The following is a 57,671-nucleotide window of genomic DNA, read 5'->3' as shown; positions in this document are numbered from 1 at the left end:
AGATCGTGGAATCGAAGGTCATACCCTTCATTGCAGGAGTCATTTCACGCAGGACGGCTTCGACCTGCCTCGTCACGTCGAGCGTGTTCGCGCCGGGCTGCTTCTCCACGATGAGCAGAAGCCCGGGGCCATCGTTGACGATGGCATTGCCGATGGGGAGAGGATATCCTTCCATGACGTCGGCCAGATCGCCGAGGCGCACGGACGCTCCGTTCGCGGTGGGGAGGGCGATAGCCGACAGATCACGGGCATCGTAGACGTGCGGTACGTTGGAGACGGCGATCCGTTGATTGGGCATGTCCACGAAACCTCCACCGAACTGACGTGTGGCGTCCTGAACGGCGGTAGTGACCTGGGCGAGCGTGAGGTTGTTCGCATAGAGTCGCTCGGGATCGACACATACCTGAAGTTGCCTGTCGCGCTGTCCCCAGATCGCCACATTGGCCACGCCGGCAATCGACATGAGCCGTGGCCGCAGTGTCCAGCGGACCTGCGTCGTCATTTCCATCTGCGTCAGTGTATGCGAACTCACGCCGATCTTCAGCACCCTGCTTGTCGATGACAATGGACTGAGCATGACGGGAGGCCGTGCTACCGCAGGCAGTTGTGGAGTCACCCTGCTGAGGCGTTCCTGAACCAGTTGTCGTGCCTGGATGATGTCCGTACCGTGTTCGAAGTGCTGGACGATGGATGTCAGGCCCGGTACGGACTTCGATCGAAGATGCGTGGCATGAGGGACGCCGTTCAGAACATTCTCGATGGGAACAGCGAGCAGGGCCTCGACCTCGGCGGTGGACAGACCGGGCGCCTCGACCTGGATCTCCACGTAAGGTGGCGCGAACTCCGGAAAGACGTCGAACGAGGCGTTCTTCAGTACCTGGATACCGACGATCATCAGCAGGGCCATGAGGGCGACGACGATGATCCGCAGTCGCATGGAGAGCGAGATGAAATGGCGCACTTACTTGCCTCCTCCGAACTCCGTGCCGAACAACTCCGCCGCACCGGTCGTGACGACCCGTGTACCTTCGGTCAGACCTCTCCGCAGGACGACCATTCCGTCTTCGACGTGATCCACTTCCACTCTTCGCCTCACGAACGTGCGATCACCCGTGCGTTCGTATATCCATGTGCCGCCGGACGGATCGTAGAGCACGGCGGAGAACGCTATCACGAGGGACGATTGCCGTCCCTGCCGGGGAATCGATGCGCCGATACGTTGTCCCGGACGGAAGCGTCCGTTCCTGTTGTCGATCTCGTAATACAGATCGACGGATGTGGCTACGAGGTCGGCCGTCATCGGTCCGTTCACCGGGCGTGCGGCGATGGAAGGATGTTCGGGAGAATCGCCGGACAGGGACTGGATGTATGCATTCGCCATACGATCGATCCGGTCCGCATCACCGGCGTAGACGGGAACGCGTACCCAGAGCGTCGATGTCGACGTCAGCTCGAGGATGGGAGCTGCAGTCGCCACTACCTGCGAAGAGCCGATGAAGACTCGCTGTATCATCCCTTCGATCGGCGCTTCGACGTCGAGGGTGGACAGACGATCCGCGAGGTCGCCGTTCGGATGACCGCGTAGCAACTCGAGTCGTGCCTGTGCGACGCGCAGCGACGCCGTGATGTCCGCAAGCTCGGCATCGGCCTCCTGTTTGGCCCTTACACTTCCTGCACGTTCCTTGAGGAGCTGTTCGGCCCGATGCACTTTCTCGACGACGACATCGTACTGCACCTGTTTCTGTGCGACATCCTCGCGGGCGCTGAGCAGATCGCGTTCGGATGGCAGGATGAGCAGCCGGAACAGGCGCTGGCCTCTGCGTACACTGCGTCCTGACGTGAGTGGGTCACCCGGCTTCGCATCGAGCACCGTACCGGCCATTGGTGCGGTGAGCGTCACGGTACGGCCCGGCATGGCGATGACCTCTCCAGCGACGAGCCGACTGTCGCCGACGGATCTGCGCTCCACTGCTGCGGTCGTGATGCCGAGTCGTTCGATGGCCTTGTCCGTGAGGGTGACCGTATTCAGGTCGGCCTCCTTCATGATCCTGTCCACCGAGGCTGGCGGTTCGTGCGGTTGATCGTGATCCGGTCCGCATGCGAAGAGCAGGGAAGTGGATGCCGTGCAGAGAGCGATATGACGGAGTCGACGCATGTCATTGACCTGGGATATTCTTGCCGATACTGTAATTCAGTTGACTTACCGTTCGTTGCAGCTCCGCCTCGATCTCCGCCTTCCTGAGCTTGCCGTTCGCGAGCTGGCGCATGGCTTCCAGTACGGGGAGGTAGGAGATATCGCCGCGTCTGTACGATTCCCGTACGAGCCGTACGGCCTGTTCGAGCGAAGGAAGCATGTCGGTATTCCAGATGGCACAGGAGTTCCACACCTGTGCGTATCTGTTGTACGAATCCGTTACGTCGAGTGCGATGCGCTGTCGTAAGGCGACGTATTGCAGCATGGCCTGATCCAGCTCCGCTTCCGCCCGCATGATCTTGCCCTGGTTCCGGTTCAGGATCGGCAGTTCGATCTGTATGCCGGGATTCACGGCATTGGGAAGCCATGCATTACCTGATGTGCCGTTGACGTGTTGATAGTTGAGCACTGCGGTGAGCGAGGCGACTTTCGACTTCTCCCATCCGATCCGTTCTCCCGCGGCTTCTATGGCGGCCTTCGCTGCAACCATTTCCGGCTGATAGGACCAGGCGAGTTCGAGATAGCGCTCCTTCGGAAGCAGGACGAGGGAATCATGTACCTTCTTCACCGTGAGCCGGAGCGTCGTATCGGTCGTCTGCATTCCGAGGAGTGTCGTGAGTCTGTTGCCGAGCAGAAGTGTATCGAGAACGGCACGTTGCAGGTCGTCGGCCGCAGTCGCGGAGTCCGTCCGTGAGACGGTGGCTTCCAGATCGCTGATGTCTCCGTGCCGCAGCCGTGAACCGGCGATCTCGGAAAGCTGGGTTCGCAAGGCAAGGTTTTCCGTGAGCAGATGCGCACGTTCGCGCGCCAGTTGGAGATCGATATAGGCGACCTGTACATCGCGGATCAGTGTGTAGCTGCGACGTATGAGCAGGGACGCCATGCGTTCCGCATCCCGTTGTGCGGCTTCGATACGGGCAGGTCGCTGCCACAGGACGTCGATGGCCACGTTGAGATACCCCTGGGCCACGATTCCCGCGTTCGGCGAGAGGTAGCGCAGGACGGGATTCGGAATCGTTCCGGCATCGACGACATCCGCCTCGGCGATGGGCATGGAAGCCAGATCGGCCTGGAACTGTGCGTTGTTGCGAAGGGCGATGGCGACCGCATCGTCGATCGTGATTCCGCTATCCAGCGTGATACCTGGCGGGAGGTCGAAGCGCCCGGCTTCCTTGCGCTCACCGATACCGGCACCGGAATACGCCTTCACTGCGTCGTCGATCGTCCTGCGATTCACCCTGCTTTCGGTAGCGCAGCCGACCAGGGTCGTGATGACCGACAGCGCCCATATCGACATCCTTGGCTTCATGGATTCCGTTCGTCCTGATGTGGGATGTGCAAAGCAACGGGACGATTCTAAAGAAATTCGAAAGGGAGCTCCGATCCCGATTCCGCAGGGCCTCGACGATGGTAATGGCGGTGATGATATCGGAAGGATATTTGGAAATGTCCTCGAAACGATTCTAGCTTTGCCGTCACAATGATCAGCCGCAACCATCATCGCACCCATCATCACGCCGTGCACATCCATGTGCATCACGGTGTATGCTGTCGTGCGGTGAGAATGGTGACGCGAATCGGCTGATTCCGACCATAGCAATCGACCCATCAAGGGCCGTTCTCTCACCGGGAACGGCCCTTTTTCTTTTTCATCGAGTCCATGCCCATGATCATGACGTCCCTGCCGAATCGAACCGCCGTGGCCCGACGCCTAAGGCCCTTCCGTCTTGCCGTTCAGAAGAGTGGCCGTCTGACGGATGATTCACTGCGCCTTCTGCGCGAATGCGGTCTTTCCCTCGGACATCAGGAGGCACGCCTCGTACTGCCTGCCGCCAACCTTCCTCTCGACGTGCTCTTTCTCCGCGACGACGACATCTGCGATGCGGTGGCGTCGGGAGTGGCGGATGCGGGTATCCTCGGCGACAACGTCGTGACCGAGCATGGATGCCGTGCGATGATCGTCCGGCGTCTCGGCTTCGCCCGATGCCGTCTCTCCATCGCCATGCCTCGAGGGATGGACTATTCGGGAACGAACGATCTGCGGGGCCTGCGGATCGCGACATCGTATCCGCGTTTACTGAATGACTTTCTGCGTCGTCAGGGTGTCGTGGCCGACGTTCACGAGATAAGCGGCTCGGTGGAGATCGCACCAAGCATCGGTCTCGCCGATGCGATCTGCGATCTGGTGAGCTCGGGGTCGACCCTGCTCATGAACGGTCTTCGTGAAGTGGAGACGGTGATGCAGTCCGAAGCGGTGGTGATCGTGAACGATGCGGTGAACGAGGCGACGGTGACGGAACGCGACCGGCTGCTGTTCAGGATCGATGCCGTCCTTCGCGCCCGGTCGATGCGGGCCATCTTCCTCAATGCGCCGAACGCCGCTCTCGCCGATATCATCCATCTGTTGCCAGGACTGCAGAGCCCTACCGTGATGCCGCTCGCACGTCCGGCATGGAGCAGCGTCCATGCAGTCATTCCCGAAGACCGGTTCTGGGACATCATCGACGAGCTGCGCGCCAATGGCGCCGAAGGCATCCTTGTGACACCTATCGAGAAGCTGATAGAATGAAGACGATCATCAACCCGCCACGTGAACGATGGATGTCACTGACGCGCAGACCCGTAGCCGATCCTGAAGCGCTGTGGTCGGACGTCGCGGTCATCATGGATGACGTCCGCCAGCGTGGCGACGCCGCCGTTCGTCGCTGGACACGCCAGTTCGACGATGTCGACATCGTGACGAGTCGTGTTCCCGACGACGTACTGCAGCGTTCGTCGTCCATGCTCGATGCCGACACGATCACGGCGATGCGAACGGCTGCCGGGAATATCCGCACGTTCCACAACGCCCAGCGCCGGCCTGCCGTCGAGGTGGAAACGATGCCAGGCCTGATATGCAGGATGGAGACGAGGCCGATCGATGCGGTCGGGCTCTACATTCCCGGTGGATCCGCTCCGTTGTGTTCGACGGTACTCATGCTCGCCATCCCTGCCGTCGAGGCGGGGTGCGGACGTATCGTCATCTGTTCTCCACCCGATCCATCGACGGGTCGACCCGACGTCTCCATCATGGCTGCCGCCGTACTGTGCGGCATTCGTGAAGTGCATGCCATCGGCGGCGTGCAGGCCATCGCAGCGCTCACCTACGGCACGGAATCCGTGAAGCCGGTGAAGAAGATTCTCGGTCCGGGTAATGCATGGGTCACGGCTGCGAAGCAGCGTGCATCGCTGTATGGCGTGGCCATCGATCTTCCCGCCGGTCCATCGGAAGTGCTGGTGCTCTGCGACGAAACGGCCGATGCCGAATCCGTTGCGGCGGACCTTCTCGCTCAGGCCGAGCATGGTGCGGACAGTCAGGTGGTGCTGGTCACGACGAGTGCCGCATCGGTCGAGCGTACGTACAAGGCCCTGGATGAACAACTTGCCATACTGCCCAGGAAGGATATCGCAGGACGTGCTCTCGAACATGGTCTGGCCATCGTCTTCGACGATCGGGCCGAGGCCATCGCCTTCACGAACGACTATGCACCCGAACACCTCATCGTGATCATGGACGATGGTGATCCCGACTGTCTCGAACAGGTCTGCGGCAGGATCACGGCGGCAGGATCGGTATTCCTCGGACCGTACACACCGGAATCGCTTGGAGACTATGCGAGCGGTACGAACCATACGTTGCCGACGGGAGGATGGGCGGGACGTGTCAGTGGCGTGACGCTGGACAGTTTCTGCGTGACGATGACGGTGCAGCGTGCGACGGAGTCGGCGTTGCAGGCCATCGCTCCGACCGTTACGACGTTGGCGCGCACTGAACGACTCGAAGCGCATGCCAGGGCCGTTACCCGGCGTCTGACGCCGATATCGCTGAATGCGAACGAGAACGCCTTCGGCTCACCGTACGGTGACGATCTGCACCGCTATCCCGATCCCGCCTGTACGGACCTGCGTCAGGCTCTCGGTCGATACTATGGCCTTCCGACCGATCGTATCGTCTGCGGGAACGGTAGCGACGAACTGATCGATCTCGCCATACGTGCGCTCTGCGAACCGAGGAGGGATGTCGTCGTGAACACTCCTCCGACCTTCGTGATGTACGACCGCTGTGCCGCCGCATCGAAGGTGGACGTACGGAACGTACGACGCATGGACGGATTCGCACTCGACGTCGATGGCATCATCGCAGCCGTCGACGAAAGTGTCCGCATGATCATCGTCTGTTCGCCGAACAACCCTACGGGGAATGTATCGCCACTCGACGATGTTCTGAGGCTCCTTCGGGAAACATCCGCATACGTCGTCGTCGATCATGCTTATGTGGAGTTCGCGGAGGATGCCGACTGCACGTCGATGATCATGAACGAGGACAGGCTGATCGTACTGCGTACGCTGTCGAAGGCCTGGGGTCTGGCCGGGCTCCGTTGCGGTGTGCTGCTCGCCCATCCCGACGTCGTTCACGCGATCGATGCGATCCGTGCTCCGTTCAACGTATCGTCGATGACGCAGCGCATGGCTGCGGATGCGATACGTCATCATGGCGGAACGATGGAGAAGACCGTACAGGCGATCGGTGACGAACGTAACTGGCTGGCCTCGCAGTTGATGCTGCTCGATGACGTCGTCGACGTTCATCCGTCCTCGGCCAACTTCCTGTTCGTGCGTATGCGGGATGCGGATAGGGCGACGTCGCTGCTCGAACGTCGCGGCATCCTCGTGCGGAGCCGTACCGACGATATCGATTGTGTCGGTCACCTTCGTATCACGGTGGGTACGCGCGAGCAGAACGTCCAGGTCATCGATGCGTTGAGGGGTGAACGATGAATGGATCCATACTCTTCCTGGATGGCGAAGAGACCTTGTTTCGTCGTACCGATGATGACGGAGCGATACCGTCGCTACGGCAAGGTGCCATCGGAGCGTTGCGCGTAGCCGTCGGACTGGGCTACGATGTGGTGATGATGATTGCGGACGAAGGACGATCCGTATGGCAGGGCGATACTCGTCGAATGGCGTGGAATATCCTGACGGACGTTCTCGCTTCGGAAGGGATCGGGCTCGATGAAATCCGGGCCGATCGGTCGAACGGGCGATACGACGGAATCATGGATGCGGGTCGTTCCTTCGTTCTCGGCCATGGTGACTGGACCCCGTCATTCGATATAGCTCCGGAGGTCGGCCGGTTGCGGCTGGTCGACGAATGGACTGCGTCGACTATCGGTGCGGTACCGGAGGCACATGACCTGTCGTCATGGGACGAGGTCGCTTCACTCCTCAAGCGACGACGAAGAAGAGCTGGTATCGACCGCACGACGAAGGAGACGCGGATCGGCGGATGGATCGCCCTCGACGGGGACGGTTCGTGTACGATATCGACGGGAATCGGATTCTTCGACCACATGCTCACGCAGATCGTCGTCCATGCCGGCATGGATGCCGTGATCACCACGGTTGGTGATCTTCATGTCGACGACCATCACACGATCGAGGACACGGGCCTGGCTCTTGGTGAGGCGTTGCGACACGCTCTCGGAGACAAGCGCGGGATCGGTCGGTACGGATTCGTGCTGCCGATGGACGAGGCGCGTACTCTCGTGGCCATGGACCTGAGCGATCGACCATTCCTCCGATGGAAGGCGGCATTGCGTCAGGAGCGTCTTGGTACCATGCCGACACAGATGGTGGAGCACTTCTTCCGGTCGTTCGCCGACGGTCTGCGGTGTACGCTGCACATGGAGTCGGACGGTGTCAACGACCATCACATCGTAGAGAGCATGTTCAAGGGACTCGGCAGATCATTGCGCGACGCAATTCGCGACGTGCCATCGGATGCCATCCCTTCGTCGAAGGGGAGGCTCTGATGGTAGCTGTCATCGATACGGGCGCAGCCAACGTGCGATCCGTGATCCACGCGATACGTCGTGCGGGCAGGGAAGCCGTTCTCACGAGAGACGCCGGCGTCGTCGAATCGACACATCACGTCATCCTGCCTGGAGTAGGGCATGCGGCGAGAGTGATGTCGTCGCTGCATGAAGCAGGGCTCGTCGATGTCCTGCGGCGCCGTACGATGCCGCTCCTCGGAATCTGCCTCGGTATGCAGGTGCTGTTCGAGTGGTCGGAGGAAGGCGACGTTCCGTGCATCGGGCGTCTGCCGGGTATCGTACGCCGTTTGCCGGATGCAGAAGGGTGCAAGATCCCGCATGTGGGATGGAGCAGGATCACGGATATCTCGACGACCGTATTCGACGGCATCGCTGAAGGAAGCTGGATGTATTTCGTCCATTCCTATGCCGCGGATGTGAGCAGCCGAAGGGCTGCGACATGCCGGCACGGACGGTCATTCGCGGCGGCGGTCGTGGATGGGCTCACCATAGGAGTGCAGTTCCATCCCGAAAAGAGCGGTGACGATGGCCAACGTCTGTTCAACAATTTCCTCCGACTATGATACCTGTTCCTGCCATCGACATTCTCGATGGACGTGTCGTTCGCCTCCTGAATGGCCGTTTCGATGACGTCACGTACTACGATGGATCACCGCTCGACTATGCCCATCGACTGGAACGTGCGGGCATGAAGCGTCTTCACCTCGTCGACCTCGATGGAGCACGCAGTGGACGACACGGCATCCTCGATGTCGTGTCGGAGATCGCGCGTACGACCTCGCTCGTCGTCGACGTCGGTGGTGGAATCTCCACCGGAGACGATGTACGGCGCCTGCTCGATGCCGGTGCGGCCATGGTCTGCATTGGAACACTGGCCGTCGTACAACCCCGTACGGTCGGTGATATCGCTGCGCAGTACGGGTCGCATGCGATCATCGTGGCCATCGACGTCGCTGCGGAAACCGTACGTATCCGTGGATGGAAAGAGACCTCATCGTTCCGTATCGACGACGTCATGGACGACATGACGGACAGAGGTCTGTGCCGCTTCATGATCACCGACATCTCCCGCGACGGTATGATGAACGGGCCGGCCTTCGCGTCGTACGAACGTCTACGTGAACGGTATGCTTCTGCGCATCTCATCGCCAGTGGTGGCGTACGAGGACGGGAAGACATGAACGGGCTGGCAGCCATCGGAATGGATGGGGCGGTGATCGGACGGGCGTGGCTCGACGACGAGCGTATTCTCGACGAAATCGGAGGGATGTCCTGATGCCTGCCCGACGTATCATACCGTGCCTCGACGTCATGGGCAAGCGCACCGTGAAGGGTATACGGTTCGAGAACCTGAGCGATGTGGGCGATCCCGTTGCACTGGCCATGCGTTACGCACAGGATGGCGCCGACGAGCTCGTGCTGCTCGATATCTCGGCGACGATCGAGGAGCGGTCGACCTTCGCCGCCGTCGTCGAGGATGTAGCCGCAGCCATAGCCATCCCGTTCACCGTCGGTGGTGGCATACGTTCGGAACGCGACATGGAGCACATGTTGCGATGCGGTGCCGACAAGGTCGCCGTCAATACCGCTGCCGTGGCCGATCCATCGCTGATCGACCGCTGTGCCGCAGCCTTCGGCAGTCAGTGCGTCGTTCTGGCCGTCGATGTCCGTCGTGAGGGCCACGTATGGCAGGTCATGACGCACTCCGGGAAGCGTACGACCGGTCTCGATGCTCTGGAATGGGCCAGTGTGGCCGAGGGACGTGGTGCAGGGGAGATACTGTGTACGTCCATCGACCGGGACGGTACGAAGGACGGATTCGATACGGATGTGATCGCGGCGGTAGCGCATACGGTCCGGCTTCCGCTCATCGCCAGTGGTGGCGCCGGACGAGTGGAACATTTTGTCGACCCGCTGGTCTCCGGAGCAGACGCTGTGCTCGCAGCAGGCATGTTCCATCGGGGGGAGTGTACGGTCGATACGCTCAAGAACTATTTGCGGACATGTTCAATCGAGGTGCGGTGATGATACTCAAGTATGACGATATCACGGGTCTTCTCCCCGTGGTGGTCCAGGATGCGGACAGTGGTTCCGTGTTGATGGTCGGATACATGAACAGCGATGCCTACGATACGACGATGACGACGCGTCGGGTCACCTTCTTCAGTCGTTCGAGGCAGGAGTTGTGGACGAAGGGCGAGACGTCGGGCAATGTGCTGAACGTCGTCTCCATTCACGCCGACTGCGATGCCGATTCCCTTCTCATCAAGGCCAGGCCGGCGGGACCGACATGCCATACGGGAAGCCCATCATGTTTCGATGACCAGGAAGCCATATTCAGACTTGCCGATCTCGAGGACATCATCGCTCTGCGTGGCGCTTCCGGTGATCAGCATTCGTACACCGTACGTCTGCTGCGCGAGGGCATCCATCGCTGTGCGCAGAAGGTCGGTGAGGAAGGCCTCGAAGTAGCTCTCGCAGCCGTTGCCGCGCCCGAGCAGCTGGTCGACGAAGTTGCTGACCTTCTCTACCACGTCCTTGTCCTGCTCCACGTACGCGGCCACCGGTTTTCGGAAGTGGAGGAGCGGCTGGCATCGCGGAATGGTCGGCGTATGATGGTCACATCGTCGTAGGATCTTCGGGCCACGTGTGCTTCGGGTATCTGCCTCGCATTTCCTTTCGCACCTCCGCATAGCTTCCGCTCCAGAACCCGCCTATATCCTGTGTCACTTGTATTGGACGTCCTGCAGGCGAGAGAAGGTGGACGGTGAGTACGATGCGGCCATCGGCGACGCGAGGTTGCGTTTTCACACCGAACATGTCCTGCAACCGTACGGCCAGGACGGGGCGTTCCGGATCCGAATAGTCGATCGCGATGCGGCGTCCGTTGGGCACCGTGTAGTGCGTCGGCGCAAGCCGGTCGAGGCGTTGGCGTTCTTCCCATGACATCGCGGTATCCAGGATGGAACGGACGTCGATCCGCTCCACATCCTTGCGCTTCCGGCATCCGACGAGGGCTTCCGTCCATACGGATATCGGAACGTCGATGCCGGCGAACGTCATGCGTCGATACAGGATGCGTGCAGCATCCGTCCAGGGAAGGTCCTTCCAGTCGTTCCGCGCATAATGCTCCGCCAGGGCCGCTGCGATGGCATATGGATCCGCATCCGGATCGTCGTGTTCCTGCAGGACAATGGAGCCGAGAGAACGACGTATGCGTGCGACGACGGTGCCTGCATCGTCGTCCCAACCGAATACCGGAACCGTCACGACATCCTGTCCGGCATTGCCCAGCACGTCCTCTTCCGTCATCGGTGCTGCGAGCCCGATACGTACGTCGCTCGCCGTACCGTCGAGTGCTGCGATGGCGAGCCACTCGTGCTCAATCAGGGAATCATGGTCGTACAGTCGCGCCGTACGTCCGTTCCGCATGAGATACAATGGAGATGAGGCGTCCTTGCGTCGTGCGATCCTGTCCGGATAGGCGAGGCTCATGATGCGGCCACAGGAGTCCATATCGAGGGGCGATGCGGGATCGGCGGCATTACGTTCCAGCACCGACAGACGTTGTCGCGCAGAACGTACCGCCTGCATGTCGGCCTGATCGTCGTGCATGCCATCGATGATGGCGACACGACGACGCAGATCGGCGTCGCGGACGGCGCGCAGGATGTCGCGTTCACCGAGCAGGACTGCGAGGATGAGGGCCATGCGCCGTGCTTCGGGTGCCCTGCGGATCATATGTGCCATTCGCGGATGCATGGCCATGCGGGCCATTTCGCGGCCATCGGAGGTGATGTTTCCGTCGTCGTCGAGAGCATGGAGTTCGCGGAGCAGTTCGATCGCCTGGCGGTAGTGCCCGTCGGGTGGAGCGTCGATCCACGGTACGTCCTGTACGGATGCACCGAAGGCTGCGAGGTCGAGAGCGAGGGGAGCGAGGTCCGCAGTGAGGATCTCCGGCAATCTCCGCTCGGGAAGCTGTTCCTGTTCGGTTCGCGTCCATAGCCGGATGCACGTCCCCTCGGCCGTACGTCCGGCCCGACCCCGACGCTGTTCCGCAGCATCGCGGGAGACGGGTACGGTGACGAGATGGGACATGCCGATACGCGGATCGAATCGTGGCTCGCGGCTGCGGCCACCGTCGATCACGACGCGGACGCCGTCGATCGTGATGGAGGTTTCGGCGATGGACGTGGCCAGGACGACCTTGCGTCGTGTGGCCGGTGACGGACGCAGGGCCCGATCCTGTTCGCGTACATCGAGATCACCGTAGAGTGGAATGAGATCGACGTTCGTGATGCCTGCCTTGTCCAACGATGTTGACGCCGCGGTGAGCGTACGGCGTATCTCCGCCGTGCCGGGCAGGAAACAGAGGATGTCGCCGTCATGATCATGCAGGGCATCCACGATGGCGGCCGACATCAGGTGATCGAGATGGCGCGTCGGCGTCGACGTCATGTACGTCGTCTCGACGGGATACATCCGTCCTTCCGAGCGTATCACCGGGGTGCCCTCGGGCAGCAGCGTGCGTAACCGGTCGAGGGACGACAGCGTTGCCGACATCACCATGATGCGCAGGTCGGTATCGCCGAGGTCGCGTCCGAGCAGACAGAGACCGAGTCCGGTATCGGCCTGCAGCGATCGCTCGTGGAATTCATCGAAGATCACGATGGCCGTATCTGCGAGGGTCGGGTCGGACGAGAGCATCCGTGTGAGGATCCCTTCGGTCACGACTTCGATGCGTGTGCTGTTCGATACCTTCGTATCCATCCTCATGCGGTAGCCCACGGTGCGTCCTGCGTCCTCGCCGAGCAGATCGGCCATACGTCGTGCAGCGGCACGTGCGGCGAGGCGTCTCGGCTCGAGCAGGATGATGCGCCTGTCCTTCAGCCAGGGAGCGTCGAGCAGGGCGAGCGGAACGATCGTTGTCTTGCCCGCACCCGGCGGCGCTTCGAGGATGCAGGACGAATGTCCCGACAATGCATCGAGGATCGATGGCAGGACGTCGACGATGGGAAGGGCAGGGAAGACGGGCATCGAGGATGGGAATGCATGATGATGTCGATGGCAAGTTACGTTCGCTGGCGGAGGGAGCAGGTATCGTTCGAATCATCCCTGCCGATGACGTGATGATGGTCGTGCATACGCCGACGTCATGCCGAAAACGCAACGACCCGCCATGTGGCGGGTCGTCGGATGATCGATTCGACGTGTCGTTCGTGTACTGCAGGATCAGGCATACTCCTCGATCGAAGGACACGTGCAGATCAGGACGCGGTCACCATAGGCATTGTCGACACGTCCGATGCTCGGCCAGAACTTGCGGTCGCGGACCCACGGAAGCGGGAAGACGGCCTGCTGACGCGTGTAGGGGTGAGCCCATTCGTCAGCCATGGCCACGAACTGCGTGTGCGGAGCGTTCTTGAGCGGATTGTCCTTCGCATCGACGGCGCCGGTGCAGACATCTTCCATCTCGCGACGGATCGTCAGCAGGGCGTCGATGAACCGGTCCAGTTCAGCCTTGCTTTCGCTTTCCGTGGGTTCGATCATGATCGTACCGGGGACGGGGAAGCTGAGCGTCGGTGCGTGGAAGCCGTAGTCCATCAGACGCTTCGCGACGTCTTCGGCTTCGAGACCGCCGCGTTGCTTGAAGGTGCGGAGGTCGACGATCATTTCGTGAGCGACGCGTCCCTTGCTGCCGACGTAGAGGATGTCGTAGCCGCTCTCGAGGCGGCTCTTGATGTAGTTGGCGTTGAGGATGGCCAGCTTCGTCGCCTGCGTGAGTCCCGGGCCGCCCATCATGCGGATGTAGGCATAGGAGATGAGCAGGATCGAAGCCGATCCCCAGGGTGCGGCCGAGACGGCCGTCGACGTGTTGCCGTTCGGAGAAACGACGCTGTGTCCGGGCAGATAGGGAGCGAGGTCGGACACGACGCAGATAGGCCCCATGCCGGGGCCACCACCGCCGTGAGGAATGCAGAACGTCTTGTGCAGGTTGAGGTGGCAGACGTCCGCACCGATGGTGCGCGGGCTGGTGAGACCGACCTGGGCATTCATGTTGGCGCCGTCCATATAGACGCGGCCACCGTGTTCGTGGACGATGGAGCAGACGTCCATGATGGCTTCCTCGAAGACGCCGTGCGTGGACGGATACGTCACCATGAGTCCTGCGAGGTTCGCCGAGTTGGCGATGGCCTTGGCGCGCAGGTCCTCGACGTCGATGAGTCCGTCTTCCGTCGCCTTGACGACGACGACCTTCATGCCGGCCATGACGGCCGACGCGGGATTGGTGCCGTGGGCGCTGGACGGAATGAGGACGACGTCGCGGTGGCCTTCGCCACGTGCCTGATGATACTTGCGGATGACGAGGAGTCCGGCATACTCACCTTGTGCGCCCGCATTCGGTTGCAGCGAGCAGGCGTCGAAGCCGGTGATCTCGTTGAGCCATGCTTCGAGATCACGGAAGACACGGGCGTAGCCCCGGGTCTGCTCGACCGGTACGAAGGGATGGATGGAGTTGAATTCCGGCTGCGTGATGGGAATCATTTCCGCGGTGGCGTTCAGCTTCATCGTACACGAGCCGAGCGGAATCATCGAATGAGCCAGCGAGAGGTCCTTGTTTTCCAGGCGCTTCATGTATCGCAGCATCTCGTGTTCGCTGTGATACTGGTTGAAGACGGGATGCGTGAGGTAGTCGCTCGTACGACGCAGTACTTCGGGAATGCCGCTTTTGGTCTTCGTGATGAGGTCCATCACGTCCGGTACGGCCGTACCCCTGATGCCTGCGAAGACGCCGAGGATGGCCGAGAGGTCGGAAGGCTTCGTCGTTTCATCGATGGAGATGCCGACGGAGTTGTCGCCGCTGTATCGGAAGTTGATGCCGGCTTCTTCCGCACGGGTTCTGATGGCATCCGCCGATGCTTCGATCGTGATCGTATCGAACCAGGAGCCGTTGACGACGTCGTAGCCGAGGCCACGGAGACCATCGGACAGTGCGGACGTCAGCACGTGCACGCGTTCGGCGATGCCGCGCAGGCCCTTCGGACCGTGGTACACGGCATACATGGCTGCCACGTTGGCGAGCAGCGCCTGGGCCGTGCAGATGTTCGACGTCGCCTTGTCGCGACGGATATGCTGTTCGCGCGTCTGCAGTGCCATGCGGAAGGCCATGTTGCCTTGCGCGTCCACGCTGACGCCGATGATGCGTCCGGGCATGAGGCGCTTGTACTGTTCCTTCGTGCTCATGAAGCCTGCATGGGGACCACCGTAGCCGAGAGGAACGCCGAAGCGCTGGGCCGAACCGATGCAGACGTCGGCACCCCATTCGCCCGGAGGCGTGAGCAGGGTCAGGGCCAGCAGATCCGTTCCCGCACAGACCAGGGCGCCGGCGGCATGTGCTCGCTCGCAGACGTCGGCATGGGAACGGACGTCGCCGTTACCGGCCGGATACTGGATGTAGACGCCGAAGACGGAACCGTCGAACTGGACATCGTGGACGTTGCCCGTGCGGATCTCGATGCCGAGAGGTTCGGCACGGGTGATCAGCACGTCGAGGGTCTGGGGGAAGACGTTCTCGTCGACGAAGAAGGCTTCGGCATCCTTGGCTGCGCCGCTCTTGGCGGCATACATCAGGTGCATGGCCTCGGCAGCGGCCGTGGCTTCGTCGAGGAGCGATGCGTTCGTGATCTCGAGCTTCGTGAGATCGATGATCATCGTCTGGAAGTTCAGGAGCGATTCGAGACGGCCCTGGGCGATTTCGGCCTGGTACGGCGTGTATTGCGTATACCAGCCCGGATTCTCGACGATGTTGCGGAGGATGACGGGCGGCGTGATCGTGTCATAGTAGCCCATTCCGATGTAGGTCCGGTATCGTGCATTCCAGGAACCTATCTCGCGCAGTTCGGCGAGGAGCTCGGCTTCCGTCAGGGCATCGGGCAGGGAGAGGGGCTTGGGCAGGCGGATCTTCGACGGGACCGTTTCCTCGATGAGGTGATCCAGCGTCGATGCGCCGACCGTACGCAGCATCTGCTCGATGTCGTGCTCCGTGGCGCTGTTGTGGCGGGAATGGAATTCGTCGCGATAGAGGCGTGGATGGTGCATTGCTGATGTGGTACTGTGTGGACTGGTTGCTCAGGAACGACAAAAATATGAAACAGACGACGCCTGACGGATCGGGGGAATGGCAAAAGCGCCTCCCTCCGCGATGGAAAGAAGGCGCTCGGTACGTCGACAGGCCGTTTGGACCGTCAGTGCGTCGTTTCGCCGTCCCGGTACTGGCAGCAGTCGGGAAGCTTGTCGTAGGCTTCGTTCGTGGCCTTGACGTTTTCCACATCGTGTCCGGCAGCGGCGATGGCCTTCTTGACCGCGTCGGGTGATGTCTTTGCGTCGTCGTAGGTTACGGTCGCGACCTTCGTCTTCTTGTCCCATGCGAAGTTCGATACGCCATCGACCGCCTCGGCGGCCTTGGTGATACGTTTTTTGCACGAGCCACAATTTCCACTGACCTTGGTCGTAAACGTCTGTTCTGTGGCGAACATCATGCTTGGGACGAGCATCATCATCAACAGAAGAGCCTTCATTGCATACTCCTTTCGTAGTGTACGTCAGTAGGACGCGATGGGATGAAAAAGGACGCAGACGGATGATACCCGGATTTTGGTGTACGACGACATAAGCGTGTTGTAACACAAAGTGATAGCGACATTTCGCAAGTTTGCACGATGAACAAAAAAGTACTGATCTGGACGATTGTGGTGGCCGTGGCCATCGGTGCATTCTTCCTCATCCGCTCCCTTACAGGTACGTCGGCGGCCAGGGGACCCGGTGCGGGAACACCACCGGGTGGACCGGGTGGCGTCAAGGCGGGTCCGGTTTCCGTTCGTGGAATCGTCGTCCAGCCGTCGTCGTTCGACGAATCGATCACGCTGACGGGCAGCATCATGGCCAACGAATCGGTCGAGATCCGCAGCGAAGTCAGCGGTCGTATCATCAAGCTCGGTTTCCAGGAGGGGGGGCTCGTGCGCAAGGGGCAGCTTCTGGTGAAGCTGTTCGATGCCGACCTGCGTGCCCAGCTCGCCAAGGCCCGCCAGCAACTGAAGATCGATGAGGACAAGATGCGTCGCTATGCCGAGCTGAAGCGCGTCGACGGCGTGAGCACGGAAGAGTACGAAGTGGCGGCTGCCCAGGTCGAGATGCGCAAGGCCGAGATCGACGTCCTGCTCGCCCAGATCTCCCGCACGGAAATCCTCGCTCCGTTCTCCGGACGCATAGGATTGAGGCAAGTCAGCGACGGCGCCGTCATCACGACGAATACCCTGATCGCCGTCCTGGCCGATGAACAGCAACTCAAACTCGAATGCTCGATTCCCGAACGCTATGCGTCAACCGTGGCTCTGGGCAAGAGCCTGTCGTTCCGCACACGCGGACGCGATACGATGCAGGGCAGGGAAGCCGTGATCTATGCCATCGACCCTGCGGTCGAAGCGAGTACGCGTACGCTGAAGATCCGCGCTCGCTGCAAGGATTCCCGTGGTCTCGTCGCAGGAATGTTCGCCGACATCAATCTTCCCCTGTCTACGGTGAGCGATGCCCTGCTCGTCCCGACCGAGGCCATCGTACCCGACCTCAACGGAACGAAGATCTTTGTCCAGCGCGGCGGCGTGGCCCGCCCAGTCTTCGTCGAAACGGGTGGCCGCACCCCAACGATGGTGAGGATCTCGTCCGGTATCGCCGCAGGCGATACGGTGCTGACGACGGGTCTGCTGCTGCTCAAGCCCGGTTTACCTGTCAAGACGGAGTTGTGAGCAGAACATGAATCTTTCCGTTCTCAGTATCCGCAGGCCGGTACTGGCCATCGTACTCAGCATCCTCATCGTCCTCATCGGGGCGGTAGGATATTCCTTCCTGGGCGTACGGCAGTTTCCCGACGTCGACCCGCCGAACATCACGGTGACCACGACGTATACCGGTGCCAATGCCGACGTCATCGAATCGCAGATCACCGAGCCTCTCGAAGAGAGCATCAACGGTATCGCCGGTATCAAGAGCATTACGTCGGCATCCAGTGACGGCCGCAGCAACATCACCGTCGAGTTCGAACTCGGCGAGGACCTCGAAGCATCGGCCAACGACGTGCGCGATCGCGTATCGCGCGCGCAACGCAATCTCCCGCCCGATGCCGATCCTCCCATCGTGGCCAAGGCCGACGCGAACAGCAACGCCATTCTCGTGATGACGGTGCAGAGTACCGCACGGTCTCTGACGGAACTGACGGACATCGGGACGAACCTCTTCAAGGAACGTCTGCAGACGATTCCCGGCGTCGGTAACATCACGATCTGGGGCGAACGGCGTTATGCCATGCGCCTCATCATGGATCCGGACCGTCTGGGTTCCTACGGACTCACCCCTGCCGACGTCCGCGACGCCCTGCAACGCGAGAACGTCGAACTGCCTGCGGGCCGTCTCGAAGGAAAGAACACGGAGCTTTCCCTCCGCGCTGTCGGACGCCTCTCCAAGCCGGAGGAATTCGAGAACCTCATCCTGCGTTCGCAGCCCGGAGCCACGGTACGTCTGCATGACGTCGCCCGCGTCTATCTGGGTGCCGAGAACGAACGGACGATCCTGAAGCGTGACGGATCTCCGATGATCGGTCTGGCCATCGCACCGCTGCCCGGTGCGAACCAGGTCGAGATCGCCGACGAATTCTATCGTCGTCTCGACGTGCTCGTGAAGTCCGCACCGAAGGACATCGTCCTCGACGTCGCCTTCGACAACACGAAGTTCATCCGCAAGGCCGTCTTCGAAGTGCAGGAAACGCTCCTCATCGCCTTCGGTCTCGTCGTCCTCATCATCTTCATTTTCCTGCGCTCATGGCGCGCCACGATCATTCCCGTCGTGGCCATTCCCGTATCGCTCATCTCCGGTTTCTTCTTTCTCTGGCTCGCAGGCTTCTCCATCAACGTCCTCACACTGCTCGGCATCGTGCTGGCGACGGGTCTGGTGGTGGACGACGCCATCGTGGTGATGGAGAACATCTTCGTGCACATCGAGGAAGGCCTCCATCCGCGGGAAGCGGGAGAGAAGGGGGCCACCGAAATCTATTTCGCCATCATCTCGACGACCATCACGCTCGTCGTCGTCTTCATTCCCGTGATCTTCCTGCAGGGCCTTACCGGACGTCTGTTCCGCGAGTTCGGCCTCGTCGTCGCCATGTCCATCGCCGTCAGTGCCTTCGTCTCGTTGACCTTGACGCCGATGATGAGTACGCGCATGTTGCGTCACGAAGAAAAGCAGAGCTGGTTGACGCGCGTGACGGAACCGTTCTTCATCGGAATGAACAGGTTCTACGAACGCACGCTCCATTCCGTGATCAAACGGTCATGGCTGGCAGCCGTCGTGATGCTGGCATGCGTCGGAACGATCTACGTGGTGGGACGCGCGCTGAAGAGCGGTCTTCCGCCCCTCGAGGACCGGTCGGCACTGTCCTTGAGCATCACGGCACCGGAAGGATATACGTTCGACCGCATGGACAGCTTCATGGATACGTTGACGTCCGTCGTGGACCGCACGATTCCCGAGAAGAAGCTGCTCATCACCGTGACGTCTCCGTCCTTCGCCGGCGGCGGCAGTAACAGCGGTTTCGCACGACTGATCCTGAAGGATCCGGAAGAGCGACAACGTTCGCAGATGCAGATCGCGAACGAACTGACGGCCACGATGCGCGGTATCAGCGAAGCCCGTACGATCGTGGCCCAGGAACAGACGATCGCCACGGGCGGCGGTCGCCCCGGTCTGTCCGTGCAGTACGTTCTCCAGGCCTCCGAACTGAGCGACCTGCGCCGCGTCCTGCCGAAGTTCATCGACCTCGCCCAGAAGGATCCTACCTTCGCCATCGTCGACGTGAACCTGAAATTCAACAAGCCGGAAGTGGCCATCGAGATCGATCGTGCACGTGCGCGTGAACTCGGTCTCTCCGTACTGTCCATCGCCGATGTCCTGCAGGCCGGCTTCTCCGGTCAGCGCTTCGGCTACTTCATCATGGGTGGCAAGCAGTATCAGGTCATCGGTGAATACGAACGCAGCGGCCGCAGTACGCCCGACAACATTCCCGCCCTGTCCATCCGTACTCCTGAAGGTCTCGTCGTCCCACTCGCCGATCTCGTCAAGATGACGGAGCAGAGCAGCCCGCCCCAGCTCTATCGCTACAATCGGTACGTGAGTGCGACGGTCAGCGCCGAGCCCGTGCCGGGCAAGACGATCGCCGACGGTATCGCGGCGATGGACAACATCGCCCGCAATACGCTGGACGAGTCCTTCACCACATCGCTCAGCGGTCCTTCGCGTGACTTCGCCGAGTCGTCGTCGAGTCTCGTCTTCGCCTTCATGCTCGCACTGGCGCTCGTCTATCTTATCCTCGCAGCGCAGTTCGAGAGCTTCGTCGACCCGTTGACGATCATGCTCACGGTACCCCTGGCTCTCGCCGGTGCCGTACTGTCCCTGTGGCTCACCGGTGAATCGCTGAACATCTTCTCGCAGATCGGTTGCATCGTCCTCATCGGGCTGGTGACGAAGAACGGTATCCTCATCGTCGAGTTCGCGAATCAGCGTCGTGAAGCAGGACTCGACTGGAAGGACGCCGTACAGGAAGCCGCCGCATCGCGGTTCCGTCCTATCCTCATGACGTCGCTCGCCACGATCCTCGGCGCGCTTCCGATCGCCCTGTCGCTCGGTGCGGCCAGCGGCAGCCGTGTCGGCATGGGTGTCGTCATCGTCGGTGGTATGATCTTCGCGACGTTCCTGACGCTGTACATCATTCCGTCGCTCTACGTCATCCTGAGCCGTATCAAGCGTCATAAGGGAACCCACGTACCTGCCAAGGCCGCAGCCGTCGTCGGCATACTCCTGCTCGCCGTCGTTCCCATGCGTTCGCAGGGAGTGACGACGCTCGACGAGGCCATCGGCAATGCGATGACGTCGAACTACAACGTTCAGGTGGCACGTCAGGACTCCGTCCTTGCCGCAGCGACCGGTAAGGGAAGCGTCACGCCCTTCATGCCGACCTTCAATGTGACGGGGTCGTACGTTCGTGGTTCGAACGACGTCAGCCAGATCCTCGCGAGCGGCCAGGTCATCGAACGGAATGGTGCGGGGTATACCAACATGGGCGCTGCCGCCGGGCTGACGTGGACGTTGTTCGACGGACTCAAGATGTTCGCGACGAGCGATCGCGCAACGGTACTCGAGCAGGGGGGCGTGCTGCAGGCCCGCAGCAGGATGGCCATGACCATCGCCGATGTGGTGACGGCCTACAGCAGCGTCATCGCCAACCAGCGCGTGCTCAATACGACGAAGGATGCCCTGGAGCTCGCCGATCAGCGCTACGTCATCGAAACCAACAGGTTCAAGGTGGGATCGAACTCCGGCGTCGAAATGTCCCAGGCCGAAGTCGATCGCAATACCGTGAAGGGAATGGTCCTGCGCGGCGAGACGGATCTCTTCACGGCCAAGACGACGCTGAACAGACTCATGGCACGCAAGCCGATGGATCCCCTCGACGTGGATACGGCGCTGGACGTACCGGCGCTGCCGCCGCTGGATACGCTCCAGACCGAACTCGAACGTCAGAACTACGACGTCCTTGCCGCCGAGCGCCAACTGGAAGCGGCCTCGCTCCACGTTCGTGAGGTCGATGCGCGATTCTTCCCCCAGATCGCCGCCAACCTCGGCTATTCCTATACGAACAACAAGAGCGATGCAGGCTTCCTGATCGAGAACCGTCAGCTCGGATGGAACGTCGGTGTTAACTTTTCCTATAATCTGTTCAATGGCTTCACGGACAAGCTCGATGCCGAGAAGGCTCGTGTCGATGCCGAACGTCAGCGTCTGATGGTGCAGGACATCAGGGCCGATCAGCTCAACCGCCTGGCGCAGACCTATCGCCGATACGAGCAGGGGAAGGCACTGATGGACGTCGAACAGGCGTCGCTCACCGCAGCACAGCGCAATGCGGGCATCGCCGTCGACAAGCTCCGTCTCGGCCTCATCACGTCCATCGAAGCACGGCAGACATTGCAGACGCTGCTCGAGATCGGAGCACGTCTGGCCCAGGTCGAATTCGAAACGCGTGTCGCCGGTATCGAGGCCCTGCGCCTGGCCGGACGCCTGCTGCGCTGATCGGACGAATCTCCGTAGACATGATCCGGGACCTGGAGTGGCCTGCTATGTGCCGCTCCAGGTCTTCGTGTATCTACCAGGGGAACAGGTCCTTCACCGTCACGACACGTACCTTGCCGTATCGTTCCAATGCGGGAAGGTCGAGCCGTTCCTTCGAGCCGATGATGGCGATGACCCTCGGCTTGCGTGCGATGTTGTCGTCGAAGAACCTGTGCAGTTCTCCGTACGTGATCTTTCCGATGGCATCGTAGGTACGCTGCTGCCAGTCGTTGCCCAGACCATAGCGACGTGACAGATCGGCGAACGAGAGGATACCGGCCCGTTCGATTCGCGAAGTCCGGTACTGGGACAGCAGCGATTCCTTGACGTTGACGAAGGTCGGATCGTTCTTCGGCAGGCTCGTCATCAGCGTATTCATCGAGGCGAGGGCATCGTTGAGCTTGTCCACCTGCGTTCCGATATAGCCTTCCATCGTCATCGGCTCCATCCGGTTCTCGGGCCATGGAATACTGATGCCCGCACCGTAGGCGAGTGCCTGCGATTCACGCAGCGTCTGGAAGACCAGACCGTTCATACCTCCACCCATGTACTCGTTGAAGGCCCGTACCACGGCCTGATGCGTCGGATCGAAGCGAGGCAGTGCCTTCGAAAGGATCGTCACTTCGGCCTGGACCATATCGTGGTCGATGATCCATACTTCCGGTTTGTCGAGCGTGCGGACGACGGGATACCTGACGACGGGCGCCGCCTTGTGCGTTGCCGGGATCCTGTGATGCCGCCCGATGATCGTCGCGATGGAGTCGTGCGACACCGGTCCATAGTACCATATCTCATGGTCATAGGCGAACAGCGACCGTATGATGGCCAGCAGGGTATCGGCACCAACGGTACGGAGACGCTCATTGCTCGGATCGCGCATCGTGGGATTGTCCGGACCGTACTTGGCGTACGGAACGAGTCCTTCCTGCAGGAGGACCGTCTTGTCCTTCAGTTGGTCCTCGCGCGTCTTCAGTACCGTCAGGACGAATGCCGAATACTGTGCGGTGTCCGAGCGTGCATCGGCGATGAGATGTTCGGCGAGGTCGAGGCTCTGGACGAACGACTCCTGGAGGCCGGATACGGTGATCAGGGCGTAGTCGTCGTCGGTGCTGTGGTCCATCGACATGCCGAGCCTGAACTTCTCGCGCTGGACGTCGCCTCCATTCCGTTCCGACGTTCCCAGGTAGCTCAGGTAGTCGAGGGCGTAGTCCTGTAATGGATCGTTCAGGGCGCCGACAGGAATCCTGTAGGTCAACGAGAAGAGGTCGTTGTCCCTGTTGTGCGTGGTACGCAGAACGACGCCACGTCCGATTCCCGACGTACGCACATCCTTCGCGAGGTCGACGAATCGCGGCGCGACGGGTACGGCCTGTTGAGCCATGATGCGAAAGGCGAACGGTGAGAGCGTATCCCGATTGAGAGCGACGGGCGTGATGTCCGGCTTGACGATGGATCTCAGGTCCATGCGTGGCCCTACCTGTTTGTAGACGATGACGTGGTTCTCGCCATAGTACTTGTTCGCTACGCGCACGATGTCGTCCTTCGTGACCATGGAGAGGGCATCGAGACTGCGTGCGTGGACGGGATAGGAGCGGCCGAGCATGAGGGACTCGAGGATCCAGTCGGCGCGGCCCTGGGCCGTCGACAGTTGCCGGGTCCTGTCGATCCTGTACTTCCTGATGATGCCGTCCAGTATCGCTTCGTCGAAGGCTCCCTGCTTGACGAGGCGCAACTGGTCGAGGAGAAGGTTACGGACCTGGACGAGGGATTGTCCGGGAAACGGATTGCCTCCGAGAATGTGATAACCGTGGTCCGACATCATATACTGCACGGATGCGGCGTCGGCCACCTTCTGCGCATGACGGAGGTTCAGGTCGATGAGGCCGGCCACACCGTTCGAGAGCACCATGTCCAGCATCTGCAGTGCGGGGATGTCGGCATGGTTCGCACCCGGCCAGCGGAAGCCGATGGTGACGCTTTCACCTTCGCGGCCTTGTACCGTGTTCTCGACCGGTGCCGCGATCTCGGCAAGAGCCGCGGGTTTCCACTCCGGAACGTTCTTTCGCCGCATCCATCCGAACGATGCTTCGACCCATGCGGCGACGGAATCGGGATCGACGTCTCCCGCGACGATGACGGCCATGTTGTTGGGTACGTAGTAGGTGTCGTAGTATTCGCGGATACGCTTCATCGAGGGATTCTTCAGATGCTGGATCGTGCCCAGCGTACTCTGCGTGCCATAGGGATGCGTAGGGAACAGGGCGGCACGCAGCGTATCCTCGATCAGTGACCGGTCGTCGTCGAGCGATCCGTTCTTCTCTTCGTAGACGGCTTCGAGTTCGGTATGGAACAGGCGCAGGACGGGCTTCCTGAAACGTGCGCCTTCCATCTCGAAGTAGGTCTTCAGTCTGTTGGACGGTACCTCGTTGTAGTAGGCCGTCACTTCCTCGCTGGTGAAGGCATTGGTTCCGGTGCAGCCCAATGCCTGGCACATGCGGTCGTATTCGTTCGGAATGGCGAAGGTGGCGGCGATGCCCGAGAGGGAGTCGATCGTCCGGTACAGACTGCGTCGCATGGCCGTATCCGTCGTCTGGCGATATCGTTCGTAGGTTGACTCGATACGGTCGATGAGTGGTCGTTCCTTCGCGAAGTCGAGCGTACCGAATTCCTCGTTACCCTTGAACAGCATATGCTCCAGGTAGTGAGCGAGGCCTGTGGCATCGGCGGGATCCTGCTTGCTGCCGGTTCTGGCCACTACGTAGACGGTGGCCCGTGGCTGGTCGTCGTTCACGCTCACGTAGACACGGAGCCCATTGGCCAGGGTGTGGATCTTCGTCGCAGCGGGATCGCCCGGGACCGACGAGAAACCGTGCTGGGCACGGAGGCCGGAAGCCGAGAGGGAGAACAGGACGACGATCGCCGACAGGATACGGAACATGGCCTTGACCATTGAAGAGTCCGGATGGTTGAGGAGGCAACGCAATCTATAGAAGGGGGACGATATGATGGATGGAGGCACTATTTGCTTTGTAAATCGATTGACATTCCGGGCTTACGAGCTTCTGATTGTAGCTTATGAATAATTGCAATATCATTGCTCATAGAGAATAGTAGAATACTATGAAGAAGGTTGTATACCCCATATGCAGCATTGGCCGAACTTGATGCACGGCACTTGCCGTGAGCGAGCGCTTATCATACTTGATACTGGTTTCACTATCTCTCCTGGGACAAAGGAAGAAAGTCGTTTTGGGATAGGCATTTACTTTTTTCATGGATATATTGCAGGGCGGCATAGATGTCCGATCTTCAAATAGAAGAACACCCAATTCAGTTGACTAGATTCTGGATTGGTTTTGCCCAAACAGAACAAGTCGCTTTGTTCGGAGAGGAGCATGATGAAGATCGCGAGAATGCGACTCATGGTGATCTCAATGTTGACTGTACCTTTGACAGGTTGACGGGCGATCGGTCATTCAGAGTTAAGTTTGAAGTTAAGCTTGGTATGACTATCCCTAGTCCAACGTTCAAGTACAATACGATAGTGTATGGCGAGTTTGATTTTGATCCTTCCTCCTTTGATACTAGTAATATTGAGTATTGGGCGAGGAGCAATGGCTTCTATATTCTATTGCCATTTATTCGTGAATCAATATTTTCATTGACGCTGCGGATTCCTTCTGGCCCATATATTGTTCCAATGGTTGCAATCCCATTGTGAACTAAGCAGGTACTTTCCGGCATATCTGCGCCAGTGTTCCCGGACCCTTTTGAGCTGATTACACCATCTGAACCTCGGCGCAGGTGAGTATCCCCTAATGGCGAACTGGTCCGTTACGAATGCTCCCCGCCGTCGTTCCGTGTATTCCCATCCCGGCGAATACGTACGATGAGTGGCAGGCGCCCACTTCCGCACCCGCTGCAAGGCTGCGTGTTGAATCGTCGGCTGCGACGACAGCGCTCCGTTGATTTCCGGTCCGAGCACGGATGCGATGGCCCCGAAGGCGACGAGGGGACTGTTGCCTCCCGTTCCACGTGCCGGATACATCAGCATGTCGTGTGCCACGCGCAATTGTGCCACGTAGAACAGGAAGGCGGCATCTTCCAGCTTGCCGTCGCGGTATACCTGTCCTGCGGCCGTAAAGAGGTCGGCTGCCGGAGTCGTCGTGATTTCACGGAAGATGCGCTTCAGATCGACGTCCTGCGGCCGTACGACAGGCGTCGTACGGTGGTAGTGGGCCCGTATCGTCGGCGGGAGCGCCAGCAGGATACAGACGAGGATGGCATGAAGACGACCGGTGTTCATTCGACGGTCCGGATGACTGGTGGAAACAGGGGGAATATGCGGAATCGCAAGCCTTCGGACGATTCAGGATTTATCCGTCGACAGGATTCCGGGCGTAGGTCGCCGGGGGATCGCAAACCCCGAATCGGTATCTTTGCCGTTCCGTAATGAACGACCCGTATCACCATCACGATCGAACAGCATCATGTCAACGACACGTATCGAACGCGACACGATGGGCGACATCAGCGTCCCCTCGACCGCCTATTACGGTGCCCAGACGGCACGCTCGCTCATCCATTTCGCCATCGGTACGGAAACGATGCCGGTAGAGCTGATCGCCGCCATGGCCACCCTCAAGAAGGCCGCCGCCATGGTGAATGCGGATCTCGGCGTCCTCGCCCGCGAGAAGGCCGATCTCATCGTCAAGGCGGCCGACGAAGTGATCGCTGGTTCCCTGGCTGCGCACTTCCCGCTGAGCGTATGGCAGACCGGTTCGGGCACGCAGACCAACATGAACGTGAACGAAGTCATCGCCAACAGGGCCATCGAAATCGCCGGTGGTGAGCTCGGAAGCAAGAAGCCCGTGCATCCGAACGACGACGTCAACAAATCCCAATCGTCCAACGACACGTTCCCGACGGCCATGCACATCGCCGCGGCGATCGCCGTCAAAACGAAGCTGATTCCGGCGGTGACGGCCCTGCGCGACACCCTGGCAGCGAAGTCCGTCGCCTTCAAGGACCTCATCAAGAGCGGCCGTACCCACCTCATGGATGCCACGCCCATCACGCTCGGTCAGGAATTCTCCGGTTACGTCCAGCAGCTCACCAACGACATCAAGCGTCTGGAACAAGGTCTGGAAGGGCTCTACGAGCTGGCGCTCGGTGGTACGGCCGTGGGTACGGGACTCAACACCCATCCGGAGTTCGCCGAACGTTCCGCTGTAACTATCGCCGCATTGACCGGTCTTCCGTTCGTGTCGGCGCCGAACAAGTTCGAGGCTCTGGCTGCCCATGACGCTCTGGTCTACGCCCACGGTTCCCTCAAGACGCTCGCAGCTTCGCTGATGAAGATCGCGAACGATATCCGCTGGATGTCGTCGGGTCCCCGCTGTGGTCTTGGCGAGATCTCGATTCCGGAGAACGAACCGGGATCGTCGATCATGCCCGGCAAAGTCAACCCTACGCAAAGCGAAGCGATGACGATGGTCGCCGCCCAGGTCATGGGCAACGACGTCGCCATCAACATCGGCGGTGCTTCGGGCAACTTCGAACTGAACGTCTTCAAGCCGGTGATGATCTATAATTTCCTCCAGAGTGCACGGCTGCTGACGGATACCTGTACGATGTTCGACGAACACTGTGCACGCGGTATCGAGCCGAACGTGGAGCGACTGAACTGGTACAATCAGAATACGTTGATGCTCGTCACGGCGCTGAACCCTCATATCGGATACGATAGTGCGGCCAAGATCGCCAAACATGCGCACAAGAGCGGCAAGACGCTGAAGGATGCGGCTCTCGAGCTGAATCTTCTGACCGAACGGCAATTCGTCGAATGGGTAAAGCCCGAGGAAATGCTCGGACCTGGACTGTAAATCATTATCGATTCTCGTCATATGCAGGAGATAGGAATGTTGCGACGTTCATACCTGATCGTAATGCTCTTGTGCATTACCGGCATCGCTACCGCTGGACAGCCGGTGCGCCTGTTCACGGACGGTCCCGCCACGCTCACCCGTTCGTCCGATGCGGCACTCCGCAAGGATCGTGTACTGTTGCTGGATCCGTCCGTCAGCAATCGGCTGGTCCAGGAGCGTCAGCGCGAGCTGGAGGTCGTCCTTCCATCGCAGGACGGCGGAGAAACGACGGTAGCGTTGAAACGTCACGACATCCTGCAGCCCGGCATGGAGATCCAGGGAGTGTCGTCGAAGGGTATCGTCCGGACGCTGTCGTCGCATGACGTCGTTGTCTACAGGGGCACACTTCCCGGTGACGACCATTCGCTGATCTCCCTCGTCGTTACGCCCGGTGAAGTCGCCGGCAGTATCGAGACGACGGATACGCGTACGTTGATCGGCCGCAGTACGAACGGCGCCGTATCCGCACGCGAGCATCGCGTCGTTACCATGCCCGCGCAGCCGATGCGTGGTGGTCCCTGCCATACGGGCGATCGTATCGACGCCTCGTTGCAGAACCTCCTGAATCGGGGGGGCATGGCCGAGCAGGGCAAGCACGACAAGGTGCAGGCCGACGGCGATACGCTGACGATCGAAGTGGCACTTGAAGGCGATTATCTGCTGTACAACTTCTTCAATCGCGATCTGTCCCGCAGCTCCGCCTATCTGCTCCAGCTCCTGTCCCTGACGTCGCAGATCTACGAACGTGATCTTGCCGTACGTGTCGTCGTCACGAACGTCCGTATCTGGGAAACGGCCGACGATCCGTATACGGACGACGTCAACGTCTTCAGTATCCTCGACGAACTCGTCAATCACTACGAATCGACGATGTCGGATCTCCCACGTGACATCGTCGTCTTCGTCACGGCTCGTGGCGGACAGGGCGGTATCGCGCGTACGATCGGTGGCATCTGCGGTGCGCGCGACAGCTACTGCGCAGCCGATATCGCAGGCGACATCGCCAACATCGAGACGTATTCATGGGATGCCGCATTGATTCCGCACGAGATGGGCCACGTATGCGGCGCCGTCCATACGCAGAGCTGCTTCTGGCCGGGTGGACCTCTCGATAGCTGCATCACGTCCGAAAGCGGTCCTTGCGTCACGAGCGAGATGACGCGTCCGCGTATCGGAACCATCATGTCCTATTGCCATCAGCGTCGTCAGGACGGTGGCGGTATGGCTCTCGAATTCCACCCCCGCCATCGTCAGGTCCTGCGGTCCTATCTCCAGGCCGCCTCGTGCATCGGCAACAGTCCGCGCCCGTCGACCAACGTCCTTACCGGCCGTGCCATCCATGCCGAGACCGGTGAGCCGTTGTCCGGTGTGGAGTTCGCCATACGCCGGTACAACGACGACATCTATCGCAATTCGCCGGTCCCCACGGGAGACACGCTGGCCGTGACCGGTGCCGACGGTGCGTACAGGTTCCAGGGCATCGGCGACGGTCTCTATACCGTCGTGCTCAAGTCCACGAACTATGCCTTCGTGCCCTTCGATCTCAATGCCATCGAGTCGAGCCGGAACGTTCTCGTCACGCAGTCGGAAGTACGCATGGACTTCACTCTGCTGCCTGCCTATCCGGGCACGGTGCAGATCGGTACCAACAGCAGCACAGTCCAGGTGATGCTCCACGTCGTTTCCAACGGATTCGAAGGCCTCATGCAAAGCGTGGCGCTCCCCACGTTAGCCACACAGTTCGCAGTACCCATCACGCGTTCGCTTCCCGAAGGAACGTATACCATCGTTCCGCTCGCGCAGGACATGAAGTTCACGCCGGAGAAGGTCACCATCCGTCTTCGCGCCGGTGATCCCGCTCCGCTGGCGTCGTTCACGGGAGCGCCTACGGCGCCCGAAACCGTCACGCCCATCGTCTGCCTCGGATCGAAGCTCGAGAACGGTCGCTTCGTCATCAGTCCGCTCGAAACGTTCGAACTCTCGCAGAGTGATGGCACTCCGATCTCCGAGCTCACGGCCGATGAGGACGGTATCGCCATCTTCAACGGGATGCAGTCGACGGACTACTTCATGGTGAGGCCCCGGTTCGATACGGCGTCATGGGTTCCGGCGACGAACGACGTGGACTATGCCTATCCGGCGAATCTCATGATCCTGCAGTTCGGCAAACGCGAACGCAGGTTCCCGCTCGTCGTGCGTCCGCTGCAACACGACATCAAGCAGGGAATATATACGGAGATCACCGAAGGCGAAGTGCTCTACTCCGGCAGGGGAGCGGCGGGGGGCAGCCTCGAGAGGAATCTGCCCTTCGAGTTGAAGATTCCGAATCTCGGTGCAGGATCGCTGCACGTCGGATTGTCCGGATATGTGACGATCGGGGACAAGAGCCTTAACGGCGGCGCTTCGCCCATCATGTCCTCCGAGCCCGCTTCCCTGGTCGTGTCCGCCTGCGGCGGTTCCATCGTACCGGATACGGCTGCGGACAATCCCGGAGAACTGCGTGTCGCCACGCTGGGAACGTCGCCGAGCCGGATCTACGTCCTCCAATGGAAGAACTTCAAGGGTGTCGGCTACGACTTCGTGAACAACCGGATGATCCTTGCAGGTGCCCTGAACTTCCAGATCCGTTTCCACGAGTCGAGCGGTATCGTCGAAGTGGTCTATGGCCAGATGATGAACGACAATGCCATGCCCATTCCCGTGAACCTCGGTATGCGAGGTAGCGACAATCTCGATCAGCAGCGGTTCGTACAGACGACCGCCGATATGTCGTGGTCCGCCCCGAGCCTCTTCACGAACAACAGCCAGAACGGCAGCATGTTCCTGACCACGACGCTGGCTCCGGAATCCGGTCTTACGTTCCGCTGGTTCAATGCGGCGACGTCGGTCGACGACGGAGGGTCGGTGACGGAATCCATGCGCATCGTACCGATGCCTGCCGTCGACGAAGCCCGCCTCGATGTCCGCATGGAGAAGAGCGGTATGGCCGATATCAGGGTGATGGACATGGCCGGTCGCACGGTCGTCGCCATGGATGGCCGCACGCTCGAATCCGGCTTCTCTTCCATCGCATTGCCGGTGAGCGGTCTCGTGCCCGGCGCCTACGTCGTGCGTATCCGTACGGGCGAACGCATGACCGTACTGCCGCTGTCGATCATCCGCTGACCACCATGCAGATCCACGCCGACGTCGACCTGAAACCGTATACGACCTTCCGCGTCGCCGCGAAGGCGGCGAGCCTCGTCGTAGCCGGTTCCGCTGCGGATATCGCCGAAGTGCTGGATTCAGGGTCGAAGCCGGCGCTCATCCTCGGTGGAGGCAGCAACATCCTGTTCACGCAGGATGTGGATGGTCTCGTACTCGTCAATCGTATCGAGGGTCGCGACGTCGTCGCGACCCTCGACGATCATGTCATCGTACGATTCGGCGCGGGCGAGTCATGGCACGAATGCGTGCGCTGGACCGTTGACAACGGCTGGGGTGGACTCGAGAACCTCGCGTTGATTCCCGGCACGACAGGCGCGGCGCCCATGCAGAACATCGGTGCCTACGGTGTGGAACAGATGGCATGCTTTCACGAGCTGACGGCGATGGACAGGGCGACCGGTGAGACGATGACGTTCGATGCGCCACGATGCCGGTTCGGATATCGCGAGAGCGTCTTCAAACACGAGCTACGCGACCGCATGATCATCACGTCGGTTTCGTATCGACTCAGCACGAAGCCCGTCATCAATGCTTCCTATGCCGACGTCGGGAACGAGCTGGCGTCCCGCGATCTTTCCTCGCCTTCCATCCGTGACGTCTTCGATGCAGTCGTCGCCATCCGGCGTCGCAAGCTGCCCGATCCGGCAGTGATCGGCAATGCGGGGTCCTTCTTCAAGAATCCCGTGGTCGACCACAGGGTCTATCTCGACGTCTGTCGCATCCACGGAGGGGAGGTGCCGCACTATCCGCAGGCAGACGGTTCCGTGAAGGTTCCCGCCGCATGGCTCATCGACAGGTGCGGATGGAAGGGCTATCGCCGTGGTGATGCCGGTGTACACGAGCATCAGGCCCTCGTCATCGTCAATCATGGCGATGCCACGGGTGAAGAGCTGCTTGCCCTTTCCTACGATATCCAGCAGAGCGTGCGCGACCGCTTCGGCATCGATCTTGAGCGTGAAGTCAACGTCTGGTAGCGATTCCGTACGATGCATCGCATCGTCGACGTCATCCCGTGCTATCGTTTCGTCACGCATACCGGATATATGCCGGTAATCGTCCGTCATCCATATTGCGGTGACGCGGGTCGTGAACCCACATCGTTCAACATATCGGAGACTTCGACGATGCGGCGACGTATGATCATGATATGGACGATGCTTTCGCATATCCTCGTACCGGTTGGAGCGACAGCCGGTGATGCTGTGACATCCACACGGCTCTTCCAGATCGATCGCAGCAAGAACGCGAACATCGTCTGCTACGACGTACGGCTCGACGGCACCGGTAATCTGCGGAAGGATCCGCTGGACATTTACTGGTTGCTGAAGGCTACCGACGGTTCACGGGAATCGCTCGGCGTCTTCGAACGTGCCCATGCCTACGGAGCGAACGTCGTGAACAACTACGGCAACGACAGCGCCGACGTGCGTTTGCAGGCCCTGGACAAGCCGATACGTATCACACGAAGGAACGGAAAGTGGGTGGCGCTCATGTCGATCAACGGAGCGAGCGCCGTTCTGGAGCGTGTCTACGTCAGTACGACGGAGGGAATCCTGCCTCGTGTGAACTGGATACGTGTGACGGGAACGTCGGAGTCCACCGGCACACGTATCACGGAAACGATTGCGGGATGATGGATCAGAGTCGTTCGCCGGTCGCTGGCGTCGTGACGTTCACCACACGACCATGCGACAGTTCGACGATCATGTCGGCATCGGCGACGGTATTCAGGCGATGGGCGATGATGAGTACCGTGACGTCGTCGAACTCCGTACGGACGGTATGCTGGATGACGGCATCGGTCTGGACGTCCACGCTCGCCGTTGCTTCGTCGAGGACGATGATACGTGCCCTGGTCAGGATGGCGCGTGCCATGCAGAGGAGCTGGCGCTGCCCCTGGGAGAAGTTGACGCCGTTCTCGGCGACGGGGGCTCCGAGTCCTTCGGGCAATGCGCGCACGAGATCGGCGAGCTGCACACGTCGCAGGGCATTCCATACGTCCTCGTCGGTACATTCGTCGAACCTGTCCAGGTTGCTGCGCACGGTACCTATGAAGAGCGTCGGATCCTGTGGAATGATGGCGATGGCACGCCGCAGGCGGGGCAGCGGTACCGTGCGGATATCCACGCCGTCGATCTCGATCGCACCCGATGCAGGCTCGAGGAAGCGGAAGAGCGTCTGGAACAGCGTGCTCTTGCCCGAGCCCGTACGACCGATGACGCCGACCTTGGCGCCGCCTTCGACGGTGAAGGAGACATCGCGCAGGACGAGCGGCAGATGCTCGGCATAGCGGGCCGAAAGATCCCTGATGGCGACTCGACCGCGCACGGGCCATACGGCATCGTCGGCGAGCGCTTCCGGCAACGTCGTTACCGGTTCGGGTGGCAATGTGGCATAGTGTCCCAGACGTTCCACCGACGTCATCCGGCTTTCCACTTCACTGAATGCGCGTACGGTCCAGTTCAGGCTCATCCAGAAGCTCAGGGCATAGGTCAGTACCACGCCGGCGATACCCGGTGAGATGCTGCCGTTCCATGCGAGAACGACGATACCCACCGACGTCGTGAGGGCCACGAGACCGCTGACGAGAGGCACGCGTACGCTGAACCAGCGGTTGAGCAGGATGCTGCACCAGAACATGCGCTGATAGTATCCGAGGATATCGTAGAACGAGTCGATGAAGTATCGCTCGCGTCCGAATCCATGGATGACGTCCAGTCCCGTCACCATTTCCTTGTAGTGCGCATAGCGTGGAGATCGTGCGATCGATTCGATCCGCTTGGCCTCACGCGCCGCACGACGGTAGTCGCCCTGCAGCCGGTAGTAGATCCACAGGACGGGCACGATGACGACGATGACGACCGGGAGCACGGCAAGGATCAGGACGAGGGAACCGATCGTCTGCGAGAGCGACTTGAACGACTGTTCGAAGTTCCAGGAGAGATGATCATCCACCGCTTCCATGTCGCGAGCGAAGCGATTGAGGATACGTCCCATCGGAGTGCTGTCGAAGAACCGCAGCGGTGCCGCGAGCACGCCCGCAAGGGCGTTGTCGTGGATGATGCGTCCTGCTGCGGCCGATCGGTACAACCAGAGCAGACGTTCCATAAGCCAGCCGAGAAGCACGGCCACACCGATGAGACCGTAGATGGCCACGGCCCACAGCGGATCGGCGAGCGACGGGTCGTCGGACCACTTGCCCAGCCATCCCGTCTGCAGGATGGGGAGGACGGTGATCATCGCCGCCGTGAGAACGAGCAGGGTGATGAGGAGGGGAGCCACGACGGGATGGTGTCCTACCATCGCACGTACGTAACGCCAGTAGACGTCGACACGTACGGCGCCCGTCTCGCGATCCTCGTCCTCCGTCAGACGTCCGTCGTTGATGGTATCGAGCTGCGGCTCTTCCTGCGCGATGCCGGTTGCCACCGCCGGGATGACGACGTGAGCCGCGGTACCGATGCTGATGTCCTGCGTCGGTACGGACTCCCCCGTAGCGGCATGATCGTCTTCCGTTTCCACGAACCGGCGATAGGCCTCGTTGCCGGCCATCAGATCCGTATGGCGTCCCTCGGCTACGATGCGACCCTTCTCGAGATAGAAGACGCGGTCGAATCGGTCGAGATGAGTGAGGCGATGCGTGACGCAGACGCGCGTGATGTCCTTCCACATGCCGAAGAGCAGGCGGTCGGCCAGGATCGTCTCCGTGGTCACGTCGACGGCCGACAGGGGATCGTCCAGCAGCACGATACCGGGATGTTCGGCCACGGCACGCGCCAGGGAGACGCGCTGCTTCTGTCCTCCGGACAGGTTCACACCGCGCTCGCCGATCTCCGTCGACAGACCCGCCGTCATCGCTTCCACGTCGGGTTCGAGAGCGCAGGCATGGATGATAGGCCCCATGTCCGATATCATCGCCGATCCGAACAGGATGTTCTCGCGAACGCTGGCATTCATGATGAAGGCTTCCTGCGGGACGTAGGCGAAGCGGGGTCGCTGATCGGACGGTATGCCCGTCGCCGCGATCGACCCGCGCCGCGGTTCGTGCAGGCCGAGCAGGGTACGCAGCAGGGTGCTCTTGCCGGAGCCGACAGGACCGATGATGGCGATGGACGATCCTGCGGGAATGTCCATCGATACGTCCACGACGGCGGGTTCTTCGGCGTCCATGTACTGCATCGTCACGCCGGTGGCATGCAGGCCTACGGGATGGCCCGGTGCACTCGTCGGCCGTGCGTCGATATCGTGCGTCGCCGCGTTGAAGAACTTGTCGAGACGGCCCGTCGCCACTCGTGCATGCTGGATGTTGGCGAGGATGTGGGAGATGAAGCCGAACGGTTCTTCCAGCATGCCGAACAGGGCCAGGCAGGCGAAGATGAGGGGAGCCGTCAGCGTGCCACCCATGATGACGAAGGCGCCGAAGCCCGCGAAGGCCACGACCGTCGTCGTCGAGATGAAGATGATCGTACTCATGGCATCGGTCGTGACGATGCGCACCTTCGTGTGGATTTCACGACGGCGTACCTGTTGCACTTCGGCGTGGACGCTGCTTTCCCATGCGTGGAACTTGACGACGCGGATACCGTGAAGGATCTGCGACATCAGCGTCACCCGTTCGTCACGCAGCTCCATGATCTCATGATCGAGCTTGCGATACCGCCTGGCCACGAGGATCGTCATGGGTGCGATCAGCATCAGCATACCGATGGCGGCGAAGGCCGCCACACCGAGATAGAAGTACAGCATGAAGCCGACGGTCACGAGCGTTAGCAGCGAGTGCCATATTTCCGGCAGGAAGAAGCCCGACTCCGCGAGGGCATCGGTATCGCTCGACAGGTGGTTCACCATGTCGCCGGTGGGAATGCGTGTACGTGCGGATCTCCGCAGGTGCAGGGAGTGCATCACGATGCGGCGGTTCAGGCCGTTGACGATCGTCCCGAAGGTCTTGAGTGCATGGTAGTAGAACTGTTGCTGGATCAGTGCACCCGTCATGCCCGTGATACCGAGCATCAGGGCCGTCAGCAGCGTCCACACCGGAACACCCACGACGGTGGGCAGCGAGGCCATGTCGGCAAGGACGCTGTGCAGCAGCAGGAGCGTGCAGACGAGGACGCCCATGCGCAGGCAGGCGAGGAAGACGAGGATGCGCGGCGATGCTCCGGCGGCGAAGTAGGTGCGAAGTACGAAGGGCCAGAAGCGGCCCGTATCCAGCGTATCGTATTCGCGGGTGGTGAGACGCGGGTCGAGATCCGGTATCAGCGGAGGGGCGTCACTCGGCTCGAGTGCACGGGACCGCCCGGCACGTATGATACGGCCGACGTCGAAAAAGAATATCCGATTCAGGAACGAAGACATGACAATGGTCCCGTTGAGCGTTCAGGGAAATACGTATGAATGCGTGGGGTACACGCAGGCGGTACTTCGGAACGGTGACCATGTCAGGGAAGGTGGGACCTACAGCGGGTCAGCCGAACCGCGCACCACGATGGCTGCCCGAAGGAGTTTCATCGTGTGGGTTCCAGTATGATTACAGGAAGAGTAGCATGAGCCGCTGAGGAAGCAAACCTCATGCCAGATGTTCTATCTTGACATATCATCGATGAACCGAAGAAATTATCGATCATTGCCGGGTTCACGATCCGCTCACCAATCTCGAAACGTAGCTATGGCAACGATCCTGGAATGCACGCCCATGCTGGTCACCAACGACATGAAGGCCACGAAGACGTTCTGGTCGGATGTGCTTGGATTCAGTATCAGCAGCGAGATGGACGATAGCTGGTGTTCGTTGTTCAACGGAACGACGCAGGTCATGTTCCGTACACCGCTGGACGGTGAGAGTGATACGATGTCGTTCTCGGGATCGCTCTACATGACGGTCGACGCCGTCGACCATGAATGGGGGCGCATGAAGGACATCTGTACCGTCGTCTATCCTATCGAGACGTTCTTCTACGGCATGAGGGAGTTCGCCGTACGCGACAACAACGGCTACGTCATCCAGCTCGGACAGGACATGGCCTGATTCCGTTCGGTTCCTGTTCCCTCCGATTTCCGTCGATGCTCCGGTTCTTCGGTGGTCGTTCCCTACGGAACGGACCAAGGGGCCGTGCGCGGTATCGCAGGGAACCATGAGCCACAGCGGAAATTGCAGAACCACCGGCTGCGGAGCAACGTATTCATTGTGACACTACCGTTCATATCCACTCTATACGTCGATATCGTTCCGACTGCACGACAGGATACCATGCTGTGGATATCTCGTATGGAACGTACGGGACGTTCATCGATTCCGTACGTGCGGTGCTTCATCACAGGATGATCACGAACGTTCCGGGACTGCTCTCTTTCACCATCGGCGGCGCACTACCCTGCTGGTGAGGGCGGTTCAGGTCAGGAGGCCCGCATGGTTCGTTCCGTGCGGGTTTTCTGTTTCTATCGCCGGGTGGGGGGACGCATGGATCGTACGCGGTCATGTCCTACGTCCAGCGTGGCAGCAGGGGATCGGGTTTGAGCGACGAAGCGTTCTCCTGCAGCCACGGCAGGAGATCGTCGATGGAGCAAGAGATCCGGATATGGGAGCGCGCTTCGGCCGTGAGGAAGCCGTCGCGGGTCATCACATCGAGCTGTGCGGAAAGGTGGTCGTAGAATCCGTCGACGTTCAGGATGGCGATGGGCTTGTTGTGCAGGCCGATCTGGCGCCATGTCACGGCTTCGAAGAGCTCGTCCATGGTGCCATAGCCGCCAGGCAGGGCCAGGATGGCATGGGCGCGGTCGAGCATCGTCAGCTTGCGCTCGTGCATGCTGGATACTTCGACGAGTTCGGTACACGTCGTCAGCGCGATCTCCGTGGTATGCAGGAACGAGGGCAGGATGCCCGTCACGTGACCGTCGCGTTCGAGCAGACGTTTGGCGAGAATGCCCATGAGGCCATTGCCGCTTCCGCCGTAGACCAAGCCGATGCCCATATCCGCCATGCGGTCGGCGACCAGTCGTGTCGCCGCGACGTAGGCGTCGTTGTCCGGCATGCGCGAACCGCAGTAGACGAGGATGAGCGTGCCGTCGGCCGTGGTCAAGGTCATTCCTTCGGGATGAAGAGGAGTTGCTTGAGACCGAAGCGCTTGACGACGTTCTTCTTGAGATGGGCCATGGCCTCGTCCACGGAATCCGTGAAGAGGATGAGCTTTCGGTCGTCGGGCGATACGGTTCCACGCTTGACCATCACTTCGATCAGCTCCATGATGTCGCGATAGTACTCCGTACCCATCACGACGATGGGGAAGCTCTTGATCTTCTTGGTCTGGATCAGCGTCATGGCTTCGAACAGCTCGTCCAGCGTGCCGAACCCGCCGGGCATGACGACGAAGCCAAGGGAATACTTGACCAGCATGACCTTCCGCACGAAGAAGTGTTCGAACTCGATCATGAGGTCGAGGTTCGGATTGGGGTCCTGTTCATGCGGAAGGATGATGTTGCAGCCGACGCTCATGGCGCCCGCTTCCTTGGCGCCGCGGTTGGCCGCCTCCATGATGCCCGGACCACCGCCCGTCAGTACCGTGAAGCCCATGTCGCCGAGTGCATAGCCTACCTGTCGTGCGAGCTGATAGTAGGTGTGGTCTTCGGTGAAGCGGGCCGATCCGAAGACGGTGATGCAGGGACCGACGAAATGGAGGTGGCGGAAGCCATGGATGAATTCCTTCACGACGCGCCAGACGAACTTCAACTCCCGGAAGCGGGAGTGCGGGCCACCCAGGAAGATTCGTTCGCTGTTCTCGCGGGTGATCGTCGGGTTCTCGTCCTCGTGGTTGTTGTCTTGCTGCGGTTCAGCCATGTGTTATCATCGTAAAGAGAAACGGAAGAACGGCAAGTACGACCAGGCATAGTACGATACGCATCCCGTACCGCATTTGCTGCCTTTGACGTTCTTCAGTGGTAAGATCGGCGTCGGTCGCCTTGACACGGCCCAGTTGTTTGAAGCTTCGCCAGGCGACCCATACGGTGCCCATAGTGACGACTGCGAGAATGAGGTGTTGCATGCCCCTAAATTACGGCGTTTATCTCGTCGTTGTCCCACCCGCGGGTCGGCTTCCCGGACGGCGAGTCCTCCGTATCTTTGCCGACTATGAGTGATACAGTACAGCAGATGTTTTCGGACATCGCGCCGAAGTACGACGTGACCAATTCCGTGCTCAGTCTCGGAATCCACCACCTCTGGCGTGCGAAGACCGTCCGCGAGAGCGGTGCACGGCCGGGCATGTCCGTGCTGGACTGTGCCACGGGAACCGGCGATCTGGCCATCGCCTTCAAGAAGGCCGTCGGCCCGACAGGCCATGTCGTAGGTACGGACTTCTGTGCCGACATGCTCTCCTTCGCCCCCGACAAGGCCCGGCAGCAGAATGTCGACGTCGACTTCGCCGTCGCCGATGCCATGGACCTGCCGTATGGCGATGCGACCTTCGACATCGCCAGCATCTCTTTCGGTATCAGGAATGTGGACGACCCGGTGAAGTGCCTCGACGAGATGGCTCGCGTGGTGAAGCCGGGCGGCAAGGTCGTCGTCCTCGAATTCGGACAACCGAAGGGTATCGTCGGCCTGTCCTATCGCCTCTATAGCCGGTACGTAATCCCCACCATCGGTGGAATGCTGACGGGCAATCGCAAGGCATACGAATACCTGCCGTCGACGGCGGCAGCATTTCCGGCGCAGGAGAAATTCCTCGATCTCATGAGGAAGACCGGACGCTATCAGGCATGCCGGTACATCCCGCTGACCGGTGGCATCGCCTATCTCTACATCGGTACGGTGGGACAGCGATGAACGTATGGCTGAACGCCATCCGTCCCAAGACCCTCGTCGCCGGGGCCGCACCGGTGATCCTGGCGTCGGCACTCGCCGTGGCGGATCATGTCTTCGTATGGTGGGTGGGACTCCTTGCCCTGACCTGTGCGGTGCTGATACAGATCGCATCGAACTTCATCAACGAACTCGAGGACTTCAACCGTGGTGCGGATACCGAGCGCGTAGGGCCGCTGCGTGCCGTGAGCGCAGGGCTCATCACTCCTGCGGCGATGAAGCGTGCGTCATGGATCGTCGTGGCTGCGGCCTTCGTCCTCGGTCAGCCTCTGGTCTGGTATGCCGGATGGCCGGTCCTCGGCATCGGCGTCGTCTGTCTCGTCATGTCGTGGGCCTATACCGGCGGACCGTTCCCATTGGCCTACAAGGGTCTCGGAGATCTCTTCGCCTTCACGTTCTTCGGCGTCGTGGCCGTCGTCGGCGCCTTCTTCGTCTACAGCCGTACGTGGAGTCCCGATGCCCTCGTCCTGTCGCTCGGCCCCGGCTGTCTTGCAGCCAACATTCTCGGCGTGAACAATCTGCGTGACATTCCCACCGACAAACGTGCGGGCAAGATCACGCTGGCCGTGCGTATCGGCGCTCCGGCTGCCAGGGTGCTCTACGTCGCGCTGAACCTCGTGGGTATCGTCGTACCGGCCCTGCTGCTCCGCGAGGCCCGTGGTCCGTGGATGATGCTGTCTCTGGCCTCGCTGCCCTACACCATCGTGTTGTGTGTGCTCATCCATCGCCGCACCGGAGCTGCCCTCAACCCTGTGCTCGGCGGGACGGCACTGCTCTATCTCCAGTATACCGTATTCACGACGCTCGGCCTGATCTTCTCCGCATCCTACCGGGGATGAAGGGCGTCGTTCTTCACCGCCATCCGTTCGATCATCGCCACCAGTGGCTTCAGTCGCGCAGGTGTGCCCACGTACCATTCCAGCGTACGGCTCGTGCTTCCCCTGCGTACGGTGAGGCGGGTACGCGGTGCATCCGGAAGCTCCAGCGCCTTGTCGAAATCGGCCGTCAGTACTTCCGATTCTTCGACGGTCTTGACGAGCTCGCAACGCTGGTCGTCGTCAAGTTTCGTTTCGTGGATCCCGATACGGTTCACGTTCGCCTTGCCGTCGAACTCCACCCGGCCGTCTCCATAGACCGTCGATACGAAGACCGGACATTTGCCGAAGCAGGCGCCGCGTTCCAGCGTGACGGCGAAGGTGTTCCTGTCCACGTCCTTCAGACACGATGACGTGCCGCACGCACCCAGGACCGAGACAAGTACGAAGCCGGTCAATACCATAGCATACCGCATAACACTCCCGTAACAACGAATTACAAAACGTTCACATTGACGTTACACGTGCCCTACATGCGGACGATAGTTTCGCGCCGTCTTTTCATCGTGAGGGCTACTCATGTTTACCCGTACAACGTTACGCACAGCCATCGTCATATGCGCTGTCGCATTCACTACCATCGCATCGTCTGCCCAGACCGGGCGGGTGTTGCAATTCCTCGGACGTCACACGCAACGTCCTGTCTCCTTCGATCAGGGCGGGGCCGAAGTCGTAACCTACGATCCGGCGACGAAGACGGCGATCTTCTCCGCCCTGTACGGCAACAAGATCACGTTCCTCAACATGACGAATCCGGCGATGCCCGTCTTCGTCCGCGAGGTTCTGCTCCAGGCCTATGGCGGAGTCGTCAACAGCGTCACGACCAGGAACGGTCTTGTCGCCGTCGCACTGGAAGATGCCACGGCGAAGACGAATCCCGGCAAGGTCGTCATCTTCGACATGACGGGAACGTTCCGCGCCATGTATACCGTGGGTGCGCTTCCCGACATGCTTGCCTTCACACCGGATGGCCAGCGCCTCGTGGTGTGTAACGAAGGCGAAGCCAACAGCAATTATACGATCGATCCCGAAGGTTCCGTCAGCATCATCGATCTCACACCCGGCGTCGCATCGGGCGTCGTCCGTACCGTCGGCTTCACGTCGCTGAACGGCAAGCAGGACAGCCTCCGAGCGATGGGTATCCGCATCTATGGTCCCAACGCCTCCGTCGCCCAGGACTTCGAGCCCGAGTACGCCGCCATCACGCCGGACGGCAAGACGGCCTACGTGACGCTGCAGGAAGCCAATGCCATCGCCATCGTCGACGTCGTCAATGCCACGCTGACGCGCGTCGTGGCGCTCGGATACAAGGACTACAGCAGGGGATTGCCCAGGACGACGCAGTATCCCTGGAGGGACCGCCCGGTGCTGGGTACTACGGCTGCCGGCCAGGACATCCAGCTCGGAGGCTTCTCCGGTCTGTGGTTCGAAGGTTACGGCGCCGATACCAACACGCTGCGCTTCCTGACGCATCCGGACCGCGGCCCCAACGCCGAGCCGCTCACGCTGCGCGGCCAGCTGCGCCGTCCCTTCGCCCTGCCGAACTTCCAGGCCGAAGTGATCCGCTTCGAACTCAACCGCCTCACGGGTGCCTTCACCATCGTCGATCGCGTGAAGCTCACGCGCACGGACGGCACGACGCCGATCACGGGTCGTCCTAACCTCCAGGCCGCAGGCCAGGGTATCGCCTACACGGACGAATACGGCGTGGACCTCTATGGCAATGACATTCCCAACGATCCGTTCGGTGGCGACCTCGAAGGTATCGTCGTCGACAGCCTCGGCACATGGTGGATGGTCGACGAATACCGTCCCGCCATCTATAACTTCAATGCGAACGGCCAGCTCATCGCCCGGCACATTCCCGCAGGCACGGCCGCATCCGCAGGTGCAGCCGTCGGTACATACGGTACGGAAACGCTGCCTGCCGTCTATGCCACGCGTCGCTCCAACCGCGGCTTCGAAGCGGTAGCCATCGAAGGCAACATCCTGTATGCCTTCATCCAGAGCTCGCTGGACAATCCTGACAACGCGTCGGATGCCACCTCGAAGGCATCCACGTGGTGCCGGATCCTGGCCTTCAACGTCGCGACCAAGCAGGTCGTGGGCGAATACCTCTACCCTATGTTCGAGAAGTTCGGCTCGGCCGACAAGATCGGTGATGCCGTATCGCTCGGTGGCGGACGTTTCAACGTCGTCGAACGTGACGATGCCACGGGCCTGCGCGCCCGCAAGTACATCTTCGAGATCAATCTCAAGGGTGCCACGAACCTCGTCGCGAACCCGCCGACGCTGCCTCCCGGACGCACCATCGAATCCCTGTCCTTCTCCGAACTGTCGACCTACGGCATCCGCCCGGTCCACAAGAAGAAGTCCGTCTATCTTCCGGGTGCCGGTTACGGTGATTTCGACAAGGTCGAAGGTCTCGCACGCATCAGCAAGAACATGCTGGCCGTGATCAACGACAACGACTTCGGTGTGGGCGGTTCGACGCTGAGCAATCCTCCCGACGGCCGCATCACGATCAACGCAAACAACATTCCCGTTCTCGGCCTCATCGCCTTCGATCGTCCGAACGGACTCGATCCCAGTGATCGCGACAACGCCGCTGGAAACGGTCCCGCCATCAACATCAACACGTGGCCCGTCTACGGTATGTACGAGCCCGATGCCATCAGCGTAGCGACGCTGAACGGCGAGACCTACATCGTTACGGCCAACGAAGGCGATGCACGCGAATACGACAACTTCGTCGAGGAGGTACGCGTGGGCAGCGGGGCGGTCACGCTCGATCCCACGGCCTTCGCCGCATGGCCGACGCTCAAGAACAACCGTGAGCTCGGACGTCTCAACATCACCAGCACGATGGGAGACCTCGACGGTGATGGCGACTACGACGAACTCTATACGCTCGGTGGCCGGTCGTTCACGGTGTGGAATGCCGACGGCAATCTGATATGGGACAGCGGCAACGAATTCGAGAAGATCACCGCCGCCGCATTCCCTGCCAACTTCAATACAGGCCATACGACGAATGCGATGGATGATCGTTCGGACAACAAGGGACCGGAACCCGAAGGTATCACGGTGGGAGTCATCAATGACTCCGTCTATGCCTTCATCGGTCTCGAGCGCATGGGCCATACGATGATGTACAACATCACCAATCCCGTCGCACCGAAGTACATCGACTACATCAATTCCCGCAACTTCGGTGTCACGCCGAATCTTGCGAACGTCGACAACGGCACGGTCGGCGATCTCGGCCCCGAAGTGTCCGTCTACGTTTCCAATACGGATAGCCCGAACAACACGGACCTCCTCATCGCCGCCAACGAAATCGGCGGTACGGTATCCGTCTACCAGATCCGCATTCCGCGTATCGTTTCCATTCCTGCCGCGACGATCAAGTCCTGTATCGGTGATCGACTGACGCTGTCCGTCACCGCGACGGGTCCGACGCTGACGTATCAATGGACGAAGAACGGTGTCGATATTCCTGGTGCTACGAGCGCGACGTATGCCGTCGATGTCGTCAACGGCATCCAGGGTACGTATGCATGCCGCGTCACGGCAGCGGGTGGCATGACCATCACGCCTCGTGCGACCAACGTGACGGTCTCCGAACGTACACGCCTGACGAAGGAGCCCGTCCTCATGACGCAACTGTCGGTCGACGAGTCGGTGACCCTCAAGGTCGAGGCTACGTCGGCAGCCGGTGAAACGTATCAGTGGTACAAGGCCGGCACGGCACTGGCGAACGGCGTGAAGTACCAGGGCGCACAAGGCCCGAACCTCACTATCCGCTTCGTCCAGTTCGCCGATACGTCGTCGGCATACTACTGCGTCGTAACCGGTGGTTGCAGCAGCGTCCGCTCGCGTAATTCCGCCGTTCTCATTCCGCGCATCCGCATCACGCTACAGCCTCGCGATACCGTCCTGTGTCCTGGCGATGCCATCGTCCTCACCACGTCGGCCAGTCCTTCGGGTGGCGATCGTGGCCTTGGCTACCGCTGGATGCGCAACGGCGAATTCCTCGCCGAAGGCGGCCGCTTCACGGGTGTGAACTCGCCGAGCCTGCGTATCACGGACGTGCGCAATGACGACCAGGCCCATTACTCCTGCCTCATTACCGGTGTACCGTCCAACCTGCCGCGTTCGACCGATCTGGCGCGGATCGACGTAACGGAGCAGCCCATCATCGTGCGTCAGCCTGCGGCTGCGGGTGGTGGTGACGTCATCGAGATCTGCAGTGGCACATCGGCCTACATGAACGTACTCGCTTCGGGTGCCAGCCTTGGTTATCAATGGTACCGCGATGGCCAGCTCATCCCGCTGGCTACGGAGCCGAGCCTCACCACCAGGCAGAACGGTATCTATACCTGCCGTGTGACAGGCCGCTGCGTAACGACGGTCACGACGACGCGTCCGGTTACCGTTACCACGAACTTCAAGCCCGTCCTCGGTCTTCAACCCCAGTATCTGTCGGTCATCACCGAAGGACAGTCGCTGACGCTGCGCATCGCCGTCAAGAGCGGCACGCAACCGATCCGCTTCCAGTGGTACAAGGCCGGTAAGCCGATTCCGGGCGCCAACGGGATCACGTATACGATCGACGATGCCCGGCTCGAAGATGCCGGCCTCTATCAGTGCGGCATCAGCAACGACTGCGGTTCGGAATACACGCAGAACGCCGACGTACGTGTCAACCGCAAGGTGACGGTCGGAGTCGATGACGGGGCCATTGCCGGATCGGGTCTTGCGGTGCGCTGCGAGCCGAATCCCTTCGATGCTTCCTCGACACTTCGCATCGCCGTTCCCGTCGACGGCATGATCCACGTCCGCGTCTTCGATGCCAGCGGTACGCAGGTGGCCGATCTCGGCAGGACCTTCCAGACTGCCGGCGCCATGACACTCATGCTCGAAGGCAACGTCCTTCCCGCGGCCGGTTTCTACCTGGTACGCGTCGAGCTGGCCGACATGGTGGCCACGGTGCCTGTGATCCATACGAAGTGAGGCCTGAACAACCTCCACGATGAACCAGGGCGAGTCACCCCTTTCCGGGCTCGCCCTGAGTTTTTTATAGGCCGGGGAATGGTATTTTCGCCCGAACCATTCCATCTCCAAGCCGATCATGACACGACAAGACCTGGCGCGCAGCATCTTCGACACATCGCATCTCACGGGGGAATTCAAGCTCCGCAGCGGTGTCGTCAGCAACGAATACTTCGACAAGTATCAGTTCGAATCGAATCCGTCCCTGCTCAAGGCCATCGCCGAGCACCTGGTGGCGATGATTCCTCCCGGAACCGAAGTCCTCGCCGGTCTGGAAATGGGAGGGCTCGCCATCGCGACGGCGCTCTCCATGGCCACGGGCCTACCTGCCGCCTTCGTACGGAAGAAGGCCAAGGACTACGGAACGTGCAAGCTGGCCGAAGGCCCCGATCTCCAGGGCAAGCGTGTACTCGTCGTCGAAGACGTCATCACGAGCGGTGGTCAGGTCATCATCAGCGGCAACGATCTGCGCAACCTCGGCGCCGAGATCACGCACGTCGTATGCGTAATCGACCGCGAGAGCGGGGGACGCGCCAAGCTGCGCGAAGCCGGATACGAATTGAATGCGCTCTTTACCATGAGTGAACTGGTGAACCGATGAAGATCATTAGCTGGAACGTGAACGGCATCCGTGCCGCCCTCAAGAAGGGCTTCATGGACTGGGTGAGCGAAGTCAATGCCGACGTCATCTGCCTTCAGGAAACCAAGGCCGATGCCGTATCGATTCCCGACGAAGTGAGGAATCTCGAAGGCTATCACACGTACTTCCATTCGTGCAGCATGAAGAAGGGCTACTCCGGCGTCGGAGTACTGTCGCGCATCGAACCCGTCCGCGTCAACGACAAGCTCGGTATCGAGGAGTTCGATCAGGAAGGACGGATCCTCGAGATCGACTACGGTTCCTTCGTACTCTTCAACATCTACTTTCCCAACGGCTCCAGCGAGAACAAACGCGTGCCGTACAAGCTGCGGTTCTACGATGCACTGTTCGCTCACTGCGATGAACTGCGCAAGAAAGGCCGCGGCATCGTCGTCTGCGGCGACTACAACATCGCCCACATGGAGATCGATCTTGCACGTCCGAAGGAGAACTCCAAGACAACGGGCTTCCTTCCGGAAGAGCGTGCCAAGCTGGACTGGATGGTGGAGCAGGGCTGGCTGGATACCTTCCGTGAGTTCCATGCCGACGAAGCCGAGCAGTATTCGTACTGGGACTATTTCACCAAGGCCCGCGATCGGAACGTAGGCTGGCGTATCGACTATCACTGGATCACCAAGGATCTGCGCCCTGCGCTCAAGAACGCATGGATTTCGCAGGAAGTCATGGGGAGCGATCACTGTCCCGTCGGCATCATCCTGAATCCCTGATCTCAGCTCCGCAACGAGCGTTGCGCGAGCGCCGTTCCTGCAGCGATGAAGACGAGATTCTTGAGGATGTACTGGCCCACGAAGCTGAGGCCGTAGGGAGGCTTCAGCCATGTGACCGACGGCAGGAAGAAGACGGGCAGAAACGTGCCCGCGATGTGGACGAAGAACATGCTCAACGTGATCTTCGTGAACCGTGGAGCGAGGAAGCACAGACCGATGATGATTTCCCACCCGCCCAGCAATGCGGATACATTGTCGACGGGAACCATGGACAACGTCTGCATGACGAGGTCATGTGCAGGACTGAGGTCGGTGAACTTGAGGATGCCGAACCAGACGTAGACGATGGCGAAGGCCCAGCGTATCAGCCATTCCACGTGGCGGTCGTTGAGGAAGCGCATGGGCAAAGATACGACACGCGGCATGCCGTCATCGTACTCCCGATCGCAGAAGCTCGATTCAACGCCAGTTGAGATACAGAATGTCCATGAAGTTGCAGATCGACACGCCGGCCATGAGGTTGTACTGGATTGCGCCCGCGACGTCGACCCTCATGCCGCCATGGATTCCGACGACGTCGGTGACGGGTACGATGAGGTTGCCCTGCAGCCGGATACCGTCATGGATTTCGTCGGGAAGATAGACGGTGGGAACTCCGCGTGCATGCTTCCAGCGGAACTGCTGATGCAGATAACTCACGGATGCGGTGAACCAGGTACGGGCCGCTTCGAACGATACGGAAGGGCCGATCGACCAGAACGTTCCCGTGCCCGTCCATGCCGATCCATCCTGGCCCAGGCCATTCTGGAACGACGCCCACAGGTAGTCCACCGTCACACCGAAGTACTTCGCCCGTCCCGTTCTTGCGGCGACGACACCGTTCAGCCCTCTACCCCAACCTGTCATCGCCTTCACATCGGGATCGATCAGCGTGGAGTATCCCGTATTGTAGAACACGTTGACGTAGGCCGCACCGGATATCATGAACGGCGGCATCTCCGTCGTGTCCAGCAGGCTTCGCGTCAGAGGATCGGTAGCAGGCTCCTGAATCGTTCCGGGTTTGGAAGCGCGCCCCACTCGAAGGATATCCATCCACGGCACGACGAGTGCCTCGTTGTCCAGGATCCGGATGACGAGGTCCTGTTCCGGAATGTACTCGACTATCCTGCCTATGTACGCCTTCCCGCTCTTGAGGAACACCGTGTCGGTCTCCTCCGAAAAACAGCACGTCGTGCCAAGTACGAACAGGATCGTGGCACAGCTGATACGGATAGGCAGATACATGGCTCTGTACGTTATGTAGGAGAAGGACGGATGCGGTCCCGGCAAATGTAATCGGAACTCCGATGTGACGAACCATTCCTGTCCGGAAGAGGAGGCCCTCCGACATTGGGGCATGAAACGCTTCCTCATCCCGGCATTCGCTGCTGTCGCCATCGTCGCTGCAGGTGGATATACTCCCGGCGATCCCGTCGATGCCGTGAGATCCAGATCGTACTACCGCACCTCGTCGGGCGCGATCGAATACTGCGTGGACGGAAACCGGTTCGAGCTCGGCTCGAAACCTGTCCCTGCGGATGCCGCGTCGTTCGTGGTAGTTGACGAATCATATGCGAAGGACAGGAATGTCATGTTCTTCCGTTCCGTGCCTCATCCCGAAGTGGACGTGGAGTCGTTCCATATCGACAGGGGTGTTCCGAAGGACAGGTATCATGTCTATCGGGACGACAATGGTGCATTCATCGCATTCGACGATGTGGATATACCTTCGTTCGAGAACGTATGGGAGGAAGATTACCGGGGTCCATGGGCGCTCGACGTCAACAGGTATTACTTCAGGTATCATCCGATCGATGTGGATCGTGCTACGTTCAGGAAGCTGAACACCGAATTCTATGCCGACAAGCACGGCATCTACACATTCATGCAGGGCGACAGTTTCCGCTGCATGTCGAACAAGGTTCAGGAGTCGTCCGTAGTGAACGACGCTTACGTACGTGTCGCCGATACGTTGTACTTCGTCTACCGCATCGGCCGCCTGGAGCTTCGTACCCATCCTGTACGGGATGTATCGTCGTTGAGAGTGGTTTCACGCTCGACCGTCTGTGTGGACGGTGTCGTCCTCGTCGACAATGAGCCATTCGCTGCACAGGAGGCCGATGCGGCCACCATCGAGCAACCGAAGGAATTCGTACCGTTCCTGCACAGGGACAGGAACCATGTCTGTTATCGGCAAGGCATCCTGGATGGGGTGGTTCCATCGACGTTCAGGAGATCGGGCGACGGATGGAAGGATGGCAACGGGAACCACTATGATCGATTCGGAAAAAGGCTGTGGCCTGTCCTGGTTCGGCTTCTTCGACGACGAGCGCCGTCGACCGATCCCATGATCCTCCTACTAACGAGGATGGAGTATCGGGGCCGGCTTCCATGCGGCCCCGATCCTACGAGCATCACTGATGGTTATGGTAGAGAAGGTCCATGAAGTTGCAGAACGACACTCCTAACATGAGGTTGGGCTGAAACGTACCCGCGATGTCGAATCGTGCACCACCATGGATTCCGACGAAGGGCGTGACCGGGATGACGAGGTGGTGTTGCAGGCGTATACCTTCGCGGGTCTCGGCCTGAACATAGCCGGACGGATACCCCGGTGGGCTATCCCAGTCGTACCGCTGATGCAGATAGCTCAGGGAAGACGTGAACCACAATCCGAGCGCTTCGAACGACAGGCTTGGGCCGACGGACCAGAAGGTCGCCGTGCCTGTCCATCGGGTCCCACTGGCGCCGAGACTGTTCTGGAACGATGCCGACAGATAGTCCGCCGTTACCCCGAGATACTTCGTTCGGCCGATACGTCCGGCGACCACACCGTTCAGCCCTCTACCCCATCCCGCGATTGCCTGATCCCGGATAGCGGTCGAGGAAGAAATGACGTAGCCGATGAATCCGTTGACGTAACCGGCTCCTGAGATCATGAACGAGGGCATGTCCGTCGTATCCAATGCCCTCCGTTTCGAAGGGCCGACATAGCGTCCGGACGTCGTCTGGGCTCTCGTGACACGTGCGACGCGGAGAATTTCTCCCCACGGTACGACGAATGCGTCGTTGTTCTGGGTAAGAATGCTGACGCTCTGTTCAGGAAGATATTCCACGATTCGACCTATGTAGGTCCTTCCATTTTTGTGGAATACCGTGTCGGTTTCCTCTGATAAACAGAATGCCGTGTTTAGTAAAAGAAAGATGGTCGTACAGCAAATCCGCGAAAGGACGTACATGGAATTCTGTTATAAAGATGGTTAAAAAATAGAAGTAGACTATACAATGTTAAACAATCATTGTATTTATCGAATGAATTCTTCGGTGGTATATTGCGGCGTGGTTCTTTTTCAATCATCGTTTCATTGAAGGGATGTGCATATGCGTTTTTCACGTGCGCTATCGATCGTCGTAGTTCTCGGTGTGATGCTGGGTATCTGTGGGTGTTCTGTCCGGGTCGGGGATTTCACAACTATCTCGACGAAGAACGTCGCATTGACGGATAAGTTCGTCAAGGTCGGTCGGTTCGCGGATGATGATCTGGCATGGACGATCCTGTTCATTCCGTTCGGATTCCCGGACATGAAGAATGCCGTCGACAACCTGCTCGATCATAACGGAGGCGATCTCGCTACGAATGCCGTTCTGACGGCCTACTCTCTGCCCCTCATCATCGTCAGTCAGAGGGGATACAAGGTCGAGGGTGACGTATGGAAGAAGGCCTCGATGGGCGATCTCATGAACGGAGAGGAGCTGTTCGATCTTGCGACGATGCCGGACGGTCGGCAGGAACTCGTCTCGCCGCGTGATGTGAAGGTGCGTTATTCCGTCTCGACGTCGGAAGATCTGATGGCGCAGTACGAGGCCATGAAGTAAGCATATCCGTAGATGATATCCGGCGCCGGGTACCTGCCTGGCGCCATGTCATTCGTTCGAACGGGAGGGAAGATCGCAGGTGTCGATGAATCATCGGAAGTACATGCCTGATTCCATGCATCGTCATCGATGTGAAGCTGATCGTCGGCACTGGGTGGAAGTACTCCGTCAGATTATCGGTTGATCCTGTATCCGCTGTACCAGATCTCCACCGTGGCCTTCTGTTCACCCTTCGGCCCCGGCTTCGCCTTCGTGTCGAAGTCGCCGGTCATGGTCTTGGGCAATGCGAAGTCGCCTACGTCGACCATGAGCTTGAGATAGGACGGCAGGCAGTAGGTACGCGCTGTCGTGTCGTCATAGACGAGTTCAGCAATGACCGTGCCGCCCTTCTTCGTCGTCATCTCCACACGACGTGGGACGAGCATCGTCGTATCGACCCATATCGTGGCCACTGCGATATCGTCGGCATCGCTCGTAGGGATGATCCTGACCTTTCTCATCGTCGTTCCCTGGAACGGCATACGTCCGGCGTCGACGGCCGTGAACGGCTTGGAGAGCAGGCGTGCACCGGACAGATCCACGCCCTGTTTGGGAATCATGGCGAAGCCCGGCGCATCGATATGCGTCTTGTCCGGTTGTTCGAACCGTATACGAGCCCGTGATTCGGGAGCCTTGAGGAAGGGAACGTCGACCTTGATGCGCATGTCGGCCTCGTACGTGCGTGCGCCGAGCATGCGGTCGCGCATACGGTGCATGAGGGCCTGGGGATCTTCCTGTGCATACATTCCGGCTGCGAGGACGATGATTCCGACGATGGCGAGAACGTGACGCTTCATGTAAGGATATCCTTCCTTCTGACGATGATTAGGGCCGCACCGTAGCAGGCGGCCATGTGTCCTGCGAGTACCGATGCCGACGTCGCCACGCGCGACCAGTCGACCGGATCGTCGAACAGCAGCTTCCAGCCGTTCATGTGATTGGTGAACAGCAACGGTCGTATGGAGTCGAACAGCGGCAGATCGATGGCGGAGATGATGGTGAAGACGATGATGATGGCCATCGTCGTCATGATCGGTCCTATGCTGTTCTCCACGAGCGACGAACAGAGGAAGGCAACGCTCGCGACGGTCATCATGGACAGCATGGCGAAGGCATAGGCCAGTGCGAAGCGCCAGAGGACGTCATTCTGGGCGATGATGGTGATCTGGGAACGTATGACGATGACTTCGCCCGTGCCGAGGACGAGGACGCCGAGACCGAGCGACAGGATGGCCATCCACAGGACGAGCAGCTTGACGTAGATCATGGAGGCGAGGTACTTCGACGTCACCATCGTCGTGCGCGTCAGCGGCCGTGTGAGGAGGAGTCGATAGGTACCGGACGTGGCTTCGCCGGCGAGACTGTCCCCGGCCACGAGCGTCACGAGGAACGGTACGTGGAGATAGAGCGCCCCGAAGATGATGTAGGCTACCGTATAGCCGTTCATCAGATTGCCCGTGAAGGTGAAGGCCTGCTGCAGTGTCTGCATGGCGAAGGAGAAGTACTGTCCACCCTCCGCACTCATCGCGAGTACGATGACGGGTACGAGCAGCGTCATGGCGATGAAGCCGATGAACGTGCGCCACTTGCTGAAGACCTTGGCGAGTTCGACGCGCAATGCCGTGATCATCATGAGGCTTCCCTCACGAGTGAGAGGAAGTACTCTTCGAGCGAGCGAACGGGGACGACTCCGTGGATGGCCAGGCCGTGCTGATCGAGATGATGGACGACGCCGGCGATCTCGTTACGGTCGAGCATGAGGATGAGCGCCCGCTCCGTCATGCCGTTGATACGTCCTGCGAACGGCGTCGTGCCGAGCGCGGTCACGGCATCGTGCGGGCGATCGGTCTCGATCGTCACACGCAGCCGTCCGGCGTTGAGCAGGTCCTGTACCGATCCTTCCACGATGGTTTTGCCACGGTTGATCACGATCATGCGCGTGGCCGTGAGTTCCACTTCGGGAAGGATATGCGAAGACAGGAAGACCGTCTTGCGATGATCTGCGCTGAGCGACAGGATGAGCTCGCGGATGTCCTTCATGCCTTGCGGGTCGAGGCCGGTCGTCGGTTCGTCGAGAACGATGAGATCGGGATCGTGCAGGAGGGCCTGGGCGATGCCCAGACGCTGCTTCATGCCGTGGGAGAAGGTCTTCACCTTGTCATGTGCCCGCGTATCGAGGCCGACGATACCGAGGACCCGCATGATGGATGCGGTCGACACGTCGGCACGGCTCAGGCGTCCGAGCAGTTCGAGATTCCTGTATGCCGTGAGGTAGTTGTAGAAATCCGGGCGCTCGACGATGGCACCGACGCGGCGGAGGATTTCCTCACGATGCGTGGTCAGGGGTTTGTCGAAGAGGGCGACGGTGCCGGACGTCGGTTTGACGAGCGACAGCATCATGCGGATGGTCGTGCTCTTGCCCGCGCCGTTCGGCCCGAGGAAGCCATAGACGTCACCCTGTTCGACGGTCAGGTCGATACCGTTGACGGCATGGAAGTCTCCATACGACTTGTGAAGACCGCGAACGGTGATGACCGGCATCGGGAGGGTGCTTTCAGAGCTGGGAGACCAGGTCCTTGAAGACTCTGCCGCGCTGCTCGAAGTTGTCGAACATGTCGAAACTCTTGCAGGCAGGCGAGAAGAGAACGATATCGTCGTGTTCCGCCAGTTCCGAAGCGTGGCGGACGGCGTCCTGCAGCGTAGGCGACTTGACGCAGCGCTTGCGCGTGCACCAGTGGTTGAAGATGGTGTCGGTTTCCTCGCCGATGCAGACGATGGCCTTCACGTTCGTGTCGACCAGATCGTCGAGCTGGCCGTAGTCGTTGTTGTCCCCACGGCCACCGGCGATCCAGACGATCGGACGATCGAAGCTCGCCAGTGCGTACCAGGCGGCATTGACGTTCGTGGCCTTGGAGTCATTGTAATAGCGTACGTCATGGAAGGTCCGTACGTATTCGAGGCGGTGCTCGACACCGGCGAACGACTGGAGCGAGTCGCGGATGTCTTCGTTGCGCACTTCGAAGGCGCGTGCGGCAAGGGTGGCTGCAAGGGAGTTGTACAAATTGTGCACTCCCGGCAGTCCGATTCGGCGTACCGGCATGAGAATCTCCTCGTTATGCTGCAAGCCGGCACGCAGGATGATTTCGTCCCCCCGGACGAACGCCCCACGTTCCACTTCATGTGAAGTACTAAACATGGAGACCATCCCTTGTGCCGTCGATGCACCCGCAGCTGCATGCGGGTCATCTGCGTTCAAAACTACGACATCATTATCGCGTTGGTTAGCGAAAATTTTCCACTTCGCATGCACATACTGTTCAAATGTGCCGTGATAGGAAAGATGGTCGGGAGTGACGTTGGTGAGGATGCTGACGCGTGGCCTGAAGCTGACGGTCGTATCGAGCTGATAGCTGCTGGCTTCCACGACGACGATGGTATCGGGAGATATCATGCCGACGAGACTCGACAGGGGAGTGCCGATGTTGCCCGCCGTTACCGCCGAACGCCCGCTCTGCTGCAGTATCCATGCCGTCAATGCCGTCGTCGTCGTCTTTCCGTTCGTACCCGTGATGGCGATGAGGGGATTCGTCATCATACGCGATGCGTATTCCAGTTCCCCGATGACGGGGATGCCGCGTTCGGCCGCCCGCTGACGTACGATATTCGAAGGAGGGACGCCGGGAGATGTGACGATGAGGTCCGCTTCGAGTGCCCGATCGGTATGTCCGCCGAACTCGTGGGCGATTCCCTCGCGTTTCAGGATGCCGACCGCTTCCGATGTCTTCTCGGCCGGTTTCGCGTCGGTGACGAAGACGTCGTTGCCGGTACGCCGTGCGAGCTGTGCTGCGGCCAGACCGGAGAGGGCTGCGCCGAGAATGGTGATGTTCATGACCACGAAAATACGCAGCGGGATCGGTCCGGTGCGGAGGGTGTCGTACGTGATGCTCACTGGCGGCATCCGTCATCGGCGGTACGGCGGGCATCCCCATATTTGCCTCGGAGCACCGACGCGTGGAACACGGAGAGGGTATTCCGTCGTTCCGTCGAATTTTTTCGGGATACGTACATCACCAATGAAAAAATGTTATTTTCTCATCGGTTAATGATGCAGGGAGATGCCTGAGGGGGCATGCACCCTGTGAACGAAGAGCAGTACGATGGGCAACGGGCAGCAGGGCCATGCTAGAGGGTAGCATGGACACCGTGCCGGAACTTCCGTCTTTCGATAGTGTGGGTCAGGTGGGATGGTGGGCTATGCCAGAGGGCGGCATTGCACCACAGTACTCAGTCATGTCCAGTTGGACTGCCAGGATCCGATCCGGTGCTGTATCGATCCGCCAGGCGGCAACCAGGGCTGGGTAGACGACCAGGCTACAATCCGGTTTCCTTCACAGTTATTCGGTGCACAACCTATGTATCGCTTGCTCCTCCGTCCGCATCTGCGGATGGCGACCATCTTCGCTATTGCCTTACTCGGACTGTTGAGTCCGGGTCAGACAAGGGCCCAGTCCCACGTCGAGATTTCCGGTGGCAGTACCGGAAGTCCCAGGACCTGGATGCCCTTCGGGTTCAACCCGAATCCGTTCAGTGATTTCTACTGGACGGTACGCTCGCAGTTCATCATCAGGGCCGAAGAGGCGGCCTTCTACGGACTGACTCCAGGAAGATTGGAGTCCATTGCCTTCAACTTCCGCAACATCACACCGTTCAACAGCCGCCGGTTCACGATCAGGATGAAGTTCGTCGACTTCAATGTCGTGCCTTCGCCGATGGACAACAACATGACGACCGTGTACGACAATGGGGCGCACGTGTTCGATGCTGTCGCGGGCACGCCGACATGGGTGAAGTTCCCGTTCTCGACCCCGCAGCAATGGGATGGTCGTAAGCACATCCTCTTCGAGATCTGTACCTTCCGTAGTGGATTCACGTCGCTATGGCCTGAATTCGAATACACGCAGGTGCCTTCGGGATATGCGGCAATGTCGTGGAGCGGAATCAGGAATCGCGACGCTTGTTCCTTGACGATCTTTCCGGGCCGATGGGTCTTTCGTCCGATCGTACGAATAGGTCTGTCCGGTATCGATCATTCGTTCCCGGATGACGTCGATCCGCGCCGTGTGCTGAAGGCCGGCTTCGTCTACGACGGTTCGACGCCGGAATTCTCGCGTCCATCACTGTCGATCTATCAGTCGGCAGGCCAGAACATCAATCTGACCTACCGGATCGTCGGTCCTCTGCCGTCCAACAACATCATCTACGAGGGACGTCAGGGAGCGAGCAGCGTGATGACGCATGTCGCCATGACGGACGGTCTCCACAAGTTCGATATTCCGGATGCGACCGGCCCCGCCGCCGGCCCGAACGGTATCCTGAATCTCACACCTATTCCGGGTGGCGTCTATGTTCTGGAGGCGACCTACAGCTCCGGCTCGCGGAACTTCAACTACAGGCGTGAATTCAACATCGCCTTCGACAACGACGTTGCCGTCCGTGCCATCCGTTCGCCGATGGAAGTACCCCGGAAGTATCCCCGCGGTGTAGCCCTGCCGGTCACGGCCCGCATACAGAATGTGGGTCTGAACGACGTGACGTCGACGCGCTGCATCGCCATCATCCGTCGCTCGCCTGGTGGGCAGGAAGTCTATCGCGATACGGTGATCACCGACGTGCGGTTGAAGATCGGAGAGCTTTCGACGGTCGACTTCAAGAATTTCACGGCCCAGGACATTGCGAACTGGTCGCTCCAGGTCTGTACGGAACTGATGGGCACCGTGGATCGACAACAGGCCAATGACTGTTTCCCCGTGAGCGGTCAGTACATCTTCCAGACGCTGCACAACGAGGAAGTCGGTGTCCTGGCTTTGGACGCGCCAGTCGTGACGAGTGGTCAGTATCACGCGAAGCGTCCGTTCACGCCTCGCGGCCGTATCGTCAACGGCGGCATCCAGGATCTGTCGAACATTCCGGTGCGCCTGCAGATCTTCCGCATGCCGGGACGTGTGCCGGTCTACAATGAGAGGATCATCGTTGCCGATGTAGGAGCGGAAGCGCCCTTGAACATGTCATCCATGGAGTTCCCGAACTTCACGCCAGCGGATGCGGGGACGTACGAGGCCTGCATGACGACGGAATACCCTGGTGACC

At 60.0% G+C, this 57,671-nt stretch carries 41 protein-coding genes and 1 pseudogene (1 of these 42 running past the window's edge); 22 read left to right on the top strand and 20 right to left on the bottom strand.

What is annotated here, in order from left to right; translation table 11 throughout:
• The 3 genes in view from BGO89_05725 to BGO89_05715 are tightly spaced (at most 24 nt apart) and all read right to left on the bottom strand, a layout consistent with a single transcriptional unit that may run on beyond the window.
• Positions 1 to 937 carry the start of an acriflavin resistance protein gene (locus BGO89_05725; GenBank protein OJX59715.1) on the bottom strand. It extends 2,138 nt beyond the left edge of the window, so the window shows 937 of its 3,075 coding nt (coding positions 1–937); the start codon lies at positions 935 to 937; the stop codon falls past the left edge of the window.
• A gap of 24 nt (positions 938 to 961) precedes the next feature.
• Positions 962 to 2,155 carry a hypothetical protein gene (locus tag BGO89_05720; GenBank protein ID OJX59714.1) on the bottom strand — a complete coding sequence of 398 codons (1,194 nt, stop codon included), beginning with the start codon at positions 2,153 to 2,155 and terminating at the stop codon, positions 962 to 964.
• Between the two features lies 1 nt (position 2,156).
• A complete protein-coding gene (locus tag BGO89_05715; protein OJX59713.1) occupies positions 2,157 to 3,491 on the bottom strand; it encodes a hypothetical protein in 1,335 nt (444 codons plus the stop codon).
• Positions 3,492 to 3,866: 375 nt separating this feature from the next.
• Here BGO89_05715 and BGO89_05710 point away from each other — a divergent pair, with 375 nt between their 5' ends.
• From BGO89_05710 to BGO89_05680, 7 genes are read left to right on the top strand one after another with little or no spacing between them, the layout of a single operon-like run.
• Positions 3,867 to 4,763, top strand: coding sequence for an ATP phosphoribosyltransferase (locus BGO89_05710; protein ID OJX59744.1), 897 nt, complete (start codon positions 3,867 to 3,869; stop codon positions 4,761 to 4,763).
• The gene (locus BGO89_05705; GenBank protein ID OJX59712.1) at positions 4,760 to 7,012 is read left to right on the top strand and encodes a hypothetical protein; all 2,253 of its coding nucleotides are present in this window, start codon (positions 4,760 to 4,762) and stop codon (positions 7,010 to 7,012) included. Before BGO89_05710 ends, BGO89_05705 begins: the two co-directional genes overlap by 4 nt.
• The gene (locus BGO89_05700; protein OJX59711.1) at positions 7,009 to 8,049 is read left to right on the top strand and encodes a hypothetical protein; all 1,041 of its coding nucleotides are present in this window, start codon (positions 7,009 to 7,011) and stop codon (positions 8,047 to 8,049) included. Before BGO89_05705 ends, BGO89_05700 begins: the two co-directional genes overlap by 4 nt.
• Complete coding sequence (locus BGO89_05695) at positions 8,049 to 8,633, top strand: imidazole glycerol phosphate synthase, glutamine amidotransferase subunit (GenBank protein OJX59710.1); 585 nt, start codon at positions 8,049 to 8,051, stop codon at positions 8,631 to 8,633. Before BGO89_05700 ends, BGO89_05695 begins: the two co-directional genes overlap by 1 nt.
• Positions 8,630 to 9,346, top strand: coding sequence for a hypothetical protein (locus BGO89_05690; protein ID OJX59709.1), 717 nt, complete (start codon positions 8,630 to 8,632; stop codon positions 9,344 to 9,346). Before BGO89_05695 ends, BGO89_05690 begins: the two co-directional genes overlap by 4 nt.
• Positions 9,346 to 10,095, top strand: coding sequence for an imidazole glycerol phosphate synthase subunit HisF (locus tag BGO89_05685; GenBank protein ID OJX59708.1), 750 nt, complete (start codon positions 9,346 to 9,348; stop codon positions 10,093 to 10,095). Before BGO89_05690 ends, BGO89_05685 begins: the two co-directional genes overlap by 1 nt.
• On the top strand, positions 10,074 to 10,703 hold the full coding sequence (locus tag BGO89_05680) for a hypothetical protein (GenBank protein ID OJX59707.1): 630 nt from the start codon (positions 10,074 to 10,076) through the stop codon (positions 10,701 to 10,703). Before BGO89_05685 ends, BGO89_05680 begins: the two co-directional genes overlap by 22 nt.
• Here BGO89_05680 and BGO89_05675 read toward each other — a convergent pair.
• The 3 genes from BGO89_05675 to BGO89_05665 form a co-directional block, all read right to left on the bottom strand.
• Positions 10,690 to 13,107, bottom strand: a complete 2,418-nt coding sequence (locus BGO89_05675; GenBank protein OJX59706.1) for an ATP-dependent helicase HrpB — start codon at positions 13,105 to 13,107, stop codon at positions 10,690 to 10,692. The two genes, BGO89_05680 and BGO89_05675, sit on opposite strands and share 14 nt — an antisense overlap.
• A gap of 195 nt (positions 13,108 to 13,302) precedes the next feature.
• Positions 13,303 to 16,170, bottom strand: a complete 2,868-nt coding sequence (locus BGO89_05670) for a glycine dehydrogenase (aminomethyl-transferring) (protein ID OJX59705.1) — start codon at positions 16,168 to 16,170, stop codon at positions 13,303 to 13,305.
• Between the two features lie 146 nt (positions 16,171 to 16,316).
• Positions 16,317 to 16,649, bottom strand: coding sequence for a hypothetical protein (locus BGO89_05665; GenBank protein ID OJX59704.1), 333 nt, complete (start codon positions 16,647 to 16,649; stop codon positions 16,317 to 16,319).
• A gap of 141 nt (positions 16,650 to 16,790) precedes the next feature.
• Here BGO89_05665 and BGO89_05660 point away from each other — a divergent pair, with 141 nt between their 5' ends.
• Both BGO89_05660 and BGO89_05655 read left to right on the top strand, forming a co-directional pair.
• Positions 16,791 to 17,873 (top strand): hypothetical protein, encoded by a 1,083-nt coding sequence (locus BGO89_05660; GenBank protein OJX59703.1) that lies wholly within the window; start codon positions 16,791 to 16,793, stop codon positions 17,871 to 17,873.
• 7 nt (positions 17,874 to 17,880) lie between these two features.
• Positions 17,881 to 22,245, top strand: a complete 4,365-nt coding sequence (locus tag BGO89_05655) for a hypothetical protein (protein OJX59702.1) — start codon at positions 17,881 to 17,883, stop codon at positions 22,243 to 22,245.
• Positions 22,246 to 22,318: 73 nt separating this feature from the next.
• Here the strand turns inward: BGO89_05655 and BGO89_05650 are convergent, their stop codons facing one another.
• Both BGO89_05650 and BGO89_05645 read right to left on the bottom strand, forming a co-directional pair.
• Complete coding sequence (locus BGO89_05650; GenBank protein ID OJX59701.1) at positions 22,319 to 25,234, bottom strand: hypothetical protein; 2,916 nt, start codon at positions 25,232 to 25,234, stop codon at positions 22,319 to 22,321.
• 708 nt (positions 25,235 to 25,942) lie between these two features.
• Complete coding sequence (locus tag BGO89_05645) at positions 25,943 to 26,590, bottom strand: hypothetical protein (protein ID OJX59700.1); 648 nt, start codon at positions 26,588 to 26,590, stop codon at positions 25,943 to 25,945.
• A gap of 184 nt (positions 26,591 to 26,774) precedes the next feature.
• Here BGO89_05645 and BGO89_05640 point away from each other — a divergent pair, with 184 nt between their 5' ends.
• The 4 genes from BGO89_05640 to BGO89_05625 are packed head-to-tail and all read left to right on the top strand — an operon-like array spanning position 26,775 to position 33,052.
• Positions 26,775 to 28,169 carry a fumarate hydratase, class II gene (locus BGO89_05640; protein ID OJX59699.1) on the top strand — a complete coding sequence of 465 codons (1,395 nt, stop codon included), beginning with the start codon at positions 26,775 to 26,777 and terminating at the stop codon, positions 28,167 to 28,169.
• Between the two features lie 36 nt (positions 28,170 to 28,205).
• On the top strand, positions 28,206 to 31,376 hold the full coding sequence (locus BGO89_05635; GenBank protein ID OJX59698.1) for a hypothetical protein: 3,171 nt from the start codon (positions 28,206 to 28,208) through the stop codon (positions 31,374 to 31,376).
• Positions 31,377 to 31,381: 5 nt separating this feature from the next.
• Complete coding sequence (locus BGO89_05630; GenBank protein OJX59697.1) at positions 31,382 to 32,392, top strand: UDP-N-acetylenolpyruvoylglucosamine reductase; 1,011 nt, start codon at positions 31,382 to 31,384, stop codon at positions 32,390 to 32,392.
• 12 nt (positions 32,393 to 32,404) lie between these two features.
• Entirely contained in the window at positions 32,405 to 33,052 is a 648-nt protein-coding gene (locus tag BGO89_05625; protein OJX59696.1) for a hypothetical protein, read from the top strand.
• A gap of 4 nt (positions 33,053 to 33,056) precedes the next feature.
• Here the strand turns inward: BGO89_05625 and BGO89_05620 are convergent, their stop codons facing one another.
• Complete coding sequence (locus BGO89_05620) at positions 33,057 to 36,773, bottom strand: hypothetical protein (protein ID OJX59695.1); 3,717 nt, start codon at positions 36,771 to 36,773, stop codon at positions 33,057 to 33,059.
• A 337-nt stretch (positions 36,774 to 37,110) separates the two neighbouring features.
• Between BGO89_05620 and BGO89_05615 the strand changes: the two genes are divergently transcribed.
• A complete protein-coding gene (locus BGO89_05615; GenBank protein OJX59743.1) occupies positions 37,111 to 37,443 on the top strand; it encodes a hypothetical protein in 333 nt (110 codons plus the stop codon).
• 454 nt (positions 37,444 to 37,897) lie between these two features.
• Here BGO89_05615 and BGO89_05610 read toward each other — a convergent pair whose 3' ends face one another.
• Genes BGO89_05610 through BGO89_05600 form a run of 3 tightly spaced genes read right to left on the bottom strand, consistent with a single transcriptional unit; the run spans position 37,898 to position 39,454 of the window.
• The gene (locus BGO89_05610; protein ID OJX59694.1) at positions 37,898 to 38,500 is read right to left on the bottom strand and encodes a Rossman fold protein, TIGR00730 family; all 603 of its coding nucleotides are present in this window, start codon (positions 38,498 to 38,500) and stop codon (positions 37,898 to 37,900) included.
• A complete protein-coding gene (locus BGO89_05605) occupies positions 38,497 to 39,249 on the bottom strand; it encodes a Rossman fold protein, TIGR00730 family (protein ID OJX59693.1) in 753 nt (250 codons plus the stop codon). Before BGO89_05605 ends, BGO89_05610 begins: the two co-directional genes overlap by 4 nt.
• Complete coding sequence (locus BGO89_05600; protein OJX59692.1) at positions 39,242 to 39,454, bottom strand: hypothetical protein; 213 nt, start codon at positions 39,452 to 39,454, stop codon at positions 39,242 to 39,244. The genes BGO89_05605 and BGO89_05600 overlap by 8 nt, the downstream gene beginning before the upstream one ends.
• An 86-nt stretch (positions 39,455 to 39,540) precedes the next feature.
• Between BGO89_05600 and BGO89_05595 the strand changes: the two genes are divergently transcribed.
• Both BGO89_05595 and BGO89_05590 read left to right on the top strand, forming a co-directional pair.
• On the top strand, positions 39,541 to 40,236 hold the full coding sequence (locus BGO89_05595; GenBank protein ID OJX59691.1) for a ubiquinone biosynthesis protein UbiE: 696 nt from the start codon (positions 39,541 to 39,543) through the stop codon (positions 40,234 to 40,236).
• Complete coding sequence (locus BGO89_05590; GenBank protein OJX59690.1) at positions 40,233 to 41,111, top strand: 1,4-dihydroxy-2-naphthoate octaprenyltransferase; 879 nt, start codon at positions 40,233 to 40,235, stop codon at positions 41,109 to 41,111. The genes BGO89_05595 and BGO89_05590 overlap by 4 nt, the downstream gene beginning before the upstream one ends.
• On the opposite strand, the gene BGO89_05585 is transcribed toward BGO89_05590, so the two are convergent.
• Positions 41,099 to 41,551, bottom strand: coding sequence for a hypothetical protein (locus BGO89_05585; GenBank protein ID OJX59689.1), 453 nt, complete (start codon positions 41,549 to 41,551; stop codon positions 41,099 to 41,101). The genes BGO89_05590 and BGO89_05585 overlap by 13 nt on opposite strands.
• Before the next feature lie 202 nt (positions 41,552 to 41,753).
• Here BGO89_05585 and BGO89_05580 point away from each other — a divergent pair, with 202 nt between their 5' ends.
• From BGO89_05580 to BGO89_05570, 3 genes are all read left to right on the top strand, one after another.
• Entirely contained in the window at positions 41,754 to 46,163 is a 4,410-nt protein-coding gene (locus BGO89_05580; protein ID OJX59688.1) for a hypothetical protein, read from the top strand.
• 118 nt (positions 46,164 to 46,281) lie between these two features.
• On the top strand, positions 46,282 to 46,803 hold the full coding sequence (locus BGO89_05575) for an orotate phosphoribosyltransferase (GenBank protein ID OJX59687.1): 522 nt from the start codon (positions 46,282 to 46,284) through the stop codon (positions 46,801 to 46,803).
• Positions 46,800 to 47,570 (top strand): exodeoxyribonuclease III, encoded by a 771-nt coding sequence (locus BGO89_05570; protein OJX59686.1) that lies wholly within the window; start codon positions 46,800 to 46,802, stop codon positions 47,568 to 47,570. The genes BGO89_05575 and BGO89_05570 overlap by 4 nt, the downstream gene beginning before the upstream one ends.
• A 2-nt stretch (positions 47,571 to 47,572) precedes the next feature.
• Here BGO89_05570 and BGO89_05565 read toward each other — a convergent pair whose 3' ends face one another.
• Positions 47,573 to 47,995 (bottom strand): hypothetical protein, encoded by a 423-nt coding sequence (locus BGO89_05565; GenBank protein OJX59685.1) that lies wholly within the window; start codon positions 47,993 to 47,995, stop codon positions 47,573 to 47,575.
• Positions 47,996 to 48,029: 34 nt separating this feature from the next.
• Positions 48,030 to 48,854 (bottom strand): hypothetical protein, encoded by an 825-nt coding sequence (locus BGO89_05560; GenBank protein ID OJX59684.1) that lies wholly within the window; start codon positions 48,852 to 48,854, stop codon positions 48,030 to 48,032.
• A gap of 112 nt (positions 48,855 to 48,966) precedes the next feature.
• On the opposite strand from BGO89_05560, the gene BGO89_05555 reads away from it, so the two are divergent.
• Positions 48,967 to 50,055 carry a hypothetical protein gene (locus BGO89_05555; protein ID OJX59683.1) on the top strand — a complete coding sequence of 363 codons (1,089 nt, stop codon included), beginning with the start codon at positions 48,967 to 48,969 and terminating at the stop codon, positions 50,053 to 50,055.
• Here BGO89_05555 and BGO89_05550 read toward each other — a convergent pair.
• Complete coding sequence (locus tag BGO89_05550; GenBank protein OJX59682.1) at positions 50,024 to 50,725, bottom strand: hypothetical protein; 702 nt, start codon at positions 50,723 to 50,725, stop codon at positions 50,024 to 50,026. The two genes, BGO89_05555 and BGO89_05550, sit on opposite strands and share 32 nt — an antisense overlap.
• A gap of 265 nt (positions 50,726 to 50,990) precedes the next feature.
• On the opposite strand from BGO89_05550, the gene BGO89_05545 reads away from it, so the two are divergent.
• Positions 50,991 to 51,485 carry a hypothetical protein gene (locus BGO89_05545; GenBank protein ID OJX59681.1) on the top strand — a complete coding sequence of 165 codons (495 nt, stop codon included), beginning with the start codon at positions 50,991 to 50,993 and terminating at the stop codon, positions 51,483 to 51,485.
• A 173-nt stretch (positions 51,486 to 51,658) separates the two neighbouring features.
• On the opposite strand, the gene BGO89_05540 is transcribed toward BGO89_05545, so the two are convergent.
• From BGO89_05540 to BGO89_05525, 4 genes are read right to left on the bottom strand one after another with little or no spacing between them, the layout of a single operon-like run.
• The gene (locus tag BGO89_05540; protein ID OJX59680.1) at positions 51,659 to 52,321 is read right to left on the bottom strand and encodes a hypothetical protein; all 663 of its coding nucleotides are present in this window, start codon (positions 52,319 to 52,321) and stop codon (positions 51,659 to 51,661) included.
• Positions 52,318 to 53,154 carry a hypothetical protein gene (locus BGO89_05535; protein ID OJX59742.1) on the bottom strand — a complete coding sequence of 279 codons (837 nt, stop codon included), beginning with the start codon at positions 53,152 to 53,154 and terminating at the stop codon, positions 52,318 to 52,320. The genes BGO89_05540 and BGO89_05535 overlap by 4 nt, the downstream gene beginning before the upstream one ends.
• On the bottom strand, positions 53,154 to 54,065 hold the full coding sequence (locus BGO89_05530) for a bacitracin ABC transporter ATP-binding protein (GenBank protein OJX59679.1): 912 nt from the start codon (positions 54,063 to 54,065) through the stop codon (positions 53,154 to 53,156). Before BGO89_05530 ends, BGO89_05535 begins: the two co-directional genes overlap by 1 nt.
• A 13-nt stretch (positions 54,066 to 54,078) precedes the next feature.
• On the bottom strand, positions 54,079 to 55,413 hold the full coding sequence (locus BGO89_05525; protein OJX59741.1) for a UDP-N-acetylmuramoylalanine--D-glutamate ligase: 1,335 nt from the start codon (positions 55,411 to 55,413) through the stop codon (positions 54,079 to 54,081).
• A gap of 523 nt (positions 55,414 to 55,936) precedes the next feature.
• Between BGO89_05525 and BGO89_05520 the strand changes: the two are divergent.
• Positions 55,937 to 57,671, top strand: a pseudogene (locus tag BGO89_05520) (hypothetical protein).

It is taken from the genome of Candidatus Kapaibacterium thiocyanatum (assembly GCA_001899175.1).
GTDB lineage: Bacteria > Bacteroidota > Ignavibacteria > Kapaibacteriales > Kapaibacteriaceae > Kapaibacterium > Kapaibacterium thiocyanatum.
This window is presented reverse-complemented; position numbering and strand designations above follow the sequence as displayed.

Bases quoted from the DNA above. Each gene is read 5' to 3' on its own strand.
- BGO89_05720 (OJX59714.1), bottom strand. From the start codon at position 2,155: ATGCGTCGACTCCGTCATATCGCTCTCTGCACGGCATCCACTTCCCTG.
- BGO89_05715 (OJX59713.1), bottom strand. From the start codon at position 3,491: ATGTCGATATGGGCGCTGTCGGTCATCACGACCCTGGTCGGCTGCGCT.
- BGO89_05710 (OJX59744.1), top strand. From the start codon at position 3,867: ATGACGTCCCTGCCGAATCGAACCGCCGTGGCCCGACGCCTAAGGCCC.
- BGO89_05705 (OJX59712.1), top strand. From the start codon at position 4,760: ATGAAGACGATCATCAACCCGCCACGTGAACGATGGATGTCACTGACG.
- BGO89_05700 (OJX59711.1), top strand. From the start codon at position 7,009: ATGAATGGATCCATACTCTTCCTGGATGGCGAAGAGACCTTGTTTCGT.
- BGO89_05695 (OJX59710.1), top strand. From the start codon at position 8,049: ATGGTAGCTGTCATCGATACGGGCGCAGCCAACGTGCGATCCGTGATC.
- BGO89_05690 (OJX59709.1), top strand. From the start codon at position 8,630: ATGATACCTGTTCCTGCCATCGACATTCTCGATGGACGTGTCGTTCGC.
- BGO89_05685 (OJX59708.1), top strand. From the start codon at position 9,346: ATGCCTGCCCGACGTATCATACCGTGCCTCGACGTCATGGGCAAGCGC.
- BGO89_05680 (OJX59707.1), top strand. From the start codon at position 10,074: ATGTTCAATCGAGGTGCGGTGATGATACTCAAGTATGACGATATCACG.
- BGO89_05675 (OJX59706.1), bottom strand. From the start codon at position 13,107: ATGCCCGTCTTCCCTGCCCTTCCCATCGTCGACGTCCTGCCATCGATC.
- BGO89_05670 (OJX59705.1), bottom strand. From the start codon at position 16,170: ATGCACCATCCACGCCTCTATCGCGACGAATTCCATTCCCGCCACAAC.
- BGO89_05665 (OJX59704.1), bottom strand. From the start codon at position 16,649: ATGAAGGCTCTTCTGTTGATGATGATGCTCGTCCCAAGCATGATGTTC.
- BGO89_05660 (OJX59703.1), top strand. From the start codon at position 16,791: ATGAACAAAAAAGTACTGATCTGGACGATTGTGGTGGCCGTGGCCATC.
- BGO89_05655 (OJX59702.1), top strand. From the start codon at position 17,881: ATGAATCTTTCCGTTCTCAGTATCCGCAGGCCGGTACTGGCCATCGTA.
- BGO89_05650 (OJX59701.1), bottom strand. From the start codon at position 25,234: ATGGTCAAGGCCATGTTCCGTATCCTGTCGGCGATCGTCGTCCTGTTC.
- BGO89_05645 (OJX59700.1), bottom strand. From the start codon at position 26,590: ATGAACACCGGTCGTCTTCATGCCATCCTCGTCTGTATCCTGCTGGCG.
- BGO89_05640 (OJX59699.1), top strand. From the start codon at position 26,775: ATGTCAACGACACGTATCGAACGCGACACGATGGGCGACATCAGCGTC.
- BGO89_05635 (OJX59698.1), top strand. From the start codon at position 28,206: ATGTTGCGACGTTCATACCTGATCGTAATGCTCTTGTGCATTACCGGC.
- BGO89_05630 (OJX59697.1), top strand. From the start codon at position 31,382: ATGCAGATCCACGCCGACGTCGACCTGAAACCGTATACGACCTTCCGC.
- BGO89_05625 (OJX59696.1), top strand. From the start codon at position 32,405: ATGCATCGCATCGTCGACGTCATCCCGTGCTATCGTTTCGTCACGCAT.
- BGO89_05620 (OJX59695.1), bottom strand. From the start codon at position 36,773: ATGTCTTCGTTCCTGAATCGGATATTCTTTTTCGACGTCGGCCGTATC.
- BGO89_05615 (OJX59743.1), top strand. From the start codon at position 37,111: ATGCTGGTCACCAACGACATGAAGGCCACGAAGACGTTCTGGTCGGAT.
- BGO89_05610 (OJX59694.1), bottom strand. From the start codon at position 38,500: ATGACCTTGACCACGGCCGACGGCACGCTCATCCTCGTCTACTGCGGT.
- BGO89_05605 (OJX59693.1), bottom strand. From the start codon at position 39,249: ATGGCTGAACCGCAGCAAGACAACAACCACGAGGACGAGAACCCGACG.
- BGO89_05600 (OJX59692.1), bottom strand. From the start codon at position 39,454: ATGCAACACCTCATTCTCGCAGTCGTCACTATGGGCACCGTATGGGTC.
- BGO89_05595 (OJX59691.1), top strand. From the start codon at position 39,541: ATGAGTGATACAGTACAGCAGATGTTTTCGGACATCGCGCCGAAGTAC.
- BGO89_05590 (OJX59690.1), top strand. From the start codon at position 40,233: ATGAACGTATGGCTGAACGCCATCCGTCCCAAGACCCTCGTCGCCGGG.
- BGO89_05585 (OJX59689.1), bottom strand. From the start codon at position 41,551: ATGGTATTGACCGGCTTCGTACTTGTCTCGGTCCTGGGTGCGTGCGGC.
- BGO89_05575 (OJX59687.1), top strand. From the start codon at position 46,282: ATGACACGACAAGACCTGGCGCGCAGCATCTTCGACACATCGCATCTC.
- BGO89_05570 (OJX59686.1), top strand. From the start codon at position 46,800: ATGAAGATCATTAGCTGGAACGTGAACGGCATCCGTGCCGCCCTCAAG.
- BGO89_05565 (OJX59685.1), bottom strand. From the start codon at position 47,995: ATGCCGCGTGTCGTATCTTTGCCCATGCGCTTCCTCAACGACCGCCAC.
- BGO89_05560 (OJX59684.1), bottom strand. From the start codon at position 48,854: ATGTATCTGCCTATCCGTATCAGCTGTGCCACGATCCTGTTCGTACTT.
- BGO89_05555 (OJX59683.1), top strand. From the start codon at position 48,967: ATGAAACGCTTCCTCATCCCGGCATTCGCTGCTGTCGCCATCGTCGCT.
- BGO89_05545 (OJX59681.1), top strand. From the start codon at position 50,991: ATGCGTTTTTCACGTGCGCTATCGATCGTCGTAGTTCTCGGTGTGATG.
- BGO89_05540 (OJX59680.1), bottom strand. From the start codon at position 52,321: ATGAAGCGTCACGTTCTCGCCATCGTCGGAATCATCGTCCTCGCAGCC.
- BGO89_05535 (OJX59742.1), bottom strand. From the start codon at position 53,154: ATGATCACGGCATTGCGCGTCGAACTCGCCAAGGTCTTCAGCAAGTGG.
- BGO89_05530 (OJX59679.1), bottom strand. From the start codon at position 54,065: ATGCCGGTCATCACCGTTCGCGGTCTTCACAAGTCGTATGGAGACTTC.
- BGO89_05525 (OJX59741.1), bottom strand. From the start codon at position 55,413: ATGAACATCACCATTCTCGGCGCAGCCCTCTCCGGTCTGGCCGCAGCA.